Source organism: Pseudoalteromonas sp. ECSMB14103 (assembly GCF_000813065.1).
Classification (GTDB): Bacteria; Pseudomonadota; Gammaproteobacteria; order Enterobacterales; family Alteromonadaceae; genus Pseudoalteromonas; species Pseudoalteromonas marina.
In genome coordinates this window covers 115,343-173,013 of sequence record NZ_JWGY01000003.1, presented here as the reverse complement: position 1 = coordinate 173,013, position 57,671 = coordinate 115,343, and the positions used below count along the sequence as shown (strand labels likewise).

The following is a 57,671-nucleotide window of genomic DNA, read 5'->3' as shown; positions in this document are numbered from 1 at the left end:
AGTGGCGGCGTAAACGGTCATGGCGCGCCTAAAACCACGTACAGCACTAATAGATGAAATAGTCACTAAATGACCATGGTTTTGCGCTCTAAAAATTTCCATTGCGGCTTCAGCTTGCGCAAGTGCGGCCACAAAGTTAGTTTGTGCGGTTTGTTTATTGGCATTAAAGTAACCCGTACCAATAGAAGCCCCCTTGCCCATACCAGCATTTATAATTACTCTATCAAGGCCGTTAAGCTCTTCTTTAAAGGCATTAAATACGCTAAATACTTGTTCGTGGTCGTTAACATCAAGCACTTTTATGCTAATGGTTATATTTGGGTTTATTTGTTCAAGCTCACTTTTTAGCTGCTCTAACAGCTCAAAGCGCCGAGCACATAAAGCTAGATTACAACCTTGTTTTGCAAACTCTTTTGCCATGCCTTTGCCTAAGCCTGAACTTGCACCTGTTATTAGTATGTTTTTGCGCATAATTAGATCCTTAGGTGTATGTAATTAATTTTTGTTGTGGGTGGCACTCTAAAAAGTGATGCTCGTTTAAACTACTTATCGTTAATTTTTGATTTTTTCCTTTGCCGCGCGCCACTACTTTAGTTACGCCTGCGTTTACTAAGCTCCAATTAATATCAATAAAGCGCTCGAGCTTTAGCCCCATTAAATGGCTGGTTATAATGCTAATAGGCCCACCAGAGGTGTAAATAAGTACTTTTTTACCGTGGTTTTCATTGGCTATTTGTTCAAGTGCGCCCAGTACTCGCGCAGTAAATGCATTAAAGCTTTCGTTATACTGAGTGCTGTCGGGGTTGAGTACCCATTGCTGTATGGCGCTGATAAATAAAGTTTTAAAGTATTCCATAGGCTCGGCTTGCTTGCTAAGTGCAGCACGCACTTGGCTTGGGGTGGCAAGCTGTGGGTTATAAACCGCTAAAATGTGTTCGTGATCGTATTCGTTTAATCGCGCATCGTTTATTACCACAGGCGTATTATTAACACTTGCTAAACTAAGCTCTGCGGTTTGATTATGGCGCAGCATACTGCCTGCAAATACAGCATCGGGTGTTAGCTGCTTTTGAGCTAAATATTCACCCAGTAGTGTGGCTTGCTGTTGCCCTTTTGTTGAGAGCGTATCGTAATTATCAGCCGAAAAACTGGCCTGCCCATGGCGTACTAAATATAAAATACACATTAGACTTTACCTTGGGTGTTAATGGCTTTTTTACAGCGCCATAAAAGGTAATGTACAAACACCCAAAAGTGTTTAAAGGCGGGGTTTTTAGTTTGCCCATGGTGATAGCGGTAATAAATTTGCTGCACAATGCCGGCAAGTCTAAATAGTCCGTACACTTCGTAAAAGGTAAAGTCATCTACGGTTATATTCATTTTTTTACAGTAGTAGGCCACCACTTCTTTGCGCGTTAGCATACCCTCTAAGTGAGTGGGTTGACGGCGCGTGGCTTGGGCTAAAAAGTCATCTCCTGGCTCTACCCAGTAAGCCAGTGTATTGCCCAAATCCATAAGTGGGTCGCCAAGGGTGGCAAGTTCCCAATCTAAAATACCCAATACGTTGGTGTAGTCGTTTGCATCAAGCACAACGTTATCAAACCTAAAGTCGTTATGTGTTATGCAAATGCGCTCGTTACTTGGCATGTTGTTTTCAAGCCATTTAATTACTTTTTTGCCGCTGGGTACATTCCAAGTTTTGGCTTTAGTAAAGCGCTCGCTCCAGCCGCTAATTTGGCGCTGTGTATAGCCTTCGCCTTTGCCTAAATGGCTTAAGTTGGCCTGTTTGTAATCTACTTTGTGTAACTCTACTAAGCAGTCGAGTACGTTTTCGCACAGCTTTTTAGTGCGCTCGGGCGTGGGGGTTAATCCGCGTGGTAAATTTTTACGCGGAATTATCCCCGTAAGCTTTTCCATAACGTAAAAGTCGGTGCCGAGTATGTTTTCATCGTCGCAAAACGCCTCCATATTTGGCACATAGCCGTAAACTGGTTTTAGTGCCTGCTGAAGTTTAAACTCGCGGCCCATATCGTGTGCGCCTTTGGCTTTGGTGCCTTTGGGCGCACGGCGTAAAATAAGCGATTGCTCTGGGTATTCTAAGCAGTAGGTCCAGTTTGATGCCCCCCCTGCGTATTGAGTAACACTTGGCTCGCCAGTTAATTGTGTAATGTGTTGCTTAAGCCAGGCATCTACTTTTTGTGTGTCGAGCTCTTCGCCTTGGCGTACGTTTTTGGCTTGATCTAATAATTGTGTGTTCATTGCTAGCCTTTATTATTTTGATTTTAAACGTTGCATAGAGCGTGTTTTTTTCAGCATGTTTTTAATGTACCACTCAACGGGGAGTAGTTTTTTCATTAAAAAGGCCTGTTTACCTAATTTATGGGTCAAAATTAAAAATGGGCGTTTGAGTGACTGCGTATAAATAATATCGGCAACTTGCTCTGCGTTTATGGGAGAGCGCTCAAAGGCACGGTTAAGCATGGTTTTCATGGCCGGCTCGCTAGTGCGCATTGATTCATCAAGATTGGTTTTAAAAAAGCTTGGGCACACTACGCTTACATCTATATTATCGTGGGCGAGTTCAAATTTTAAGGTTTCGCTAAAGCCAATAACCGCCGCTTTTACGGCGTTATAACTGCTCATAAATGGAATAGGGGTAAGCCCTGCTTGTGAGGCTATATTAATAAAGTAGCCACTGCCTTGTTGCTTAAATACGGGATAAAACGTTTGGCACACCCGCACCATAGAGAGCAAATTAATATCCATAATCCACTGCCATTGCTCAAGCGATTCGCCCTCAAGCGAGCCGCCCGTTGCTACACCTGCATTATTAATAACAATATCTACGCCTTGCCACTTAGTTTGGATAATATCGTAAAGCCCCTTTACATCTGCTTGCTTGGTTACATCGCAGGCGTAAAAAAAAGCATCGGCTTCTAGTGCTTGCAGCTCACTAATGGTTGTGGCTGCACGCTCGGCGTTTATATCTGCAATACAAATTTGTAAGTTAGCGCCCAAATTACTTGCATAACTCAGGGCTAACGCTTTACCCAGCCCTGTGGCTCCACCTGTTATTATTAGTCGTGTTTTCATGGTGTTGCCTTAGCGGTATTTGTTAAGTTCGAGGCGCGAAACCATGCCCATATGTACTTCGTCTGGGCCATCTGCAAGGCGTAAAATACGGCCCATTGCATTAAACGAGGCAATAGGAAAGTCGCTCGACACCCCTGCGCCACCAAACACTTGTATTGCCATATCTGAGACCATTTGCAACATATTAGGTACTACTACTTTTATGCTCGATATTTCGGTCATGGCGTGTTTAACGCCTTGAGTGTCTATTTTCCATGCCGCGTGTAGGGTTAATAAACGGGCTTGATCTATTGCCATACGCGCTTGCGCTACACGTTCTAAATTACCGCCTAATTTAAGTAAGGGTTTACCAAAAGCGCTGCGCGACAGGCCTCGTTTAATCATGAGCTCTAAACAGCGCTCTGCTGCGCCAATTGCGCGCATACAATGATGAATTCGCCCAGGCCCTAAGCGCCCCTGTGCAATGGCAAAGCCTTTGCCTAACCCTAAAATAAGGTTTTGCTTTGGTACGCGTACGTTATTAAATTCCATTTCGCCGTGGCCGTAGGGGGCATCAAAATCGCCACAGGCACTTAGCATACGCTTAATGTTTACACCGGGTGTGTTTAGCGGCACAAGTACCATTGAATGCTGGCTGTGTTTATCGTTTTCGGGATTAGAAAGCCCCATAAAAATAGCCACCTGTGCATTAGGATGACCAAGGCCGGTGGTCCACCATTTTTTGCCATCTAAAATGAGATCTTCGCCATCAACATCTATGGTAGCTTGCATGTTTGTCGCATCTGATGAAGCGACATCGGGCTCGGTCATGGCAAAGACTGAGCGAATATCGCCATTTAATAATGGGGTTAACCACTGTTGTTTTTGTTCATCGTTTGCAAAATGATAAAGCACTTCCATATTGCCGGTATCGGGGGCGTTACAATTAAATATTTCTGAGGCAAATAAGCATTTACCCATTTGCTCTGCAATAGGGGCGTATTCTAAACAGGTTAAACCTTGTGCTAGTTCTGCATCGGGTAAAAATAAGTTCCACAGGCCAGCGGCTTTTGCTTTCGCTTTTAATGGCTCAATGTGCTCACTTAGTTGCCAAGTGGTCCAATCGTTTGAATTATTTTTAGCATGGTTATGCGCAACCACTGCTTGCTCAATAGGCAATACGTGTTCATCCATAAAGGCAGTTACACGCTTTAGGTAGTCTTGGCTTTTTTGGCTTGGCTCAAAGTTCATTAGGGTTGCCTGTTTATTTTTTAGTTAACCCAGCATAAAACATTCGCCCCAATGAATTAAATGAAATATATTACCAGTTAAATGTGAATTACATTCATAGTGTGGGCGGGTAATAATGATTGAAGCTAAAAATATTCAGCAGTTAGATTTAAATTTACTTAAAATATTTGAATGCCTATACCGTGAAAAAAACATGAGCGAAACCGCAAAGGTACTATACATAACGCCCTCAGCAGTGAGCCATGCTATAAAACGTTTGCGCAGTGTATTAAACGATCCGTTATTTGAGCGCCAAGGGCAATTAATGCTCCCCACCCCTGCGTGCCAACGTATGGCACCCGAGCTAATAGATTTACTCGAAAAATTACGTCAAGTCCTACAAGCCTGCGGTGATTTTAATTTAGCGACCACTGCACAAACCTTTAAAATAGCCCTGCACGATGCAATAGAGCCTATTGTTTTGCCTAAATTGCAACTTGCACTGGCAAAACATGCTCCCAATGCAAGCTTAGCGAGCGTAAAATTAAGCCGTGAAGATATGCATAAGCAATTAGCTAATCATCAAATAGATATGGCAATTGATGTAGCACGGCCAATAAAAGCGCCTATTAGCCATGCTGTGCTTTCAAGCGATCACTTTTGTGTACTCATGAAAAAAAACCACCCGCTTAAAAACCAACTCAATATAGACAATTATTTAGCGGCTAAGCATGTGGCGGTATCTAACCGGGCAACAGGTACTGTTATTGAAGATATTGCGTTATTGCAATTGAGTTTTAATAGGCAGGTGGCTATACGTTGTCAAAATTATTTTGCCGCGAAAGAGGTAATAAAAGACGCACCATTTTTACTTACTTTACCTTCAATGGTTGCAAGCCAATTGCTTGACGACACGCTAATAGCACGCCCCGTGCCCACTACTATGCCTGCTATTTATCAGCATTTATATTGGCATCAGAGCACTGATAAAGACGACGCTTTAGTATGGTTACGTGGGCAAGTGCAGCATATTTTTAAACGTTAATAGCTATAAAAAAAGCGCCAAACTTAGTGAGCTAAATTTGGCGCTTCGCGTTGTTTTTTTAAGCGTTTACAAGGCGTTTGTTTTTAAATTTAAGCCCAGCAATTAATAACAGTGGCCCAATAAACATGGCAAGGCCATATACACCACCAGTTACCGCATACTCAGGCTTATTTAAAAAGCTTATAGCAATTAAAATAGCCAGCGATGCGTTTTGAATCCCTACTTCAATGCCGAGTGTTAACGAATCAGTTAAAGATAGTTTTGAAAGCTTTGCTATTAGCAAGCCAATGATCATTGAACCAATATTAAGTGCTATACACGCCCAAAACACATCGTTAAACGAGCTTGCCAGTAAGGCGCGTTCTTTTATTACTAGCGCGGCTATCATGGCGAGCATAAAAAATAACGAAAAGCGCCTAAAAAACGGCTCGCTTTTAATCGCAAATTCGCTTTTAAAATGGCGCAGGCTTATGCCTATGGCTACAGGCACTAAGGTGATTACAAATAGCCCAAGTGATGTAGTTAATATTGAAAAGCTGGCATCGTCTTGCGGCGCAAATTGGTGCATGGCAAAGCCAATAATAAACGGTGTGGTAATAATGCTAATAGCAGTTGAGGCAGCGGTTAAGCTTACCGAAAGTGCTAAATTAGCTTTTGCTAGCTGGCTCACTACGTTTGACATAGTACCGCCAGGGCACGCGGCTAAAATCATTAACCCTATTGCAATTGGTGTGGGTAAATTAAGTAAATAGCATAAACCTAAAGCCAATAGCGGCATGGCGATAATTTGGCCTACCAAGCCCATAGCAATTGCTATGGGCTTTTTAAAAAGTCTTGTAAAGTCAGTAGTTGTAAGGCCTAAACCCATACCAAACATAATGAGCGCTAAGGCTAGGGGTAATATTATTTCTGTTAAAAAAGATGCATTCAAATTAGGTGACCTCGTTAGTTATTGTTTTTATAGCGAGAACTTCATAGTTAAATGAAAACGGGGTTAACAGCGCCTTTATTTGAGGCTGTAACTCGTTTATTTCGTTTTCATTTACAAAAATATTTGCTTTTATGCCTAACTTTTTATCAGCAAATACGTTTATTTGCACGGCTTTGTTTTTTAAATGCGCGTTAATTGCTTCTGTAATGGTTTGTTTTATTTGTAGGCAAACCAGTTCGGGCTTATAAATTTTACCTACTGCGGTCAGTGGTATTTCGTCAATTATATAAATAGCTTTTGGTATTGCTGCTCGCTCAGGTATGTTGGCGCTAACATACGTGATGAGTTCATCTAGTTTAAGCGTGCTCTGTGGGTTTAGCATGGCGTAAAGTACCGGCACTTCGCCTGCGTAGCTGTCTGGGCGTGGCACGGCGGCTGCAAGTGTTACATCGGGGTGGCTGGTTGCGGCATCTTCAATCATTTTGGGGTCTATATTGTGCCCGCCGCGTATTATTAGCTCTTTTTGCCTACCGCATAACGATACATACCCGCTCTCATCTATTTTTCCTAAATCCCCGGTTCTAAAATATTGTTGGCCGTTTTCATCAACTACCCATGCGCCTTGGTTATGCGCATCTTCTACATACCCCGGGAATACGTTATTACCGGTTATTATTATTTCGCCAACATCGAGTGTATCGCACATTTTAACAAGCGTGCCTTGCTCGTTTATATCGGCAATCTTAAGCGTAATCCCCGGTATTGGTAGCCCTACAGAAGCCTCTTTATTAATTGGATTTACAGGCATTAACGTACTTACCGAGCTGCCCTCAGTTGAGCCATAACCCTCTACCAGTGGGGTCTTGGTGAGTTTAGTAAACAGGGCTTGTAAATCTGATGAAAGCGGCGCAGCCCCACAAATGGCAAACTTCATTTTAAGCGGTGGCACCGATATTTTTTGCGAGGTAATTTGCTCAACCATAGCAGCGTAAACCGTAGGTACGGCGGTCATAACGGCTACATCGTAATTATTAATTAGGGTGAGCAAGTTTTGAATGATGTTTTTACCCCTAAAGCCAGAAGGGCTTGCGAGTAAAATTTTACAGCCTTTCATAACCGAGGCTATGCCCGTGGCTACCGCCGCATTTACATGAAATATAGGTAAGCCTACTAACATGGTGTCGCCTGCGTTTACTGGCGAAAGTAAATTAACCTGCCCTGCATTGGTGAGCTGGTTTAAGTGCAAGTGCTTTGCAAGTTTTGGTAGACCGGTGGTGCCACCCGTATGAAAATACGCGCACACATCGCTTTGCTCAGGCAAAGTAAAATTAGCTGCTTGCGTATTTTGCGCTGCCACTAACTTTTTAAACCCATACACGGGTACTTTATTATTTTGCGAGCACGCTATGTCGTCACCAAATAAGCTAATAACCGCTTTTAGGCCGGGAATATGCTCTTTAATTGCCATTACTTTTTGCCAAATATCGCTACCAGGCACTGGGCCTAGGGCAATAATTACTTTGGTATTGGCTGAGATCATAATTTCTTTCATTATGGACTCATCAAGCAAGGGGTTTATGGGGTTTGCAATGCCTGCGGCCTCTGCTGCCCAAAGCGAGACATAGGTTTCTGGAAAGTTAGGTAACACCAGCGAGGTTACCTCGGTTTTAGTAATACCCAACGAGTGCAATGCATTGCCAAGCCCTGTTACGTTTTTTGCGAGCGCTTTGTAACTCATTTTACGGTGCGGATTAGCAAAGCTTTTGCCTTTAAAGGTCATTAAAATGCGGTGAATAAGCTTTTTTGCAAACGGAATTTGCGCTTCGCTAATACAGTCGCCATCTAAAATGTATTCAATAGCGGTTGCATCACCAAAGTTTTGGGCCGATTGTAAAATGGCATGATAAGTAGAGCGAGGAAGTTGCGCTGATGATATTTCAGCAAGGTTTAAATTGCCAACATCGGCGTGGTTTTTAATTGTTGTTATAGTCATAAAACTCTCAACGTATTTTTATAATGTGTGTTTGCGTGTGAGTGCATGGTGTTTAACGCGGCTTTGGGTGTGTGGGCCATTACCGCGTAAAATTTAGTCCATCAAAAACTAAGTTATTGCCATTTTTTAATCTAAAAAACTGTTATCTTGTGCAGCAACGACCTGATACATGGGCTGAAAGTTCCCCCATGTAACCAGCTCTGAGCCATTGGCTTGTTTTGTATGTAGTGCTACCTCGTGTGAGATAAGCTTAGGCTCGCCTGCGGCTTGTGCTAATAACTGGCTTTGGCAGCAGCTATCTAGCAATACAAAGTTGGCAACTGCGGCATCAACCGACGAACCAGCGGTAAGTAAACCATGGTTTTGCAAAATAACAGCGCAGTGATCAGCCAGCGATTTAGCTATCATGTTGCCCTCTTCGCTGTCGGCTACTACGCCGCTAAATACATCAAATACACTGTGGTTTTTGTAAAATACGCAAGCATCTTGCGAAATTGGTTTAAGTAACTCACCTAGTGCTGAAAACGCACGGCCATAACGTGTATGCGCATGGGCTACTGCGTTTACGTCGGGGCGCGCCATATGTATACGTGAATGTATAGCAAACGCCGCATTATTAATCGGTGTGATGCCTTCAATAATATTACCTTTATGATCAACCCGAATAAGATCTGACGCTTTAATATGCGCAAAGTGCATACCTACGGGGTTTACCCAAAATGTATCGGGCTCTATGCAGTCGCGAAGTGTTATGTGCCCCGCAAGCCCTTCATCAAAACCGTACATAGCAAATACTCTAAAGCCCGCGGCTAGGCGTTGTTTTTCGTAGGTGCGTTGCTCGTTTAGGGTGTTAAATTTAGGCGGCATGATAAGTTTAAATTTATCGCTGCCTATGGTCATTTTTGCGGCTTGCTGCTCTAGTGTATTGCTCATAATAATCCTAAATTAAAGTCTATTGACTTTAGTTTAGTCTTGCTTAAGATAAATAGAAGTGATGTTAATTAATGGTTAAACATAAATACTATGCATGGAAAGATAGATTTAAACCTGTTTGTAATACTCAAAACGGTATACCAAGAGGGGAGCATTACCAGTGCTGCAGATAAGCTGCATTTAACGCAACCAGCAGTTAGCCATGCGCTTTCGCGCCTAAGAGATAAGTTTGACGACCCCTTATTTATTCGCCATGGCCGGCGTATGGTGCCCTCGCCTTTTTGCCAAAAAATAATAGCGCAAGTGATTGAGTCGGTGCAGGCATTAGAGGCAACCATGAACAACGAGCGGCTTTTTGATATAGCCGCTTTTAAGCGAGAAATTAAATTTGGCTTTAGAGATATTTTAGAATCGATATTTTTTCCGCCACTAATGAGCGACCTACTTACAAACACCCCTAATATTACAATTAACAGCCGACAGGTTTCGCATGTTGATATGGAAAAATCACTCGAAAACCAAGAGCTAGATATAGTCATTGATGTGCTTACCCCAACGAGCAACCATATAAAAAATACCTTTATTTGTAATGAGCATTTTTCGCTAATTTGTAGGCACGATCATCCCATATTAAATGACTTAACCGTACAAAGTTACGCAAAGGCATCGCATGCGTTGGTGTCGTTAAAAGGTGCGCAGGTAGATATTATTGATATGGCGCTGGCAAAGCATGCACTTGCCCGTAATGTAGTGCTTAAATGTGAACATTATTTTGCGGCGACTAAAGTGATTAGCCAAAGCGACATGATAATGACAATGCCAAACGCGTACGCGCAGGTATTAAAAGAGCAAATGCCAGTGCATGTAACTAGCTTGCCGTTTGATGTGCCGTTAATGCCTGTGCACATGTATTGGCACGAACAAGCCGATGACGATTTAGTAAATAGTTGGATGCGAGAAAAGCTGCTAGGTTTAGCCCAGCAACTTATCCCTGCTGACAAACTTAAAAGCGGTAATTAAATTGAGCGTGATAACTGCGCCCACGCTCTGATAAAAAACGGTGTGCGTAGCTAATTACCGGCACATCGTTGGCCTGCGAAAAAGTGTGTTTATCGGTTAAATTTTTAGCCAATAACGCCACCGACCAATCTCCTTCACTGCTACCTAGCTCTATGCGTAAATTTAGTTTTTCAAAAGCGCTTTGCTTGGCTATTGGGTCAAGATCTTGCTCTAAAAAGTAGTCGTCACTAAAGTTAAGGGCTAAATTGCTATTTAAAGTAAGGTTTGAAAACACCTCGGTATTGTAATCAATCGCTATATTGCCTGAGTAGTCGGGAGCAAACGCGCCCGTTTGCCCGGTTAAATCTTGAAACGCTTGGCCAAGTAGTTCGCTTTGCATAACTGTTGGCGAGGCACTGGCGTATTGCTCGTATTCAAAATCAAGCACAGCAAGGTTTGCCGATAGCTGCCAACTTTGATTTATTGCCCAGCGCGAATCGAGCTCAATCCCTTTTACTTTGGTTTCGGCAGCATTTTTAACTACAAATGCATTACCATTAAATTCAGATACTTGTAGGTCATCGTACAGGGTGTAAAACAGTGTAGCGTTTACTTGTAGAGTATTTTTAATTGGCTCGGCTTTAATACCAAATTCAAAATTAGTGGCTTTTTCGTCGTCAAACTCAAAGCCTGAATTTTCATCAACCGTATTACCTTGCGAGCCATTTAAGCCAGAGCCATCAAAACCACCGGCTTTGTAGCCTATGCCAGCGCTTGCAAATAACATGGTGTTGTTAAACCCTAAATATTGCACACTAATATTGGGTGATAAGTGTGATTCATCACGCTTAGCGTTAAGGTTATGTACCCCCGCTCCCGAAAGCTGCCCTGCAATAGTGGGCGCAGCGGCATTGGCAAATTGTTGTACGGCTTGCGGTGTGTTGGGCTCAAATACGCTATACACATTTTGTACGCTGCTTACTTCTTTTTCTTCTTTTTGATAACGCAAGCCAAAATTAGCGCGCCATTGCGCGTTTACATTCCACGTAAGGGCGGTAAATGCTGAGTAGCTTTGTTGGTCTTGATCAAACAGCGCATTTACGCCCAATGATGTACCCACTAAATCAGGAATAAGTAACGATGCGCCAAATAAAATATCGTTTGGGTGTTCCAGTTCGCTGCTCATGTAAAAAATGCCCGCTACGTATTCAAGCGTGCGCCCTATTGGCGAGCTTACTCTAAACTCTTGCGTAAACTGGTTATAGGTTTCTAAGTAGTCTTGTTTTATAAGCGGGATTTCTGAAAAGTCGGCATCAAAAGTTGAGTCCCAATCGTACTCGCTATACGTGGTTACAGAGGTAAATTCGTATTCGCCATGGTTATAGGTTAATTTAAGTGATGCGTTATCAAGCGTGGTTTTACTTTGCTCATTAAGCCCACCAGGGTGCCCATCGCCCGATACCGAACTTGTGTAATCAAGGCCTGAGTTGTCGCTTAGTAAAAGTGAGCGATAGCCCACGTTACCCGGGTTTGTTGGATCGCTTGCTATTTGTAAGTCGCGGTTGGGAGTATCGATAATGTATTGATAGCGCGAGCCATGCGATTCAAACTCACCGTGTTCCCATTTAAATAATGCATTTATATCATCGTTTATTTGCCAATCTATTGATAAACGCGCACCTGATGAGTCGTTAGATTGCTCGTCGCTTTGGCGCGCTTGGTTATATAAAAAGCCATCAACAGAGTGGTCAAACGCGGCAATACGTATGGCTAAATCATCGTTAATAGGAATATTTATAACGCCTGTAAAGCGCTTTTCGTTATCAGAGCCAAACTCTGCCGATACGTTGCCTTCAAGTACATCGGTTGGCGAATTTGAGATCATACTAAATGCACCTGCTGTGGCGTTTTTACCAAACATAACCGACTGCGGGCCTTTTATAAGTTCAAGGCGCTGCATATCTAAAAATGGAAATTTAGCCTGATGCCCGCGCCCTAAATACACGCCATCTTTATACATAGCAACCGATTGCTCAAAGCCTGAGTTAGTACCAGAGCCTATACCGCGTACAAAAATACGTTTGCTGCTTGAGGTTTCGGTTATATGCACGTTAGGTAGGTTTTCGCTTAGGGCGAGTAAATCGTCAACACTGTTTTGCTCGAGGTAATCGCCAGAAAGCGCTTGAATAGAGGTAGGAATATCTTGCAGTGATTGCACCCGCTTTTGCGAAGTGACGGTAATGGTTTCAAGCTCACTTTTATTTACTTTATTCTCGGCGGCTTGTGCCATACCCACGCTTAATGCGCTGAGCGTAAATAGAGTCAGTGCTTTTTGCTTTAAAAAAGCTGGCTTTAAACGTGTGTGTGATTGTGTGTGTTCAGTTGTCATAGCTGCAACTCCATTATAGAGGTTATTTTTATTGGATAATTTTGCGTCTATTTCATACTGACGAGTCTTAAAATAAATAACAGTGATGTTTATTTATTCAACACTATTAGTAATATTTATAGTTAAGCGAAAAAGTGTTGTGTTAAATGGGGTTATAGCGGGTTAAAAAATACTTGTGGATTAGCGGTTTTATTAGCGATTGCCGAGCTTGGAGTGTTTGCTGCATTGATAAAGGCGGTAAGCTGTGGTGCATTTTCGCAAAAAATAATATCCAGTGCTAAACGGTTTTTGCCGTATAAGCCTCGGTGAATCATATTGGCTGAAAATAGCAGTAAGTCACCCGCATTAAGTTTAATAACTTTGCCTGTAGTTAGGTTATCGCTTGGCAGTTTATTATTTTTTGCAAGACGTACATTTAGCTCCTCTGGTGTATCCCAATTTTTATGCGAATGGGGCACAAGCTCTATACCAGGCTCGTCTTGTAGGGCTAACCGGCAGTGCACTACGTCGGGCCCGTTTAACGCAGCTTGTTGCTCTTGCACATTTAAATGGTATTGCATATCGCGATGCCAATAGTTTTTTTGTGTAACATTAACGGGATTAAAAAATAACTGAGTATTTAAAAACAGTGGCTCACTAATCGCCAGTTCTACAGGCTTAATTAATTTATCACCAGCAATTAAACTAAATAAACCCTCGTTTTGCTGTGCCGTTAAGTACTCACTATTTGTTATGCCTGAGCTATTAATTGCACGGGATTTATAATACTCATGGTTATTAGCCTTCCACTTTGTATGGAAGCTTAGGGCGTGTTGAACTTTGATGGTTGAATTTGCAGCAGTATGTTTGGTTTTTAGGCAAGGCAGAGCCTATGAAGTGTGGTTATTCCACATAAATAGGCGATAACGCAGCATAAATGCCAAACATGCGCTGCCCTTTGGGTTCTGCCTAGGGGCGATAAACTCTTTGTTGCTCGGTTTTTACTTAGCCCACTAGGTTACAAACCTCGCGCCGCGATTTAATCGCCCCTAGATTGAACAAATTTCAATCCGCAAAGATCAACACGCCCTAATTATTGGCTTAATTTTATTTAGCTCTTCGGGGCTGTAAAGCCCCTTTACAAGCATATAACCGTTTGATTTATATCTTTTCATTGTGGCTCTTTGTTTATTATTTTAGCCACACGTTCGCTTAGCTCTGGTAATACTGTTTGCTCAAACCATGGGTTCTTTTTAAGCCAAATATTATTGCGAGGGCTTGGGTGCGGTAATACTAAATATTGTGGCCAATACTCACGCCACGATTTTACTAACTCGGTTAAAGGCCTGTTTTTAGTATGCGGTAAATGATAAGCCTGTGCGTATTTACCGAGCACGATTGTCAGTTCTAAATTTGGCAGAGTGGCCAGTAATTGCGCTCTCCATGCGGGTGCACATTCTTTACGCGGAGGTAAGTCGCCCGACTTACCTTTACCTGGGTAGCAAAAGCCCATAGGTAAAATAGCTACTTTTTGCGGGTCATAAAACTCATCAACACTTAGCCCAAGCCATTCGCGTAGGCGGTTTCCGCTAGCATCGTTAAAGGGCTTGCCAGTTTCGTGTACTTTTATGCCCGGTGCTTGGCCGGCAATTAAAATACGCGCATTGGCATTAAATTGTATAACGGGGCGAGCACCTAACGGTAAATGAGGTTCACAGATCACGCATTTACTAACTTGCTCAATTAAATTGATCGGATCCATATAAATTTGGCCTTAAGTGCTTAAATTTTGTTCTAAATGGCCATTTAGACCTAATGAGTTGGTAAAAAATCGGTTTATTTTACTCAAATTAGTTATTAGTTGGTAAAATTGTGATCTCATCTAAAAATAACAACTAATCACTTGATATATTTATTGTTTTTCTGACCATACGGCAAATTCGTTACCACTAGGTTCGGTAAAATGAAAGCGGCAACCACCGGGGAACTCAAAAATAGGTTTTACTATTTTGCCGCCATATTGCGCTACTTTTTTATAGGTTGCGTGAATGTCGTTACTGTAAAACACCAGCAGTGCGGCTCCATGTTGAGTAAGTGATTTAAGCGGTGCTTTAAAAAAGCCACCATCAAGTCCTTGGCCGCTAAACGCCGTATATTCTGGGCCGTAGTCGGTAAATTGCCAGTTAAACACGTTAGTAAAAAAGTTTTTTGTGGCTGATAAATCGCACGCGGGAAACTCTACATAATTTAGTTTTTCGTGGTTGCTCATTTTAAATTTACTCTTTGGCTTGCCAGTATTGACCACTGTAAACCTTCGTTATTAGCTAAGCAATAACCCTAAAAGAGCAGAGATCAGTATTTTACTAACATGCTAGGGATTAATGTAAAATTATCTATAATATACAAATGAGAATCACTATCTTTTGTATTTGTAAGCTTTATAATAACCCCTTATTTTTATCCTCGTATTTGAATAAGGGATTTGTTAACTATGCAGGCACCTCTGCACATAGCACCTTTTACAAAAACTAACCTAGCTGCGCTTTTAAAGGTGGCCCAAAGCTATAGAGTGTTAGTATTTTTGCGTTTTATTATTGCCATAGTGGGTGGCTATGCATTTACCTCAGCGTGTATTTCATTATTAAGTGTGCTACTGCCCATTCCTAAGCAAGATGCCGTATTACTGTGTGTGTCTATCAGTATTTTAATTTACGCCGCTGTGTTTATTTATGCGTTTTCGGTTAAGTCGTTAAAAACTGCATGGATCAGTATTTTACTAAGTACCGGTTTTTTTGTTGCTGTATTGGCTTTACTGAAGGGTTGGCTATGAAAGACAGCTTTTTTAGGTCGATGACCTGGCTGCATACCTGGGTGGGCTTACTTACCTGTTGGATTATTTATGTAATATTTTTTGCAGGCACAGCGAGTTTTTTTAGAGACGAAATAAACCTCTGGAATCAACCTGCTATACACAATGTGCAAGCCCAAACCGACAGAGTGGCCGCGCAAAGGCAGCAAATTATAAAGGGCTTTGATTACTTAAATCAGCACGCTGCAAACTCCCCTAGTTGGCGTATTACCTTGCCCGAAGAGCGAATACCGTATTTAGTATATGGCTATGCAAAACCTAAAGAGCCAGGACAGCGCCGCAGCCAGTTTGTAAATACCCAATTAAACCCAAACACCATGCAAGCGCTGCCCCCTTTTGTTGAAACCAAAGGCGGTAACTTTTTTTATAGGTTGCATTATCAGCTTTATTATTTAGATGCCATAACAGGGCGTTGGGTGGTGTGTTTTGCCAGCTTTTTTATGCTGCTGGCAATAATTTCGGGCGTGGTTATTCATAAGCGCATATTTAAAGATATGTTTACTTTTAGGCGCAATAAAGGGACTCGTAGCTGGTTAGATGCGCATAATTTAAGCTCGGTACTTGCCTTGCCGTTTCATTTAATGATTACCTACACAGGCATTATTACGCTTATATTTATGTTGTTCCCCTACCCTGCGTTAACGACCTACGACAAGGGTATGCGTGGCTTTTTTAACGATGTAACACCTAGCAATAACGTGACTAATAACGCCCAAGGCAGTGCAGATTTGCTCCCTATAAACACTATTTTGGATCAAGTTTATACCAAGTGGCCTAGTGCAGATATTACGCGTGTTCAGGTTAGTAAACCGAATATGGCCGCTTCAACAGTAACGGTATTGGTAAGCCCTGCAAAGGCGCTTCGCGATCAATCTCCGTGGCTTTTGTTTAGTGGTGCTACGGGCGAGTTAGTTGCACAAACTGATGACGAACTTAGCAGTAGTAAAGCACTTTATGAATCACTTAATTCTATGCATACAGGGCGCTTTGCTACGCCTTTACTGCGCTGGTTATACGTACTTGGCGGAATTGCAGGCTGCGTAATGATTGGCTCTGGCTGCATAATGTGGGCTAAACGCATACGCGAGCGTAATAAGGGAAAAGCCTCATTTGGCTTACAGTTAGTCGAAGGTTTAAACTTTGCCACCATTATGGGCTTACCACTGGCTACTTGCGCCTTTTTTATTGCCAATAGATTACTTAGTCCAACCGTAGCAGGGCGTGGTGAAAAAGAAGTTACAGTGTTCTTTTTAGCATGGTTAGTGGTTGCCATTATGGCACTTTTAAAGCGCGATAGGTTGCAATGGCGTGTAATGGCAGCCATAAATGCCCTCGCGTGTTTGAGTGTACCGGCAATAAATGCGCTGACTACACAGGGCAATATAGTGAGCTACTTACTTAATAAACAATGGGCCTTGTTTATTTTCGATGCGGTATTTTTACTGTTTAGCATACTGTTTTTAGTACAAACCGAAAAATTACGTACTGCTTCTAGCGCATCTAAAAAAACAGCTAATAACCTAACCAATAATAAAAAGAGGCAAAAGCATGATTGATTTACTTAGCTTTAGCCTCTGTTTGTTTGCCTTTAATGGTTTTGCTTTGGCAAAACCAGCGCATTTTAAAACGGTGTTTACAACGCGTCCCTCTGAGCTGCAAAGTAATTTACTGCTAATAGTTGCTTGGATCAGTATTTTACTAAGTTTATTGTTCTGTGTTGTTACGCAGCAAGGATACGGAGCTTTACTGTTTTGTGGTTTTATGGGGCTAAGCATATTAATTATAACGATTTTTTATAATTTTATAGAAAAGTTGATTAAGCCATTTAGCTTTTTAAATATGCTACTGATTGGCTTATCAGGGCTATTACTGGCAGTAGACTCACTTTAGTTAGTAAAAATCTGATCCAAAGAAAGCCATTAATTTTAGGCAAAAAAAATGGCAAGCTATAAAGCTTGCCAACAATAGGGGGGATATTCAGTATGTCCAACACTTGCATGTCTCGTTGCAAGTGCAGCTAATATAGCCCGAACATATTTAACTTACCTTACAGTAAGGTGATCGTTTTATTACAGCTGTAACAATCATTAGCACAACAACTGTAAAGCCCCTTTACATCGCTAAATAACTACTGTTTAACCCAAATAATTTGCTCTGTAGCAAAGCCTAGTTTGTTTGCTTTAGCTATAAAATGCTGTTTAAGCTTGTCACTAACGGTAGGTGTACGTGATAAAAACCATAAATAATCACGGTTATAACTTGTAATAAATGCATATTGGTAGTCGTCTTGGTCTAATTCAAAAATTACGTAAGCACCATAAAATGGGCCAAAAAACGAGACTTTAAAATGGCCTGTGTCATTCCCTTCTACAAATTTAGCTAAGCCTTCTGCTTCATCCCACTTTTGCTCTTTAGTTATGAAACCTTTGTTGAGCACTTTTACTGTGCCATCGTCGTTTACTGTGTAAGTTGCGGTTACTTGCTCCATGCCCTCTTCAAATGAGTGATCAAGGCGGGCGATTTCGTACCACTTACCTTTGTACTGCTCAAGGTCAAAGTTTTTAACGGGGGTAATTCCTTCAGGTGCACTTGTGCAGGCAGTGAGTAAAAATAACCCTGTAATAAGTAAAATAGTCGTAATGGCCTTCATGAAAGCTCCTTTTTAAATGTGATGCAGTTTGTACGGCTTTAACCAAATAAAGTTTGCTAGCCGATTAAAATAAATTGCTATAGGATCAGTTAAATACTAGAGCAATTAAAAGATTTAAGCATGAAAATATGGGTAGATGCCGACGCATGCCCTGTGGTAATAAAAGAAATACTTTTTAGAGCAGCAGAGCGCACGCAAACACCAACCATTTTAGTGGCTAACCATGCAATGCGCATTCCGCCTTCAAAATTCATAAGCCGCGTACAGGTTTCGAGCGGGTTTGATGTGGCCGATGACGAAATAGTAAAGCGTGTAGAAAAAGGCGATTTAGTTATTACTGGCGACATCCCCCTAGCCAGTGAAGTTATTGATAACGGTGGCCAAGCACTTAACCCGCGTGGTGAGCTTTACACGCCAGAGAATATTCGCTCGTTATTAAACGTGCGCGATTTTATGGATACCATGCGCTCAAGCGGCGTAGAAATGAGTGGCGGGCCACCACCGCTTAGCCAAACCGACCGCCAAAACTTTGCCAATAACCTCGACCGTATTTTAGCGCAAAAAAAGGCGAGCTAGTGTGAGTGAGCAAGCTATTGGCCTAGGTGAGCATGATTTTAATGTAGGCGTGTATGTCGCAAAAGCACCGCCTATGCCCTACTTTGAAACCCTGCAAAGTGTTGAGCCTGTAATAAACGAGCAAATAAATACCATAAACCAGCACTGTGGTAATGGCTGGCGTAAAGTGTTTAACGTATACGCTAAAGTATTGTTTGCGCTACCGAGTGAGCATTACAGCTTTGCTAAACAAGCCGATAGCTGGCAAGCGTATCGCGATACATTTTTACTGCAAAAAAACAGTAAAACAGCGCTGCTATTTAGTGTCCCCATTATTAACGGCACTAATAAAAACCAGCTGCATATTATTGCTGGGCGAACCCATGCTAAAAACTTATTACAGCAAGGTAAGCTTAATGCGCAATTTAATTGGCTAGACGATGAGTTTGCAATTGATACAACGAATAACATTATTGTGTGCCCGTACTTTGATTACAGGCAGTTAAGTAATATTAAAATAGCCCGATTAAGCGGGCTTGTAGCTAAGCTTAAAACAGCTAATTAAAAATGTAAGGAGTCAACATGGTGGGAATTTTAGAGCTAAATACGTTATTAAAATCAATGAACCCCGAGCTTAAACAGGGTGAATATATATTTTGCTGTTTAGCAGGCGACCTTGCTGACTACGTTCATTTAAACCCGCTTGCTAGTTACGTTGAAGAAGAAGGCCTAACCCTTATTTTAAATGCAGATACCGCTGATAAAGCCGGTATTACTTACGAAGGTAAATATAATTTAATAACCCTTAATGTGCATTCAAGTCTGGAGGCTGTTGGTTTAACCGCTGCGGTATCGGCCAAATTAACCGAGCATAATATTAGCGCCAATGTAGTGGCTGCGTTTTATCACGACCATATTTTTGTACAAATAGATAAAGCACAGGCGGCGCTATCTGCGCTTAAAGAGATTGGTTAAAATTAATTTGATTAAAAGTCCCCGGTTTTGGGTTGTTTAACGTTCAGTAACCGCGCTTTTAATTTTTTTAATTACACTATAGATTCAACAATTTTCAATGCTTTAAGTTCGTTTTCGTGGGTTATGCCATCAGCTTCAATTACTTGCTTAAGAAGCTCTAAAACAAACACTCTCATTGGTTGGTCAATAATGTGCGACATACGGTGTTGAATAAATGACTCTATTTCGTTTGTTTGTACCGCTGAAACACATTTTTTAGTCATTTCTATTATGTAATTGTCTATTTCTATTGCTGAGTTCCATTCAATTTTTTGTGCCCAAGCACTCACTACATTTAGCTCTTCGTCAGCAATAGAACCATCAACAGTGACAAAAAGTAAAGCGAGGTCTAATAACGACTCTTTTTGAAGTTGCTCAACACATACGCCCATATCAAAATTATTTAATAACTGTTCAAACTTCATAGTGCTTCCTTGATGGATAAAAATACTGCTAAAGAGCTTATACCAAAGCACACCAAAAAGTAATTTTAATGGGTTTGTTTAATTGCAACATTTTGTAAGTAATTAATAATACGAGCCTTGAAGCTAGGTTAGCTTTTGGTGTTATTTATATTTAGGCAAAAGCTGTCATTAGCCGCTTCTAGCTTTACTTTATTTCCTTTTTTTACTCTTACACAGCGAGTACTTTTTGGCAGTTTTTTCTTTTGAATTACATTAAATTCGCCGTTATCTATATCGTTAAGTGTGTATTGATATGCTGTGTTACCGCCTTCAAATAAGGCCGTGAAAAGTCCGCCAATCAATGCTCCGGCAATTGCACCGCTGATCATGTCTTCGGTGTTACCATCTAAATCCTCGGCTAAACCAATGCCTGCACCAACCATGATTCCGGTTCCGATTTCTGATGACAGCTTTACCTTTTCAATTGATTCGACCGTAGCATAGTAATGCTTAATGATATGACCTTGGTCATCGCGATCAACGCCCTGAGAGGCACAGCCAGACAGTAATAAAAGGGCAATTAAACTTTTTTTCATGATTATTCTCTGTGTTGGTAATGAGTACAATCATAATCGCTAATTCGTAATAAAACTGTGAGAGCTTTGTTTGTAGCTGTTAGAAGTTGTAAGAATGTGTTCAGAGGAAAACATCGACTCAGGAAAAGCCGATGTTTAAATTAAGGCGATTAAACAACGTATCCGCTAAAACCAAGCGCTTTAAAATAAAGCTTAGGAATACCGTATTTGCACTCGTTAAGTAATTCACTTAAGCGCATTCTATCAAGTGGGTAAAACTCACTTTCTAAGTTTTGAGCTGTGTAGGCCTGCCCTGCGTCACTTAAGCCTAAATCGGCACACACAGTAATTTGTGCTTCGCGCTCAAAGTCGGTTTCGGGTTTCATTAAATCGCTAATAAATAAGTTTGCGCCTTTATTTAAATTAGCTTTAATGTTTTTGAGTAGCTGCTTTTTGCTGCCGTCGTCTTTTAAAAAGTGCATTACGAGTAGGCATACCGCCGCATCGGCCTTAGTAGATAGCTTATCAAGCTCGCCTTCAATAACGTTAACGCGCTTTGCTATGCCGTGCTCTTCAAACGCTTGTTTAGCAATTGCGAGCATATCACTTGAGGTATCTTGCGCGGTAAATTGCCAAGTAGGGTTAAGCGCGGCAAGGGCGAGTATTTCTTTACCTGTACCGGCTCCTACTACTAAAATATGCGCGTTGTCTGCTAACGTAGCGAGTAGTTGTGCATTGGTTAGTTGGTGTAATAGCTCGTAACCAGGTACTAAGCGGGTAATGCGACTATCGTAATGTGTTGCTTGCTCGCCTGTAAATGTCGGCATTTTTAACTCCTTTAATCAGCTTATAAAACTTCAATAGTGGAGTATCCACCACTTTGCTTACTTACATGAACTTGCGTGGCTACACGTTCGCTCATTTCACTCACATGCGATATAACCCCTACTTTGCGGCCCTGTGCTTGCAACGAATCGAGCGCGTCCATAGCAACGCTGAGTGTTTCGCTATCTAACGTACCAAACCCTTCGTCAATAAACAAAGAGTTGATTTGTACTTTGTTTGACGAAAGGGATGCAAGCCCTAATGCCAGTGCTAGTGATACTAAAAACGATTCACCGCCAGAGAGTGTATTAACCGAGCGTTGTTCGTCGGCCATATCGCGGTCAATAATGGCAATATCGAGCGATTGCGCAATGGCTGTAAGCTCGTAGCGTTTATTAAGGGTTTTTAAGTGGCTATTAGCGTAATGCAGTAATATTTTTAGTGTTTGTGTTTGCGCTAAGTTACGCATGGTTTTACCGGTTGCATCGCCTAGTACTTTATTAAGTAAGTGCCATTGTTCAACTCGCTTTTTAAGGGTGGCTAGCTCAGTTTGCTTACCCTCAAGTGCTTTGGCATTTTGGTTGTGCTGTTCTATAGCAGTATTGGTGATAAGTAAGCTGTTTTGCTGCTCAGTTTGCTTTGTATTAAATGCCGTTAATTGCTCGCTAAGTTCAGCGTTGTTTTGTGATGGCTTGTTAGTATTTTGGTGATCTGTATGCGCACTCTGTTGCTGTTTAAGCGCAGCATTTGCATCTAAAAGTGCAGCTGAAAGCTGCTCAAACTGTTTTAAATAGGCTTTAATTTGCTCACTACTTAAAGTTAGTAAAATTGTGATCTGCTCATGTGTTGCCTTACTGTACAGGGCTTTAAAGTCGCTAAACCATTCGTTGTAGCGCTCTTCAAGTGTTTTAAGCTCCGTGCTTTGATCGGCTAAACGCAGCTCTGCGTTTTTAAGCTCAATTGCATGCTCATCACGTTTTTTAACAGCGTTATCGTAAGTTTGCTGGCTGTTAGTTAACTGAGCTTGGCATTGCTCAAGCTGGGCATTAATTTTTGTTTGGTAGTCGTTTACGCTTATTTGCTCGTTATTAAATAACGCAAGGCGCTCACTTTGTGTTGTATTTTGTAGCTGTTGAGCGTTGTCTAAATCATCTTTTAGCGTTTTAAGTGCACTTTCGCTTTTAGTTATTAGTGGCTTAAGCTGCTGTAATTGCTGATTGGCTGTGTCCATTTGTTTTTGACTTTGCTCAAGTTGCGCATATGTATGCTGATACAGCTCAACCTGTTGGCTTAAATCATTTAAGTTAAGCGAGCCAGTTTGCAGCTGCTGCCAAAAGTTGCTGTGTTCAAATTGTGCATTAAGTGTTGTGGTTAGATCGTTAATTTGCGACGTTAGCTCAGCGTGCTTTGTATTTACTTGGCTTAGTTTATTGGTTAATTCACTATTTAAATTATGCAATTGTTGCTGTATTTGCTGCTCAGCTTTTAGTGAGCTTTGTTGCTGATTTACTTTTGCTTGTAGGGTAGTTTGCTGTTTTTGCGATTCAAAATACTGCGCTTTTTGCTCGTTAAGCTGTTTATAGGTTTCATCTAGCTGCTCTGCTGTGAGGGCATTTAGGTGAGTACGCGCAGTCTCCATGGTGGTTTTTATTTCATTTCGTTTAGTATTGAGCGTTTGAATGGTTTGACCGTGCTGAGCATGCTCGTTAACGAGTACGGCATGTTGTGTTTGATGTGTGTGTAACTGCGTTTGTGCACTATCGTGCTGCTTTTTAGCATTAGTATAGTTGGCTTCAAAATCGGCTATTAAGTTGTTTAATTGCGGGTTTTGATTAGTAGCATAGGGGTGCTCGGTTGCACCGCACACTGCGCAGGGTTCGTTAGGGTTAAGCTGTGCGCGCAAATGCTCTACGTTTTCGCTGGCACGCAGGCGAGCTTGGTTTAGCGCATATTCGTTATGTTTAAGTGCTTGCGCGCACGTTGCTAGGTTTTGTAAAAGCGACTGCTGCTGTTGCTCACTTTGGCTAAGTTTAGCTGCAATATTATTTTGCGCTTGTGTACTTTGCTTAAGCTCTTGGGTAAATTGAGCGTAGCGTATTCGCTGCTCTTTTAAGTAATCAATATTTTTAAGTTCGCTGTCGCATTGCTCAATATTGAATTGGCGTTGGTGCTCGTTCAGCTCGTTTAGGTTTTTTTGATCATGGCTTAGTTGCTGCTCTTGCTGCTCTACCTTTTTATTTTGCGCTGTTAAAAGCTCAGCCTGTTTGGTTTGCTCTGTTAGCAGTTGCTTATTTTGGGTTGCTGTTGCATTAAGTTGCTCATTAGCACTTAAATACGTATTAAAGCTGTGTTGGTAATAATTCCAATCATTCGCGAGCGGTTTAAGCTGTGTATGTTCAGTAAGCCATTGCTGATGCTGCGTATTTAGCTTAGTTGCCTCATCAAGCACGGTTTGGCTGTGTTTAAACTGAATTTGTAATTCGCTAAGTTGTTGCTGCTCTTTATCACTTTGCTGAGTAAGGCTAGTAATGCTTTGTGCGTGAATAGCAAGCTGGTTGTCGAGCTCGCGGGCTTTTGTAATAATTGGCTCAGCAGAGTGCTTTTGCTCTTGCGCTGTTTTTAATTCGCTTTGTTTGGTTTTAAGTGCCTCGGCTTGCTTTTCAATAAGCGTTGCATGGTCAATATTTTTTAAGTCACTTATTTGTTTATTTAGGGTGTTATTTTGCGCCGTTAAATACTCATGACGTTTTCGGTTATCTTTTATCTCAAGTGCGCTTTGTGCTTGTTTTGCTTGTTCACTCTGTTGAGCAATTTTTGCAAGCTCGTTGGTAGCATGCTGCTGACTTTTTGTTGCCTCTTCAAGTGCGAGCTCAAGTGCACTGGCTTGCTTATACCAGTTTAGACTTTGCTCTGTGCTTATTAGCGCTTTTTTAGTATCTTCTATTTGCTGTTTTAGCTCATTAAGCGTGGTGTGTTTTACTGCTAATTCATCTTCACTTAATAAGGTATAGCTTGCGAGGCTTGCTTGTAATAAATCAAACTCATCTTTTAGTTCTTTGTTGCGCTCAAATATACGTTTACCAATCAGGCTAAATTTGTCGGTGCCCGTTAGGCATTCTAATAATTGCGCGCGTTCATCGCCAGTGGCTTTTAAAAATGCAGCAAACTCGTGCTGCGCTAATAATACCGCACGCGAGAATTGCTCAAAGCTTAGCCCTATTTTACTTTCTATTTGTTTTAAGGTTTGGCTTTTGTCGGCTATGAGGGTTTCATCGGGCAAAGTAACTAACGTATGCTCGGCGACTTTTAATTTACCCGTTACTTTTTTATGGGTGCGCTGTATAGAATAACGGGCGCGGTAAAGGTGTTTGTCTTGCCCTACAAAGTCAACCTCAGCAAAGCCTTCCCATTTTCCACGGCGTAATAAGTTACGCGCATCGTTTAATTTTATGCTGTCGCCATTAAAATCAATTAGGTTACCTTTATCGCCTTTTAGGCGTGCCGTTTTTGTATAAAGTGCTAAACAAATAGCATCTAAAAAGGTACTTTTACCCGCGCCGGTGTCGCCGGTTATTGCAAATAAGCCCGCATCTTTTAATGGGGCTTGAGTAAAGTCGATTTCGGCGTCTACTATTGATGCTAAGTTATGAATGCGTACTGCGGTTATTTTCATAGTTGCTCTTGCTCCGTCAGTTCACTTATTACATCGTTTAAAAGCACTTTTAGTTCATCGGGTACGTTCTGCCCTGCCATGTCTTTATCATTTGCAAAGGCTTGTTCTAATAAATTGAGCGGATTGAGCATTTCAACTTCACTTAAATCTTCAAATACTGTGTCGCTGTCGGTTTGGGCTGTTTGTTCACGAACGCGTTCGATACCGCAAAATTTTACGTGCTTACCTTCTAGTGCTTGTTCTATTTGTTCTCTGAAGGTGGTGTCGGTATCGCTTGATTTAAGCTTTACGCGTAAATAAGGGGCAGTAGCATGTTGTGATGTATCGAGTGCTTTAATTTGTTCACATAAGTCATTCAGTGGCACACACTCCCCTTTTGGTAAAATAATAACGTCGGCTGAGCGCGGAATGTAAAGGGGGTTTACAGTTGTGCTAATGCTCTGTTTTTTATCGCTTTTAAATTCGATAACATTAACTTGGTGAGTATAGTTACGCTCTGAAAACGACATGGGAATAGGCGTGCCGCTATAGCGAATAGCCTCGTTTTTAGCAACTTGTTGCGCTTTGTGTAAATGGCCTAGAGCTACATAGTTGGCTTTATTGCCAAACACATTGGCTGAAATAGACTCTTCACCACCTATCACTAAGTTGCGCTCTGAATCGCTTGATATGTCGCCGCCTTTAGCGTGTAAGTGCCCCATTACTATTAACGGTGATTTTTGCTCATTAATTTTATAGGCATGCTCTAAAGCAAGCTCATAGGCATTTGCAACGCCCTGTGCATAGCTAGGGCCGTTTTTTGTCTGGCTTAGTGAGCTGACATCGCTTGAGCGTAAAAAAGGCATAGCAGCAATTACAGCGCGTTTATTATTAGTATTTATTTCTATAATAATATCGCCTGGCGCTGATACATCAAAACGCCCTACTACGTGGGTATCAAATTGAGCAAGTAAGGGCTGAGCCGCTAAAATACGATTTGCAGAGTCATGATTGCCAGCAATAATTACCACGTGCATGTGTGGGCAATGTTTTTTAGCGTCTTTTATAAACTGGTAAAGTTGGTTTTCGGCGCTGGCACTGGGTGTTGTCGTATGATAAATATCGCCTGCAACTAATAACAAATCTATTTGCTGCTCAACAAGTGTGGCAAGTAACCAGGTAAAAAATGCTTGATGCTCAACACGGCGGTCGTGTTCGTAAAATTGTTGGCCAAGGTGCCAATCGGAGGTATGAAGGACTTTCATGTCGCGCTCTTAAAAACCAGTAAGAGCGCCAATATACCCAAGGCTGCTAAAGATGCAAGCCTCAGTATAACTAAACAGTTAGCTTAAGCTGTACCAAATGCCAAAAATTACTGGCAAAGCAATTAATGCGATGAGTAGAGGTTTTTTTAACGTTTTAGTTTGTTTGGATTGTAGTCTTTTAAGTGCGTTAGTTTCGTTACAAGCAGCTACTTTATCAATGTAAAAATAACCTGAATCTAGGTACTGCTTACAGCTATTTTCGTTGGCTGGGATTGCAATTAGTTCTTGTTGTTTTTTTAGGATATAAAAATCCATGAGCCCACCGCATTTCTTACTTGTAATCGATAATATTTGAGGATAAATAGTCGTTATTTATTTGCCTCAAATAAAAAGGTGGGCGATTTTAAATACAAATGACTACAAAGATCAACCAAAAACTACGGTAATTTCAATTTATCGTACAAATAATTAAAATTAGTGAAAACACCGCAATATTTACGCCAATTATGAGCTGTTTTTTACTGTGTTTTTGTTCAGTGGTTAGCCGTTTTAGGGCATCTTCTTTGTTGCAGGCCGACACAATATCTACATAAGAATAATGGTCAGCTTTATAGCGCTCAAGTAGTTCTTTTTCAGCAGGAATTGCGTCTAGTTTGTTTGCCTTTTTTACAATATAGAATTTCATAGCGTGGACCTTTAAAATCTCACTTAACTTTACTGTAATCTCATTTGATGAACTTGACCTGAAGTTGGCTAATACGTGAGTGTTTTAATGCTCTAGTAGGTTTAAAATTTGTAAACCCCCTTTACATTTTTAAATGAATTAAAATAGCTAACAAATTATTGTTATTTGTGCGTACAAAACTTTAGTGAATATCACCCTAAAAATAGGGTGTTTGGTCGCTATTTAATTGAAGAAAACGGCTACATTTGACACAGTATGATCACAAAATTATTTTAGGACTAACAATGAAAAAAATAAGTCTTACGCTTAGTGCTCTTTTATTGCCAATGGTAATGTCGGGTAGTGCTATTGCGTCTTCAGTTGAACAAACAAAAGGCTCGTTTGTTGATAAGTTTCGTCAGTTAGATGAAGCATTGCCGACACCAAATGTTTACCGCAGTGCTGCGGGTGAACCAGGTGAAAATTACTGGCAGCAAAAAGTTAACTACGATATTGACGTGAAGTTAGATGAAAAAAAGCGTCGTCTTAGTGCAAGCCAGAGCATTGAGTATAAAAATAACTCACCGCATACATTAAAATATTTATGGTTACAGTTAGACCAAAATATTTTTAAAAGTGATTCAATTGCTGAAACCACTAAAACCTTTAAAAGCACGTTACAAAGCCTGCCTGCGCAAAAGCCCGCAAAACTGAGCCTAGGGCAGTTACGTCGCCAGCAATTTATGAGTGACAACGAACTTGGCTTTGCAATAAGCAATGTTAAAGACGAAGACGGTAAAGCACTACGTGTAACAATCGTAGATACATTAATGCGTATTGACTTGAATGAGCCGTTAAAGCCAGGTAAAGAAGTTGAGTTCAGCATGGACTTTGCGTTCAATATTGTTGAAGAAGATGCTGTTGGCGCACGTTCAGGTTATGAGCATTTTGAAAAAGATGGCAACGATATATTTTTACTTGCCCAGTGGTTTCCGCGTTTAGCGGCGTACACAGATTACGAAGCATGGACGAATAAAGCCTTTTTAGGCTCAGGTGAATTTACGCTTGAATTTGGCGATTACGACGTAGAAATTACAGTACCCGCTGATCACATTGTATCGGCGACGGGTAAGTTAGATAATCCAAGCAAGGTACTTACAAGCACGCAGCGTAAACGTTTAAAGCAATCTGAAACTGCTAAGCGACCTGTGTTTATTGTGACCGAAGAAGAAGCACTCGAAAACGAAAAAGAAGGCACCGACAAAACGAAAACATGGCGATTTAAAGCTGACAATGTTCGTGATTTTGCATGGGCGTCTTCACGTAAATTTATGTGGGATGCAAAAGGCTATCAGCAAGGCGGTGATGTTCAGCCACTGGTTATGGCCATGTCTTTCTTCCCTAAAGAGGGTGGCGACTTATGGAAAAAGTATTCTACTGAATCTGTTGTGCACACAATGGAAGTGTATTCAAAGTATTCGTTTGATTACCCTTACCCAACTGCACAATCGGTAAATGGTCCGGTAGGTGGTATGGAATACCCAATGATTACCTTTAATGGTCCGCGTACTAAGTTACAAGATGACGGTACACGCACTTACTCTCAGTCTGAAAAACGCTTTTTGATTGGCGTTGTGATTCATGAAGTTGGCCATATTTACTTCCCAATGATCGTTAACTCTGATGAACGTCAGTGGACGTGGATGGATGAAGGCTTAAATAGCTTTTTAGATGGTGTTGCTGGACGTGAATGGGATCCTACTATTCCTTGGGGTGTTGAGCCTCGTGATATTGTATCGTATATGAAATCTGAAGTTCAGGTGCCTATTATGACGCAATCAGATAGCGTACTTCGCTTAGGCCCTAATGCTTACACTAAACCTGCTGCCGCGCTTAATATTTTACGTGAAGTGATTTTAGGCCGCGATTTATTCGACTTTGCATTTAAAGAGTACGCACAGCGCTGGAAATACAAGCGCCCTACCCCCGCTGATTTTTTCCGTACTATGGAAGAGGCGTCAGGTGTTGATTTAGATTGGTTTTGGCGCGGCTGGTTTTACACTACCGACCATGTAGATATCTCGTTGGATAAAGTGTATCAACTGCGTTTAGATACTAAAAATCCAGATATAGATTACAGCCGCCTACGTGATATTGAAGCTGACAAACCAACATCGTTATTTGTTGAGCGTAACCGTGCAGAAGGTAAAAAAACATGGGTTGAGAAAAACCCTGATATTACTGATTTTTATGACGAAAATGACCGTTTCACGGTAACGAATAAAGAGCGCAACGCGTACAACAAGTTTTTAAAAGGGCTTGAGCCGTGGGAGCGTAAAACGCTAGACCGTGCTTTAAGTGACGATCAAAACTATTACGTGATGGAATTTTCAAACTTAGGCGGTTTGGTGATGCCAATTTTACTTGAGCTCACGTATGAGGATGGCACTAAAGAGGAGCGTTACATTCCTGCTGAAATTTGGCGTCGTAATCATAAAAATGTACAAAAGCTTATAGTTACTGATAAAAATAAGCCGCTTGTATCAGTAAGTGTTGATCCACGCTGGGAAACTGCAGACGTTGATGTAGAAAACAATAACTACCCACGTCGCATTATTCCTTCACGTATTGAAGTATTTAAAAAGAGTAAGAGTAAAGCTAAAGTGAGTCGCGATATCATGCAAGATATTAAAACAGAGCTTAAAAGCGATGAGAAAAAAGACGCAAAGGATGAAGTAGAGGAACAGCAATAATGCGTTTTTTGCTTATTGTTGTTTGCTTTTTAATTGCTGCGCCAAGTATGGCGCATCAATTAAAATCATCAGTAACGACTGTGCTTTTTAACAAAAGAACGCATAATGTTGAGCTTATGCATCGGTTTTACTTACACGATACTGAGCATGCCGTTAGCAGCTTATTTAAAGGTAAAATTGATATAATTAGCAATAAAACCGATCAACAACGCTTTGCCAAATATGTTGAGTCACATATGGCTTTGCAAACATTAAATGGTGACGTTGTGCCGCTTAACTTTGTTGGCGCTCAGGTTGATGGTAAGTTTTTTTGGGTTTATCAAGAAGCGCCTATCCCAGAGGGAATTCAAGGGATAAAAATGAGTAATGGTGCGCTGCGTGATTTATGGCCATCACAAGTAAATATGGTGAACGTTGAAGGCAAAGGTAAAGTCAAAACCCTAAACTTTGCTCAGGATGATACCTGGCTTGAAGCTCGCTTTGAGGCTAACTAACTCATTCTTAATATAAAATACGCGCTTATTTAAGTGCGTATTTTTTTGCACTATTTAACGTGCGTTCATAATTGATCGGTAAAATACCAAGTTACGTAAAAAGTTGGGTTGTTTATATTTACCTTGTTTTGCGCAACATACAACTAGCTGCTAAGCTTTTGTTCATTGGTAGTTGCAGTGAAGTTACTGACCACCTCGCACTATTAATTTAAATATAATTAGTATTAATTGTTCCCACTTAAGGGTGTAAGCTCAGAGTATTTTTATGTTTGAAAAAAGCTCAACTAATTATTTTCACAAACAAGGATTGGTATGACGACTCAGGTAGAGGCTATCCATGGTGTTATTTTTGATTTAGATGGTACTTTGGTATCGTCAGAACTCGACTTTTCACTTATTAAAGCCCAAATTGGCTGTCCCGATAACGAAGATTTACTCGACTTTATTGCGCAACTTCCTTCTCCTTATATGCGCGAAGAGGCAATGAACATTGTTCACCAGCACGAATTATTAGATGCGCAACATGCAACGTTGTTGCCAGGTGTAAGTGAAGCTATTGCACTATTAAATGAACGAAATATTCCTATGGCAATAGTGACGCGTAATTTTGACAAAGCAGCTGCGCTTAAATTAAAAAATAACCCGCTTCCTATCAGTACAGTACTTACACGAAGTGACGCACCAGCAAAACCCGATCCAAGTGCATTAAATGCTATTGCTACGCTTTGGAATATTAGCGCAGATAACCTATTGTACGTAGGCGATTACTTATACGATATTCAAGCTGCACACAATGCTAATATGCGTGCCTGCTTATATGCTCCCAATGAAACGCCTCCTTATGCTGATCAAGCTGATTATGTGTTGCATGATTTTTACGATTTGGTTGCTTTAGTTGAAAGCTACTCCAAAAAAGTCGAGTTATGTTAAATTGACGCTATATTAGTTTTAATAAATTTACCTCTCACAATATGGGCGCTCATTCACTAAGGTTTACTAGCCCAATACGTTTTGAATTGGTAAAATAATAAAAAAAATGTAATGTATTTATTAGAGGCACAAAATGGGTAGAGCATTTGTAGTTCGTCAAAGTTCTATGATCAAAACAGCTAATGCAAAAACAAAAGTAAACTCAAAGTACGGTAAAGAGATTTACGTTGCTGCTAAAAATGGTGAACCCGATCCTGAAGTAAATCAAACTTTGCGTCGTCTAATCGAAAAAGCTAAAAAAGACCAAGTTCCTGCGCACGTTATCGAAAAAGCAATAGAGAAAGCTGCCGGTGGAGCAGGGGAGGATTACTCGGTTGCTCGCTACGAAGGCTATGGGCCGGGTAATTGTATGGTGATTGTTGATTGCTTAACTGATAACCCTAACAGAACCATCAAAGATGTGCGTTTACCGTTTACTAAAACTGATTCAAAAATAGGGACGCCTGGTTGTGTAGCCCATATGTTTGATCATTATGCAGTATTAGGCTTTGCAGGCGATGACGATGAAGTTGTTTTAGAAGCGCTAATGATGGCCGACGTTGACGTTGCTGACGTAGAAGCTGAAGATGGAAAAATTTCGGTTTTTGCACCGCCTACAGAATACTTTAAGGCTAAAACAGCTCTTGAAGACGCATTTGAAGGTATTAACTTTGAGGTAGACGAAATTACTTTTATCCCTCAAGTTAATATTGAAATTGATGATGAAGAGGTTATTGCTAACTTCGATAAATTTATAAATATGCTTGAAGACTGTGATGACGTACAAAATGTGTATCACAATGCAATAATAAAAAAATAACCTTAACGTCATTTTTTATAGCAAATACAAATTAAAAAGCGTGTTTTGTGTATACAAAACACGCTTTTTTGTATTTACAGAAATGTTAGGTATTCATAGAGGTTATTGTTTTATGTGTTTCTATTTTAAAGTTAGTTGTTTTAATTGTGTTTAAACACATTTTTAAAAATATTGGTGTGCTTATTTGTTGATTTAGAAAATAAAAAACCAGCCCTAAGGCTGGTTTTGACACGAAATAAACAATTAAGATACAGCGTTAAACATTTGGAGTGTACTAACTTTGCTGTAACTTATACTGTATACGGTAGCTATGTAATAACGGTTCAGTATAGCCACTAGGTTGTGTTGTTCCTTCAAGTACTAAGGCGAGGGCTGCTTGAAACGCAATACTATTTTTTAGTGTTTCAGGGCTGCTTGCCATTGGGGTATAGGCTTTATCGTGTTCGTTTTGGCCGTCTACTACCTTGGCCATTTTTGCCATAGTGGAAGTAATTTGCTCTTGTGTACATATGCCATGTAATAACCAGTTAGCCATATGTTGACTAGATATTCTAAGTGTTGCTCTGTCTTCCATTAGCCCTATATGGTTAATATCGGGTACTTTAGAGCAGCCTACACCTTGGTCTATCCAGCGTACTACGTAACCCAAAATACCCTGTGCATTGTTTTCAAGTTCGCTTTGTATGTCTTCTTTAGAGAGTGTTGACGTATCTTGCATAAGTGGCGGAGTAAGTAAGTCGTCAAGGCTTGCTATTGTACGCTCAGCGATTGCGTGTTGCTCAGTAAAAACATTAACATCATGGTAGTGCATAGCATGCAGCGTTGCAGCAGTAGGAGAGGGCACCCAAGCTGTATTAGCGCCCGATTTAGGGTGTGCTAACTTTTGCTCCATCATCAGCGCCATTTTGTCAGGCATAGGCCACATGCCTTTGCCTATTTGAGCTTTTTGGCTTAATCCACAGGCAAGGCCAATATCTACGTTGCGATCTTCGTAAGCACTTATCCAAGGCTGTTGTTTTATTTCAGCTTTAGGGAGCGCAACACCTGCTTGCATTGAGGTGTGAATTTCATCGCCTGTACGGTCTAAAAAGCCGGTGTTAATAAATACAACACGTTGTTTTGCTTCATTTATACATGCTTTTAAGTTTACAGATGTACGGCGTTCTTCATCCATAATACCCATTTTTAAGGTGTTTTTAGGTAAGTTTAAGGCTTCTTCTACATGGGTAAATAGTGTGCTTGTAAAAGCAACTTCTTCTGGCCCATGCATTTTAGGTTTTACAATATTAATGCTCTGCGCGCTGCTGTTTTTTACGCCAGAATTTTTATTTAAGTCGTGCAGGGCGGCTGTGGCAGTAAACATTGCATCCATTATACCTTCAAAAACAGGCTCGCCGTAAACGTCTGTAATGGCTGGGTTTGTCATTAAGTGGCCCACGTTTCTTACAAACATCATGCTTCGGCCTTTAAGCGTTATGGTACCGCCATCAATAGAAGTATACGTTTTGTCGCTTTGCAACGTACGTTCTACAACTTTGTCGCCTTTTTTAAACGATTCGACTAAGTTACCTTGCATTAAACCAAGCCAGTTTTTGTAAACTTGCACTTTATCTTGTGCATCTACGGCGGCTACAGAATCTTCACAATCCATAATAGTAGTTAGGGCTGCTTCAAGTACCACATCTTTTAAACCCGCTTTATCAGCTTGGCCAATAATATGGTGGTGATCTATCTGTAATTCTATATGTAAGCCATTGTTTTTAAGCAATACAACGCTTGGGTTTTGGGCTTCGCCTTGGTAGCCAATTAACTGAGAGGGGTCAGCTAAAGTGGTTTGAGAGCTGTCACGCAGCGTAATAACTAATGCGCCGTTTACAACAGAATAATTGGTGCTTTCAATATGTGAGCCGTTTTCAAGTGGCAGTGCTTTGTCTAAAAACTGGCGTGCGTATGCCATTACTTTAAAGCCACGAACCGGATTATAGGTAGTGCCTTTTTCTGCCCCGTCATCTTCACTTAACACATCTGTGCCATATAAGGCGTCGTATAACGAGCCCCAACGTGCGTTAGCTGCATTAAGTGCAAAGCGTGCGTTACTTACTGGAACAACTAACTGTGGGCCTGCTGTAACCGCTATTTCGGGTTCAACCTGTTGTGTTTCAATTTTAAAATTTGCAGGCTCTGGCACTAGGTAGCCAATGTCACTTAAAAAACGTTGGTATTGCTTGCTATCCCACGTTTTATTTGCAATGTGGTACTGATCAATTTGCTGTTGCAGCTGTTCTCGCTTAGCCAGCAACGCTTTATTTATTGGCGTGAGCGTTTGAACAATCTTTGCAAAGCTTTGCCAAAATTGTTGTTCTGATAAGTGTGTACCAGGTAATAGTTTAGTTTTAACAAAGTCAGCAAGCTCTAAATCTACGCTGAGTCCTGAATGTGTGAGAGTGTGGGTCATAATTGCCTTCCTTAAACGGTCGCCATAGTATTTGTGCGTTTGAGCAACAATAACGTAAAAAAGCCATGTTGAGTGTGTTTTTGATATTCACAAAAAATATAGTCGTAATAAAAACTATAAATTTACTAAATCTAAAAAATAAGCCTAATGTTGAATTAAGCGCTACGGAGCACTTGCAACGTTGCCACTCTCACAACATTAAATTATTTATATACCCGTTCGAAGGACTTTATTATGACAACATATCAACGCGAAACCGACACACTTTCTACTTTATGCCAATCTCAAGGAAATGCATGGCAGGCAATTAACCCTGAGTATGCAACTCGCATGCGTTTACAAAATCGCTTTCGTACTGGGATTGAAATTGCACAATACACAGCTGACGTAATGCGTGAAGATATGGCCGCTTACGATAAAGATACAAGCCAGTACACACAGTCTTTAGGGTGTTGGCATGGATTTACTGCCCAGCAAATGATGATGGCTATTAAACGCCACCAAAAAACAACTAAACGTAGTTATGTTTACTTAAGTGGTTGGATGGTTGCTGCACTTCGCTCTGCGTTTGGTCCATTACCTGACCAAAGTATGCACGAAAAAACATCTGTTCCTGCGCTTATTGAAGAAATTTACACATTCTTAAAGCAAGCCGATGCCCGTGAGCTTGACCACTTATTTAATGACCTAGATGAAGCAAAAGCGAATGGTGGCGACGTTCAAGCTGTGCTTGATAAAATTGACAACTTTGAAACGCATGTTGTGCCAATTATTGCTGATATTGATGCAGGTTTTGGTAACGAAGAGGCAACTTACCTACTTGCTAAAAAAATGATTGAAGCAGGTGCATGTGCTATTCAAATCGAAAACCAAGTATCTGATGCTAAACAATGTGGTCACCAGGCGGGTAAAGTAACCGTGCCTCACGAAGACTTTTTAGCAAAAATTAATGCGGTTCGTTATGCATTTTTAGAGTTAGGTATCGACAACGGTATTATTGTTGCGCGTACTGATTCGTTAGGTGCTAGCTTGACTCAAAAAGTGCCTGTATCGCAAACGCCAGGTGATTTAGCAAGCCAGTACAATGCCTTTTTAGAGACTACACCTATTAATGGCGTAGAGGACTTAAACGAAGGTGATACGGCAATGAAAATCAACGGTGAGCTGTGTAAACCTACTCGCCTTGAAAATGGCCTATACCAGTTCCGTGAAGGAACAGAGAAAGACCGCGTAGTACTTGACTGTGTAACTAGCCTACAATCTGGCGCTGATTTATTGTGGATTGAAACAGAAAAGCCACACGTAAAACAAATTGCTGAGCTTGTAAACCGTGTAAAAGAGCAAGTACCAAATGCTAAACTAGTATACAACAACTCACCTTCGTTTAACTGGACGCTTAAGTTCCGTGAGCAAGTGTACCAAGAGTGGCAAGAAGCGGGTCGCGATTTGAGCGCTTACCCAAGCCTTGGTGATAACAAAGGCCTAATGGCACCAGAAATGGATGCAACAGAGCTTGCAGCCGCAGCTGATGTATTGGTACAAAATTTCCAACGTGATGGTGCACGTGAAGCGGGTATCTTCCACCACTTAATTACGCTGCCTACTTACCATACTGCAGCACTTAGCACAGATATTTTATCAGAAGGTTACTTTGGTGACTTAGGTATGCTTGCTTATGTACGTGATGTACAACGCCAAGAAATTCGCCGTGAACAAGCATCTGTTAAACACCAAGACCTAGCAGGTTCTAACATTGGTGATACACACAAAGAGTACTTCTCTGGTGATAACGCGTTAAAAGCCGGTGGTGAAGATAACACCATGAACCAGTTCTAAAAATTTCTAGATAGTGTTACTCAAGGGCCGTAAGGCCCTTTTTTTTATGTGTCATAAATATTTTTACTTCACTCACTAATAGCAAAGCCTTTATTAGTGTTAAAAGCGGATAGTGTATGAGAAATAAAACTTACATTAGGTTACTTAGTTAGTTGAGATCAGGTTTTAACCAACTATAGATATGCGGATCACGTTTTAACTAGCTAACCGAATTTGTAGATCAGAGTTTAACTAACCCTTTAATAAAAGCGTTTTGTAAGTGCTTTTTTGCTGTAAAGGGGCCTTAAAAAGCTATTAAAGTAATCAAAAACGTTATTTTTTGTTTTTTTTGGTGTTTAAATTCGATTTATAAACCGATTTTTTACTAACGTATACCTTTCACAAAACAAAATTTTACCAACTGAAAGGCTATAAACAGTGACTCAAACCGATTTTTTACTAACTCAAGCTATAAAAAAAGCTATAAACCGAAATTTTACTAACTGAGAAATAGACTAAGTCCGATATTTAATATGCCCTAAAAGTGTAAAGGGGGTTTACACTTTGCACATACGTAAAAGCCACTTTTAAAAAGTGGCTTTTAGTAATTTAATTAATGTAATGCTATTTACTGTGCTTATCAAACCACCATTGAATGTAAGCAACTTTAGTCATTAAATTAGAAGGGCGAGCTGTAATACCATGCGATGCATCTGGTATGCGAACCATCGCGGTGTCAACACCTTGTAATTTTAGTGCTTGGTAGTATTGCTCTGTTTCAGAAATAGGTGTGCGATAGTCTGCTTCACCTGTAAGCAGCATTGTGGGTGTAGTAACATTACCTACATAGCTAATTGGCGAACGTTTCATGTAATGCGCTATGTGATCCCATGGTTTGCCTGGGAACCAGTAATCAGCAAAAAATGGATAAAAGTCGGCAGTTAGTACAAAGCTGATCCAATTTATAACAGGTTTAGCAACAACAGCTGCAGCAAATCGATCTGTATGTCCAACAATCCATGCTGTTAGTACACCTCCGCCAGAACCACCGGTAACAAATAGTTTAGACTCATCAATAAACCCTTTTTTAATAAGAGCATCAACCCCAGACATTAAGTCATCAAAGTCATTACTTGGGTAATTATGATGAATGGTTTGTGCAAACTCTTTCCCATACGAATCACTTCCGCGCGGGTTCATGTATAACACCACATTACCTTTTGCTGCAAAAAGCTGAACTTCGGCACTAAAGTGAGGGCCATAATTAGCGACCGGCCCGCCGTGAATTTCGAGTACTAGAGGATACTTTTTAGTTTTATCAAACCCTGGCGGGTAAGCAATCCATCCTTGAATAGGTAATTGGTCGTGGCTTGATTTAAGCCAAATCTCTTCCACTTTTGCCAGTTGTTTATCACCTAGCGCATCGCTATTAAGCGTGGTTAAGCGCTGAGTTTTACCGCGTTTAATGCTCGCTACATCCGCAGGGCGTTGAGTGTCAGCAAGTGTAAACGCGATATCGCCGTTGCTGCTTACATCAAAATCTCCGCCTGAGTATGGTCGTCCAAATGCTACACTGCCAATTTGTTCGGTGATCACTTTACGCTTACCACTTCGAGGTTGATAAGCAAGGGTAGTTTGCCCTTCATTGGCATAGCTAAAGTAAACCCCTTTAGAGTTTGCAGCCCATTTTATTTGCCCAACGCTTCTATCAAAGTTGGGTGTTAAGCTTTTGGTGTTACCCGTTTTTAAATCACGAATGTAAAGTTGAGTATTTTCGTAGTTAGTGCGTTTATCGTCATATCCTGTATACGCAAGGTAACGACCATCAGGGGAGACTTTGGGTTGTTGATCTGGGCCATTTCTATTTGTCACAGCTTCAATGGCTAATGTATTAAGATTTAACTTATATACTTCGCTGTTTGTAGGCTTGAGTTCACCATTTTTATGCCTATTGGCTGAGTAGTAAAGTAAGCTGCCATCTTTGCTAAAGCTAACATCACCTGCGTTATCAAATTCATCGCTAGTAAGTTGCTTAGCATTTCCGCCATTAGCATCAAGAGTAAATAATTGATTAAAGCCTTTTTGCGAGTATCCACCACCATCAGCTCGATAGTATACTTCATCAATAAATTTAGCTGGCTCTGCCCACGTTGCACCTTTTGGTTTTCCTGGCAAATTAACTGGTGGCGAGTTTTTACTTGGTACAAACATGCTGAATACAAGCTGGCTTGAATCGGGGCTCCAACTAATAGCGCGAGGGTTACTGGTTAAATTACTTATTTTGGCAATGGCACCGGTTTTAAGCCACTTCATATAAATTTGGCTGCTGCCATCGCGGGTAGATATAAAAGCAAGGCGCTGCCCATCTGGAGAAAGTACCGGCGAGTAATCCATATGAACGCCTGAAGTGAGCGGCTGCATTTGTTTGGTTTTGTAATCAACAGACCAAATGTTTCCCACTTTTCGGTCTGTTTTTATATCCATGCGGTTTCGCACAAAGTAAACGGTTTTTCCGTCGTCAGTAATATCTATTTGATTTGCATATTCTAAATCAAATACATCTTGAAGTTGCAATGTGTGTGTATTGTCGTTTGCGATGGCCAAATGGCTTGCGCTTAATATAAAACTAAGTGCTAAAAGTTGTTTCATTATTAATCCCTGTTGTTAACTTATGTACAGTTATAAGTGAGGGATTATTAAATTAACAGTGCAATGCGATGAAGCTCATATTTAACTCTATGGGTGTATTTAACAAGTTGGGGTAAAAAGCTGTAAAGGGGGTTTACAGCTTTCATATATTATTAAATGTCAGTCACACAGTGCTTTTATTCCTTTAATGAGTTCAATTGCATCATTATTGTCTCCATGCACACATAGGCTATGTGCATTAAGCATAAGTTGCTTACCTGAGCGTGTGGTTACACTACCTGTTTGTAAGAGCTGTTTGACTTGTGTAAGTATGGCCGGTTTATCATGCACGCTGCCATCGAGTTTGCGAGAGACCAAATGGCCCTCATCAGTGTATTGCCTATCTGCAAATGCTTCGAGTACTAGTTCTACATTAAACTGTTTAGCTAACTGGATGTGTTTATCTGCTTGATTAGTCGCTAAAATCATCAGCTTTAGTTTACTAGGGTAGTTCGCGACAGCAGATATAATGGTTGCTAATACGTCGTTGTTAGCCATCATATCGTTATAAAGTGCACCATGTGGTTTTACATAGCTTAACGTAAGCCCCTGTATTTTTGCCATGCCTTCAAGCGCTGCTATCTGATACTGAATACAATTAGTTAGTTCGCTTGTTGTTAACGCCATAGAGCGTCGTCCAAATCCTTGAAGATCAGGGTAACTGGGATGCGCGCCTACCGTTACGTTGTTTTTTTTAGCTAACGCTAATGTTGTTGCTATTACATCAGGGTCACCGCCGTGAAAACCACAAGCAATGTTCGCCATATTAATATGTGGCATAACTTGATCATCTAGCCCCATTTTCCATGAACCAAAGCTTTCGCCCAAATCACAATTTAGTTTCATGTTAATTGCCTTTTTGCGGTTTAATTGTAACAGGCAAGGTGCCATTGGCAGTGGCTTGGCCTACTAATACTTTAGCGAGTGCGGTAAATGCAGGGCCTGAAACACGCTCGAGCGTGTCTACATCAATATTGTAAGCATATGAGGCCAGTACACTGTGGGCATAGTCGCCAAATTTAGCAATGTCGTAAGGAGCCCTCAAACTTATAAATACAGTTCGCTTGTTAAATTTGTTAGCCATGGCAAGCAGAGACTCAAGCGCTTGTGGCTGTTCGCGCGTATTAAGCGCAAAACTAGGGTCATCTTTTAAATCATCCATGCCACCAATTTCAACCGCGCTTTGATTGGGCGTGGCATTACCCGCTATAACAATATCAGCTGTTTTAATGCTCTGGGTTGCTTGTGCGGGGTCAAACCCTTGTAAGCTGCTGCAGCTGAACGTAATAGATGATGAACTTGCAGATTCAATTGCTTGCTGCATAGCCATACATTTACGGGTGTCGGGCATAATAATATGTATATGTTGGCCATCATCTAAATTTAGTGGCAATGTGTTTTCTGTGTTTTTTACCTGTGTTATTGCTGCTAAAGCAAGCTCAGCTTCTATTTTTCTGTGTTGTTTATTGCCTATTATACTTTTTGCATTAACTACTGCATTAATAGGGTCAAACTCAGTAGATAACTCAAATGCATTTTTAAGCGAAATAATACGCGCAGCCGATTGTGTTATTTCTTGCTCATCTAACTGATTTGACTCGACAGCATGAACTAACGATTTAATAAGCTCATCAAGCTTTTTTATATCATCGGGCGTTCTTATTTCTATAGGCATAAGCGCAATATCAACGCCGGCTAAAAATGTATTTATAACAGCTTGAATGGGTGTGAAAAACTGACTAATACCTGCCATATCAAGTGCATCGGTAACCACTACGCCTTTATAGTTAAGCTCACCTCTTAAAATGTCGGTAATAATAGTGCGCGACATAGTGGCGGGTTTAATCATTGTTTTGCCTTCTACAGAGACAAAGGTTGAGCTATCAAGCGCAGGATATTGTATGTGCGCTGTCATGATCATACCGGGATTTTGCTTAGCAATAATGTGTTTAAAAGGGGCTAAATCTTGTTCGTAAATAGTGCTTTTTGAGTGGGCAACGTTAGGGAGTCCTGTGTGGCTATCAACGTGAGTATCGCCATGTCCCGGAAAATGTTTGAGCGATGTAATTATGCCATTACTCTCAAACCCAGCAACTTGTGCTGCGCCGAGTTCACTCACTCGTTGTGGGTTCTCACCAAACGAGCGTACATTTATAACGGGGTTGTCTGGGTTCATATTCACATCAATGGTGGGTGCATAATTTACATTGATCCCCAGAGCTGTTAGCTCATTGGCAATAACCGTTGCTGATTTAGTAGCAAAGTCAACGCCATGCTGTTTATAGGTTGCACCAATAGACATATTACCCGTGAATGACGTTGCAACATCACGCGGCAAACGCGCAACTCTTCCGCCCTCTTGGTCTATTGATATAAATAGTGGTAGTTTACTTAAAGATTTACTGGCAGCCACTTGAAGTTGATGGCTAAGCGTAATGGTTTGTTCAATTGACTGAGTGTTTTCTGAAAATAATATAACGCCACCAATGTTATAGTCGCTGATTACGCGCGCCAATGACTCTGGTAGCTTTGTCATTGGTGTTCTGCAATGTTGACCAGTGCCTTGTTCACAAAAATAGCGAAAATCGAGCATTAACTTTTGCCCCAGTTTTTGCTCAAGAGAAAGAGCCGGTTTTGCAACCGCTTTAATTGATGGCATTAAGCACCCAGATATAAAAATAATTGACGATAAAACATACTTATTTAGCAAAATACACTCCAAAGCTAAATAAAATGAACAAGTGAAAGCAGCTTATCTATTTTTTTATACAACTGCAAAATAAGCGCACCCTAGTTAGTAGAGGGAATGTAACGTCACAATGTAATAAAAAGTTATTTGGCTGGTTATTAAAAATACACTATGTGCTCAAATATTAGATAATTAATAAATGGCGGGGTATAATTGTAAATACTTTTTAACAAAGTACTTGCTTTAATAGCAGTGTACTGTGGGCTGTTTACTTTTGCTGAATAAATTATTTCCTGTGCTTAATCTGCGTCTTCTTATTGTGCTATTGGCTTTTTCTGCGGCTTTAGCCACGCTCATTAGTAGTTTTCATTCAACGTACCAAGTACAAAAAGAGCAGTTAATAAGCCATACATTAGAAAGTAACTTCGCTTACGCTAATAAATTAGCTTCAGCAACCGACAACTTTTTAGAGTCGGCAAAACAACAACTTGCATATTCAGCAAATAAAATTGAGCAAAACATAAATAATGCAGCATTACTGCAAGAAGAAGTAACGCGCTTAAATTTGCAGACAAATAGCTTTAATTCAGTAGTTATCAGTAAGAATGGGGTTATAAATGCCACATCTCCTTATTTATCTGAGATCATAGGAAAATCAATTTCCTCTCCCGGCGCAACACAGGCTTTAAAAGAAAAAAAGCCACTTATTAGTATGCCGTACATGTCAGCAGCCAATAATTTAATTATATTTATATCGCACCCCTTATTTAACGAAGAAGGGAATTATTTAGGCTACGTGGGCGGCTCGTTATATTTAAAAGAAAGAAATATTTTAAACGATCTCCTAGAGCAACACTTTTACGAAGGGGGATCGCACCTTTATGTCGTCGATGCTAATAAGCAAATCCTTTATCACCCAGATAGTAAACGAATAGGTACAAGCGTTGCCAATAATAAAGTAATCAATGCGGTTATTACAGGAGAAGCGGGGCAAGCCGTTGTTGTAAATAGCAAAGGGGTAAAAATGCTCGCAGGATTTTCACCCGTTATTAATTCAAACTGGGGCGTAGTGGCCCAACGTCCCATCAAAGCAACACTTGCGTCTCTAGATACATTAATCATGGAAGTATTTGCAAGAACGCTCCCCATGGCGTTGGTCACCTTCATACTCATAGGCGTATTTTCGTATTTTATTTCACGCCCATTAAAGCAACTCGCTAGTAGCGCAAACAGACTCGACGAAGTAAACAGCATAGAAAAGCTAAAAAGAATAAAAGCGTGGTACTTTGAAAGCCAAAGATTGAAGCTGGCCATGCTTAATGGCGTCAATATTTTACAAACACAAATAGGGCAACTTAAGCACGATGCCCAAACCGATCCGCTGACAAACACCCACAATCGTAGAAGCTTAAATGGTTTACTTAGCCAGCTAATGTTAAAGCAAACACCTTTTGCTATTTTAGAAATAGACATCGATTTTTTTAAACGTGTGAACGATACCTTTGGGCACGATAAAGGCGATGAAGCACTTAAAGTATTAGCCGATATTATAAAAAAGATCTCTCGAAAAGGGGATATTGTATCGCGTATTGGTGGTGAAGAGTTTTTACTTGTATTGCCTCATGAAGATAGCCAAAGCGCTCTAAAAATAGCAGAGCGATTACGCACCACTGTTGAAACAACGCAAATGGAAACAATCGGTTTCATTACCGTTTCAATCGGAATTGCAACTTGGCCAACCCATAGCAATGACATAGACCAAGTATATAAATGTGCAGACAAAGCGCTTTACCATGCTAAAGAGCATGGCCGTAATCGCTGCGTAGTGGCAGAGCCTAGTTAGTATAGACATGTTTAACTTGAATTAAACTTTACTTTAAAAGCCCTTAAATTTATTTAAGGGCTTTTTTGTTTCTTAAGTTTTTTTTAAGTTTCGCTCTTTAACTTATAAACATACTCCTTAAACGGGCGATGTTTATGCAATTAGCACAGTTAAATTTATCACTAGATAACATATCAAATTCGGCACATTTAATAACTGCTCGAGAGAATGATGAGCATCGTAATGCACTAGAATCTGCGGTAAAAGATGGCTTTTTAGTAGCTTACAATGCAACGCTTAAATCATTTATGCCACTACTTTGCCAATACACAACAAGTGAGGGGCAATGTACGTTAGGTTTAAGGCAAGCCACCTCTCCCTTATTTATTGAGCAGTACACTGCAGAGCCCATTGAGCACTTTTTATTAAAACAAACTCCGCGTAGCAAAATATTTGAGCTAGGTAACTTATGCTCTACACATCGCAGGGCAACGCTTGGTCATTTTATTGTTGTTAACGAGGCACTTTACAATGCTGGAGCTAAGTATTTAGTATTTTGCGCCACAAAAAAAGTAAGGGCGATGGTTCGAATGCTGGGTGTTAACTGCACTGAGGTTGCTGTTGCAAACAGCTTTGTGGTTGAAAACCCATTAAGTTGGGGAAGTTATTATGCAAACCAACCTACGGTGTGCATTGTTAATTTAGCGCAGGCACATCAGCAAGTACTTAACACACCCATGCTGTTAAATATTAAACAGCAAAACACACAACAAATTAATGCCTTGATGACTGCGTTGGAGAGCTTATGAGCCTATTAAATAATATTAATAAGGTAGCGAATGAGCCAGTGGTTGTTAGTTACTTAGCCAATAAAGTGATGCCTATTAGTGCTTTGGAGTTAAAACAAGAAACTAATAAGCTAACAGCTATTTTTAACGCTTTAGACTCAGGTGCAATTGCCTTCCAGCTTGATAACACTCCAGCTTGGCTGGTTGTTGATGCCGCAACCAGTGCTGCAAATAAGGTTGCGGTGCCTATCGCCCATTTTTTTAGTCAGCAGCAAACACAGTATGTGCTAGCGCAATGTGGTGCGCAGTTTTTTATTAGTGATATGCCTCGTTATTCGCTTGGTAAGCATTCATTGTCGGTAACATTATTTGAGCATTATACCCTTTATATTTATCAGCTCGATGCGATTGAACCCGTGGACTATTTTACTGGTACGCAAAAAATTACATTTACTTCAGGTTCTACTGGCGAGCCAAAAGGGGTGTGCTTATCAACACAAAGCCAGATGCAGGTAGCTCAATCATTATGTGAGCAAATAAACATTAGTAATCCCGTGCATTTATGCTTACTCCCGCTGCCAGTACTATTGGAAAATATAGCGGGTGTGTATGCGCCTTTGTTAAGTGGCGGTTGTGTACATTTAATGCCGCTAAACGAATTAGGTTTTGTTGGCTCAGGGTTAAAAAACCCTAAGAAACTCATTGGTGCAATCGATAGTGTAAAACCTAACACCCTTATTTTAGTACCTGAGTTATTAACGTGTTTAGTTGCCTTTGCAAAACAAGGCTGGCAGCCACCAAAGTCACTTAAGTTTATTGCTGTTGGCGGAGCACGGGTTAGTGAATCTTTAATTTTAACTGCACGAGAATATAACCTACCGGTTTATCAAGGTTATGGTCTGTCTGAGGCTGCCTCAGTAGTGAGTTTAAACACCCCCAACTATGACGACATAAATAGTGCTGGTGAAGTATTAGGGCACGTTGAAACGAAAGTTGAAAATGATGAGTTATTTATTAAAGGAGCGTTATTTTTAGGGTATTTAAATCAAGCGCCGCATAACCCAAATACCTGGTACGCCACTGGCGACTTAGTATCTAAGCGTAATAATAAGCTGTACATAAAAGGGCGAGTAAAAAATCTGATCATCACCAGTATGGGGCGTAATGTTAGCGCCGAATGGCCTGAATCATTAATTTTAAGCCAAAGTGCGATACAGCAAGCGGTGGTGTTTGGTGAAAGCCAGCCATTTTTAAGCGCGCTTATTTATGCGGCTCCCAGATTTAGTGATGAGCAATTAAAAGCACATTTAAAAACAGTAAACCAGCAACTTCCTGACTACGCACAGATTAAAAAGTGGCATCGTTTGGCCCAACCTTTAAACGAGCAGCAAGGATTATTAACCGCTAATAATCGCCCTAAACGAGCGGCAATTAGCCAGCACTACAGCCCTATTTTTGAACAGTTTTACCGACTTGGAGAAGTGATCCATGAGTGATTTTTTTAATACATTAAAAGCACAAACTCAAAACGAGCGTGAGTACTTATTAGCTGCGCCAATTATACAGCGTGTATTTAACGGACAAGCAACGCTTGAAGAGTATGCCTCGTTTTTAGCGCAGGCTTATCATCATGTAAAACACACTGTTCCTTTAATGATGTCACTAGGCGCACGTTTAACTGATGAGCAAGAATGGTTACGAGAAGCGGTAGCTGAATATATTGAAGAAGAAATTGGTCATCAAGAGTGGGTGCTAAACGATATTGCAGCCTGTGGGTTTGATAAAGAAAGTGTGCGTCATAGTCAGCCACAATTCGCCACTGAAATGATGGTGTCGTATGCCTACGATAGTATTGCACGTAAAAATCCGCTTAGCTTTTTTGGCATGGTTCACGTATTAGAGGGGACCTCAATTGCGCTTGCTGATGGAGCTGCATCAAACATAGCGAATGCAATAGGGCTTCCTAAAAAAGCATTTAGCTATTTAACCTCTCACGGCGCGCTTGATATAGAGCATGTTAAGTTTTTTGAAAACTTAATGAATCAAATTACAGACGAGGCGGATCAGCAGGCTATTTTACATGGTGCAAAATGTTTTTATCGTTTGTACGGCGGTATTTTTCGCGCTTTAGACGACGAGCCGTTTTTTAAAGCATCAGCACAAGAGCAACACGCATGAATACCGGCTTATGTGTATTAACTGGTGCGGCAGGCGGAATTGGTCAAGCGATTGCTAAAACATTACACGGCCAAGGTTGGCAGTTACTTTTGGTAGGGCGAAATAGTGATGCCCTCAATACGTTAAGTAGCCAATGTCCCGGTAGTATAGTTTTTGTGGGGGATTTAACGGTTGCCGAAAACATGTTGGCACTAGCCATTAAAGCCAAAAAATTAGGGGGCGCTAAGTTACTCATAAACAATGCAGGCATTAATGTAATGCAAAGCTTAAGTGCATCGAGTAGTGAGCAAATTGATAATCTACTGAGCACTAATTTAGCCGTCCCTATGAAATTATGTCAGCTGTTTTTAGCGCAGTTGCACGCGAATAAAGGCTCCATAGTTAATGTTGGGTCGTCATTTGGCAGCATAGGTTACCCGTATCAAACACTTTACTGTGCTAGTAAGTTCGGTTTACGTGGTTTTAGCGAAGCGCTATCACGAGAGCTTTCAGACACACCCGTTAAAGTTAGTTATTTAGCACCAAGAGCAACCGATACAGATATTAATGATGCACAAATACGAGCAATGAATAAGGCGCTTGGTAATCAAATGGACTCCCCGCAGTTGGTAGCTGATGAGTTAGTTGCATTATTAAACTCAAATAAAACCAGACGATTTATTGGTTTTCCTGAGAAACTTTTTGCACGTATCAATGGCGTTTTTCCAGGTATTGTGGATAACGCAATTGCCAAACAGCTTCCTAAAATAAAACAGTTTTTAGGTTAATAGAGGATTTATTATGAAAAAATTTACTTTAGTAGCTTATTTAAGCATTGTTAGTGTGTTTTCATCGCCGGTATTTGCAGACGAACAAAGCGATTTACTCGCTATTCAACAGCAGTGGGCTGTCGCTAATTATGAGCTTGAAGGTGATGCACAAATCAAAGCCTTTACTCAACTAAGTGAGCAAAGTGCTCAATTTATTGAAAGCTACCCTGATTCAGCAAATAGCTATACGTGGAACGGCATTGTACTGGCCAGTTTTGCTGGTGCAAAAGGCGGATTAGGGGCACTGGGCTATGCTAAAGATGCAAAAGCGTCATTAGAGCAAGCCATTAAGGTAGACGACAGTGCTTTAGGTGGCTCAGCGTATGCCAGCCTAGCAACCTTATACAGTAAAGTACCGGGGTGGCCTATTGGTTTTGGTGATGATGACACCGCCAACAAGTTTTATAAGCAAGCGCTCGCTTTTAACAAAAAAGGCATTGATACTAATTACTTGTATGGTGAGTTTTTATATGACGAACGTGAATATGAGCAAGCTAAAGCCCATTTGTTAGTTGCGCAAGCAGCAGGTATTCGTGATACTCGTGCTAAAGCTGATAAATATCGTCAACAAGCAATTAGCTCTTTATTAGCTAAAGTAGATAAAAAACTAAAGAGATAACAAAATAAACAATGCATTTATTATTAGTTGAAGATGATCATCTTGTGGCGCAAGGGCTTTGCCGCTCATTGCGCCAAGAAGGCTACAGTGTAGAGCATAGCGCAACGGTTAAGCATGCATTGCAATGCTTAGGCAGTGGTGAAATAGAGTTGGTTATACTTGATCTAGGTTTACCCGATGGTGATGGTTCACAAATTTTAAAGCACATAAAAGCACAAAAAAAAGTGATTCCGGTGGTTATACTAACTGCACGAAGTAGCATTGATGACAAAGTGCAAGGGCTTGATATGGGCGCTGATGATTATTTAGCTAAGCCATTTGAACCAGCCGAATTATTTGCTCGTTTGCGCGTAGCAAGCCGACGAGTAAATCAAGCTCAGTCGAGTTTATTACAGTGTGGTGAAGTGACTATGGACACGTCAGCGCATAGTGTCACACTCAGCGATGAGCTGCTTTCTCTGCCACGAAAAGAATACATGCTGCTAAAGGCACTATTGGAAAACCAAGGTCGCGTGCAATCTAAACAGCAGTTAGAAAATAAACTCTATCAGTGGGGAGAAGAGGTTGGCTCTAACACCATTGAAGTACATATTCATCACCTACGAAAAAAATTCCCCAGCGATTTTATTAAAACTCTCCGTGGTATTGGTTATGTCGTGGGAAAGAGATAGCTCACGTGATTAAAACGCCCCTAGATTGCACAAACTTGAATTTACAAAGGTAACCATACTCTATGTCAATTCGTAAGCGTTTAACTCTTATTTTACTATCAATGATGGTGTTTACGTGCTTTTTAGCTTTAGTCAAAGGCTACCAAAAAAGTATGAGCCATGGTGAGCAACTACTCGATAGTGAGCTAAAAGTGGTCGCTGGAGTGTTGATGCAACAGCCTTTATCTATAAACGCTATGGCGCCAAAAATGCAAGAAAGCGCCCAGTTACTGTATCAAATTTGGCAAGCTGGTGAGCTCCTTAGTGGCTCTGACGAATTAAATCTTGATTTGAGCCAGTATCAAGCGGGTTTTCAAACGCTTAATATTGCAGGACAGCGAATGCGGGTATTCGTTTTTGTTACTTCTTTACGCACCGTGATTGTTGCCGAGCCGATTGCTAAGCGGTTTGAACTTGCCGAGGCGGTTATTTTATCAGCTATGTTGCCTATGCTCTGGGCGGTTCCTTTGCTTGCGCTATTTATTAGTTTTTTTGTTAAATATGCACTGGCACCATTAACCCGTTTATCAAAACAGTTAGCTCTGCGCCAAGCAAATGACTTCACTGCGATCAATTGGCAGGTGACAGATGAAGAAATAAAACCGGTGATCAGCCGCTTAAACGATTTATTCAAACGCGTAGAAACCGCCTATTTACGAGAGCGTTTTTTTGCCTCTGATGCGGCACATGAATTACGTACTCCCCTGAGCAGTTTAAAAATTAATGTGCACAATTTGGCAGCTCAACAAGGAGATAACCAAGAACTACAAGCCATGACCCAAGGTATTAATCGACTGTCCAATATAGTCGAGCAAATGCTAATACTAGGGCGTACTCAGCCAGAGCAGTGGCAAAAACAGTTTAAGGAGCAGTCATTATTAGCGATCACGCAAGAAGGTGTTAGCCAGTTGTATGAAAAAATAGAGGCTAAAAACCACACTATCAGCCTTGAAGGAGATGATTTTATCATTAACGGTGATGAATTTACCTTAGTGACGTTGATTTCAAACCTACTTAGCAACGCTATAAAGTACGCACCAGCCAATGGACAAATAAAAATAACGCTAAAGCAGATGCACAAGCAGCGTATTTGGCAAATAGAAGACAGTGGCCCAGGTATGACGAACGATCAAAAACAACGGATATTTAACCGTTTTTATCGTGTTGGCGGTGACCAACACCCTTCGGGTGAACAAGGTGCGGGTTTAGGCATGGCAATAGTGCAGCATATTATTGCTATTTACCGCGCTGAAATTCACTTAACGGATAGTGATTTGGGTGGCTTAAAAGTACAGGTAGTTTTTGCAGGAGCTAAATGTGATTAAACAACTTATTAGGCCTTACTTATATTGTTGTGTATTTTTATCATTTAACGCCGCCAGTAAAGACTATCTTATTGTACTTAAAGATCATTTGTTTTACCCCGCAGAAATCGTCGTGCCGGCCAATAAAAAGGTACGCTTGTTAATCGAAAATCAAGATAGTACGCCTGAAGAGTTCGACAGTTTCGATCTCAATCGAGAGAAAGTACTTTACCCAAAGCGCAAAAGCGTTATTTATATCGGGCCATTAATCCCTGGGCGCTATGAATTTTTTGGCGAGTTTTCGCCCAATACGGCGCGTGGTGCTGTCATAGTGACTGAAAAGGAGCGTTCTAATGCTAATAACTAGCCTAGTGATGAGTCTAAACCAGTTACTGCCGGTGGCTATTTTACTTATTTTACTCCAAGTTGTAGCCAAGCAAAGTTTAATGAAATTGTTGGGAGGGCTTATTTTAGGGATCGGGCTTTCATTTTTGTTTGTTAAAAGTGCGCCATTAATGAGCCCCTTGTTTGACTATCAGGGATTAGAATATGCCCAAATTGGTTTGTGTATTTTAATTTTTATTAGTGCACTGTACTACGTCATTAAACAAGCAACAGCTGCTTTTATGATTGCGATTATCAGTGTAATGACACTTTATTTAAGTCACTACATTATTTACCTGATTGGCTTTTGGCAAAGCAACGAAGCGGCTCAAAGTTTATTTATTGGCACTTTTTTAGGGTTGGGAATATGCAGCAGCTTTAGCGTCTTGTTGTATTTTTTATTGAGTGCAATCAAACAGCGCTTTGGGCTTACCCCTTTATTGGTATTGTTAGCTTTAAATAGTGCGGCAAAACTAGTTGTGGCGCTTGATTTGGCGAGCCAAATTGATTTGATACCAACAACGGTAACCGTATGGGATTTACGTGACATTTTAACCGAAAACTCAGAGTTTGGGAGAGTATTGCGAGCTCTGATCGGTTATGAGGCTACGCCAAATTTAACCAGTCTTTTAAGCTATGTGCTGAGCAGCGTGTTATTTTTATCTGCTTGTTATTTTATTCCTAAATCAATCACTAAGGAAAAATCATGAAAGCAATAAACCTATTTGCAGCTACTGTATTAATTGGTTTTTGTTTATTAATACCTAAGCTCGCTTATGCTGATGGCATAGTAGTAGATAAAGTTTATCACCCGTATGTGTTGCCGTTTGAACGAGAGCTTGAGTGGCGCCTTGTGTCGCATCAAACCGACAGTGGCAATATTTTAGCTCAACGTATTGGTTTAGGTGGCGCCATTAACGACACTATGGCACTCGAAGGTTATTTAGTGGGTGAGCGAGATGATAACGGCGACTTTGGCTTGCAAGCGTATGAATTGGAGCTTAGATGGCAACTAATAGAGCAAGGCCGGTTATGGGCTGATTGGGGCGCTTTGTTTGAATTTGAAAAACAGCATGACGCCGACGCATACGAAGCAACCTCCGGTTTTGTAATTGAAAAAGAGTTTGGTCGTGCAAGTCTCACCATGAATGCTTTTTTGGTATACGAATGGGGGCAAGACATAGAGAACGAATGGGAAACAGAGTTTAGGGCACAATATCGTTACCGATACTTGTCTGCGTTTCAACCCTCTATTGAGTTATATGCAGGGGAAGATTTTATCGGAATTGGGCCCGGGTTTATTGGGCTATACCGGTTTGAAGGGCAAAAACAGCTAAAATGGGAAGCTGGCTTTATAAGTGAAATTAGCCAGTCTGAAAAAAACCACAGTTTTAGACTTGCCCTAGAATTTGAATTTTAAGCATATAAACACAGGTTGATTATTTATTGCTCAATAAAATAAGGAAGTGCTTGACTTATATTTGGTTATCTATATAGTGGGCCGCAGCTAGAAAGAAAGCATGTAAGCTATAAATCTCCATTTCGTTGTTGTATAAGTAATACTTGTAGTACCGTCCTGAAGTTTTTAAAGTACCATCTCATTTTTTGCTACACCCGCTCATATGAGCATATTTTTTTATTTTTATATCAGGATATTACAATGTCTAACATCGTATCAGGTACAGTTAAGTGGTTCAACGAGTCTAAAGGTTTTGGTTTCATCGAGCAAGAAAATGGCCCAGACGTTTTCGCACATTTCTCAGCAATCAAAAGCGAAGGTTTCAAAACTTTAGCTGAAGGCCAACGTGTAGAGTTTACTCTTTCACAAGGTCAAAAAGGCCCTCAAGCTGATAACATCACAGCTGTATAATTTTACTTTTTAAGTAAAATGAAAGAAAGCGCCTAGGGCGCTTTTTTTGTGCCTAAAATAAACCTAACTTATGTAACAACCCTACCTACTACACACAAGCACAATTTAAGTGATTCTATTTCCCCCTAAACACCACTACTTTTTGGCAGTAATACGTGGCAATAAAATGTCGAAATAGCCAGTTTTAATGAATAATACCAACTCCCTTAATTAAGTGATCTTTTGAGGATGAAAAAGCGCGTGAAAGTTGCTCTAAATGAGTTTTTTACGCAGATAATGATACGTTTTGCATTGCAGGTTGGTATAAAGCGAAGAAGCTGACAAGTGCTTGCAGCGCTTATTAAAGTACTAATTAATACGATGAGGTAACAACACTTGTTATTGGTTTACAGCACAGGTAAACAATACAAATTAAAAGTTTGCTTATTTACCGTAAGGGCTTTTTTTAGTTTTGTTTATCTCTTTATGTGCTTTTTGCATTTTTTCTATAAGAACTGTATCTGTATCTTTATTTGCAGCTAAATAAGCAACCGTTGTTAGTGCATCTATTTTAAAAATAAACTTTAAGTGGCCAGGCTTAAGTTTGAAGTAATCACTGTATTGGAGCATGTAATGCGGGTCATCTAATATTAGATCTACTTTTTTGGCTAGTAGTAACTTATAAGAATGCTGTATATCTGAAGTTATAACGCCCTCAAACCCCATTTTAGTGAGAGTTTGTGTTGAAAAGTCGTTATGTTGCATAGCTATTTTGTAATTTTTTGCTTGGTCAATATTATTGATTACTATATCGGTTCTGCTTGATAGCCCAACAAACCCCATTTCAAAGCGACCAATTTCCCCAACCCACTGAAATTGCTCTTCACGTTCTGGCGTGCGAGCAATGCTGTAAATAAACGTATTTTTTTCCTCGCTTGCCATTTTGTAGGCGCGGGCCCAAGGGTACATTTGTATGTTTGGCGTTAAACCTGCCTGTTTAAATATATCTCTTATGTACTGTGTTCCTTTACCTTGAACTTCACCGTCTATTAAAACTTGATTAGGTGGTGCTAATTCTGTAACAACCAGCAAAGGCTCTTCAGCTAAAGTGCTAAATGATAAAAAAAGGATAAAAAAGGTCAGATTATATTTCACTACAACTAGTCAATTTAGGCTTGGAGACACTTAATTAAGTGTGGTTTAAAATTGTTAAATTTACAAAGTATTAGTAGTTATTTGAGTTGTAAAAATCTCATAATGAAAATAAAGAGAGGATATAGGAAGGAAGGTAACTTTATTAAAGCCCTAAAACGATAAAAGGGCCTTGCGGCCCTTGGTGAAGTATCGTTCAAGTCAGCTAGCACTTTAACCCCTTAAAGTACTAACTTCTTGTTTTGCAACACCGGTTCATCTCTTAAGTTTCTAAGCTAGCGAGAGGAAAAACCCAGCAATTGCTGCGCTCATAAGGTTAGCCATAGATCCTGCTAACACTGCTCTGAGCCCTAAGCGTGCGATATCCTTCCGCCTGCTAGGCGCCATACCGCCTAACCCACCTAGTAAAATGGCTATCGATGATAAGTTAGCGAATCCACACAAAGCAAACGTAACAATTGCTTGTGTGTGCGCACTTAACGTATCGCGATAATTTATAAAGTCTAAGTAAGCAACAAACTCGTTTACTACTATCTTTTGACCAATAAAGCTGCCGGCTATAATTGCTTCATCCCACGGTACACCGAGTAACCATGCAACAGGAGCAAATACATAACCTAAAATTTCTTGTAGCGTTAATGTTGGATGATCAAACCATCCGCCTACACCACCTAATAAACCATTTAGAAGCGCAATTAACGCTACGAATGCCAGTAGCATTGCACCAACATTAAGTGCTAAATGCATACCATTTGCCGCACCTGATGCAGCAGCATCAATTACGTTTACCGGTTTATCATCGTCGTTTAAATCTAAATCAGCTAAGTTGTCTTTAGGTGTTTCGGTTTCTGGCACAATCATTTTTGCCATTAAAAAACCACCTGGTGCCGCCATAAAGCTGGCTGCAATTAAGTACTTAAGCTCTACACCAATAATTACGTAACCAGCCATTACAGAGCCAGCTACAGTGGCTAAGCCACCTACCATTACAGCAAATAACTCAGACTTGGTCATTGTTGCTATAAACGGTTTAACAATTAACGGCGCTTCAGTTTGGCCAACAAATATATTTGCCGTCGCTGAAAGTGATTCTGTTCGCGAGGTTTTTAAAAGCTTTTGTAAACCACCGCCTAAAATTTTAATTATCCAGTCCATAATGCCTATGTGATATAAAACAGCGACCAGCGCTGAGAAAAACACAATAACGGGCAAAACCTGAATTGCAAAAATAAAACCTAGCGTGTCTTGCGATGCCAGTGGGCCAAACAAAAAGCCAATCCCGTCATTCGCGTAGCCAATAACCGATGAAACGGCAGCTGACATACTTGCTAATACGTTTTTTCCTGCGTCAAAAAACAGAACAAAGCCGCCAATAACAACTTGCATTGCAAATGCTATAGCAACGGTTCTTAAATTAATTGCCTTGCGATTAGTTGACGCGGCAAAGGCAATGCCCAGCAGCACACACATGCCTACCAAGCTCATAAATGTTGTCATACAAATGTTTCCCGTTGTTATTCTTGTAGTAAATATTTAATTTTACTTTTTATAATATCAATCGCAACGCGGTTCATGCCGCCTCGAGTCACTACTAAATCTGCATTATGCTTAGAAGGCTCAATAAATTGATAAAACATCGGTCTTACAGTTGCTTGATACTGTTCAACAACAGATTGTAACGTTCTGCCTCGCTGCTCCATATCACGTTGCATACGACGCATTAAGCAGATATCTAAAGGAGTATCTATAAATACCTTAATATCAAATTCTTTATTTAGCGCTTTGTCGCTCAGTAATAAAATACCTTCAACAATTAAAATTTTTGCAGCGGCTACACGTCGCGTTTTATCGCTGCGGGTATGCTGTGCATAATCATATGTTGGTACTTCTACTGAATTTCCACTACGAAGTTGAGTTAAATGTTCAAGCATTAACTCATGTTCAAATGCATCAGGGTGGTCGTAGTTCGTTTGCGTACGATGAGCCATCGGCAAATGCGACTGATCCTTGTAATAAGCATCTTCTTCAATAATGGCAATTGCGCCCGGTTCAAGCTCATTAACCAACTCGTTGTATATAGTTTGGCTAAACAGAGATTTGCCCGACGCAGACGCGCCAGCAATAGCTATAATAGTTGTTCGTGTCACTAAAGTTCTCACCCACACAGAAGGATATATTGTTGGTAGATCACAATAGCAAAAAAGACACGATTAATCTCTTTTGCTTCGCTTAAGAACGCAAATTTATAATGTTTAGGTTTTATGAAACAGGACTTTTGTCCTGTACGGAAAAATCGTTCAGCAGATAAAGTAACCACCTAGAAACAAAGTGAGGTCAAAATGGCAAGAGCAATTATCTTAATGGCAGATAGCCTAGGAATCGGTGCAGCACCAGATGCAGATAAATTTGGTGATCTTGGCGCCAATACATTCGCTCACTTACTAAAAGCATATTACGACGAAACAGGCAGCGCACTTTCGCTTCCTAATTTATCTAAATTAGGTTTAGTAGACGCCTGTGAAGCCGCCGGTGGAGAAATGTGTTTAGTTTCAGACCGCCAAGCACCACAAGGTGCATGGGGTTACGCTAAAGAACTTTCTAGCGGAAAAGACACTCCATCAGGGCATTGGGAAATGGCTGGCGTGCCTGTGTTATTTGATTGGGGATACTTCCCAAAAACACAGCCCAGTTTCCCACAAGAATTTGTAGACGAATTTATAGCTCGTACAGGTATTCCTGGCATTTTAGGCAATTGCCATGCATCAGGAACAACCATATTAGAACAGCTAGGTGAAGAGCACGTAAAAACAGGTAAACCAATCTGTTACACCTCAGCTGATAGCGTGTTTCAAATAGCCGCGCATGAAGAGTCATTTGGCCTAGAGAAGCTTTATCAAGTTTGCGAAATCGCACGGGCGCTGCTTGATGAAATGAATATAGGGCGAGTGATTGCGCGGCCATTTTTGGGTTCAAATAGTCAAGACTTTGCACGAACAGGTAATCGTCGTGACTATTCAGTACTTCCGCCAGCACCAACATTGTTAGATGTTTTAGCAAAAGACGGCGGCGAAGTAATTAGTATTGGTAAAATTTCAGACATATACGCGCATCAAGGCATAACCCAAAAGCACAAAGCACCAGGGCTTATGAACTTGCTTGAAAAAACCAGCGAGGTTATTTCAACAGCACCTGATCGCAGCTTAATTTTTACCAACTTGGTTGATTTTGATGAAAAATTTGGTCATCGCCGTAACCCGGTAGGTTACGCTAAAGCATTAAAAGAATTTGATGACTATTTACCAACTATACTAAACCAGTTAAATGCAGATGATGTATTAATGATCACTGCCGACCACGGGTGTGACCCAACCTTTCCAGGTTCTGAGCACACGCGTGAATACGTACCTGTGATAGCGTACAAGCCTGGTATGGATAATACACCGCTAGGTGAACGAAACAGTTTTGCAGATATTGGTCAAACACTAGCACAGTGGTTTAACTTGTCTGAGCTTGAATATGGCGACAGCTTTTTAACTCAATTAAACGCGCCAAAATAAAAAGGAAACAACGAATGAGTACTCCTCATATAAATGCAAATGTTGGTGATTTCGCCGAAACAGTTTTAATGCCAGGCGATCCGCTACGTGCGCAATATATTGCTGAAAACTTTTTAGATGATGCGGTACAAGTAACTGGTGTACGCAACATGTTTGGCTTTACAGGTACTTACAAAGGTAAGCCAGTAAGCATTATGGGTTCAGGCATGGGTATTCCATCAATGTCTATTTATGCACGTGAGCTGATTGTTAGCTTTGGCGTAAAAAACATTATACGCATTGGTACATGTGGCGGTATTGGTACCGACATTAAAATCCGTGACGTAATTTTTGCACAAGGTGCAAGCACAGATTCAAACGTAAACCGTGCACGTGTTCGTGGTTACGATTTTTCTGCAATTGCAGACTTCGACCTACTTTTAAACGGCGTTAATGCAGCAAAAGAGCTAGGTATTAAAGCAAAAGTAGGTAACGTATTCACAACCGACACTTTCTACCAAGCAGACGACACTTTCTATAAAGATTTAGATAAGTTAGGCGTTCTTGCAGTAGATATGGAAACAGCCGGTTTATACGGCGTTGCAGCTGAGTACGGCGCAAACGCAATGGCATTATTTACCGTAAGCGACCACGTGATCACTGGCGAAGCAACACCAGCCGATGAGCGTCAAAGCACGTTTAACGAAATGGTTAAAATTGCATTAGAGTCTATCTAATCAATAAAACAGTTCCTTGGTAACGTATTCACTAAGTTTTGGAGACACGCCCAAAG

General features: G+C 40.6%; 54 protein-coding genes (1 of these 54 cut by a window edge). 27 read left to right on the top strand and 27 right to left on the bottom strand.

Going from position 1 to position 57,671, the window contains the following annotated elements; genetic code table 11:
- The 5 genes in view from RF53_RS08555 to RF53_RS08535 are tightly spaced (at most 12 nt apart) and all read right to left on the bottom strand, a layout consistent with a single transcriptional unit that may run on beyond the window.
- A protein-coding gene (locus RF53_RS08555) for an SDR family oxidoreductase (protein ID WP_170865589.1) crosses the window boundary here: on the bottom strand, positions 1-471 show its 5' portion. 276 nt of this gene lie to the left of the window's left edge; the window shows 471 of its 747 coding nt (coding positions 1-471); the start codon lies at positions 469-471; its stop codon lies off the left edge, out of view.
- Between the two features lie 10 nt (positions 472-481).
- Complete coding sequence (locus tag RF53_RS08550; protein ID WP_039037318.1) at positions 482-1,186, bottom strand: histidine phosphatase family protein; 705 nt, start codon at positions 1,184-1,186, stop codon at positions 482-484.
- Positions 1,186-2,259 carry a phosphotransferase family protein gene (locus RF53_RS08545; RefSeq protein WP_039037317.1) on the bottom strand — a complete coding sequence of 358 codons (1,074 nt, stop codon included), beginning with the start codon at positions 2,257-2,259 and terminating at the stop codon, positions 1,186-1,188. The genes RF53_RS08550 and RF53_RS08545 overlap by 1 nt, the downstream gene beginning before the upstream one ends.
- 12 nt (positions 2,260-2,271) lie before the next feature.
- A complete protein-coding gene (locus tag RF53_RS08540) occupies positions 2,272-3,093 on the bottom strand; it encodes an SDR family oxidoreductase (protein WP_039037316.1) in 822 nt (273 codons plus the stop codon).
- Positions 3,094-3,102: 9 nt separating this feature from the next.
- Positions 3,103-4,323 (bottom strand): acyl-CoA dehydrogenase family protein, encoded by a 1,221-nt coding sequence (locus RF53_RS08535; protein WP_039037315.1) that lies wholly within the window; start codon positions 4,321-4,323, stop codon positions 3,103-3,105.
- Positions 4,324-4,438: 115 nt separating this feature from the next.
- Between RF53_RS08535 and RF53_RS08530 the strand changes: the two genes are divergently transcribed.
- Positions 4,439-5,347 carry a LysR family transcriptional regulator gene (locus RF53_RS08530; RefSeq protein WP_039037314.1) on the top strand — a complete coding sequence of 303 codons (909 nt, stop codon included), beginning with the start codon at positions 4,439-4,441 and terminating at the stop codon, positions 5,345-5,347.
- A 58-nt stretch (positions 5,348-5,405) separates the two neighbouring features.
- Here the strand turns inward: RF53_RS08530 and RF53_RS08525 are convergent, their stop codons facing one another.
- From RF53_RS08525 to RF53_RS08515, 3 genes are all read right to left on the bottom strand, one after another.
- A complete protein-coding gene (locus tag RF53_RS08525) occupies positions 5,406-6,278 on the bottom strand; it encodes a bile acid:sodium symporter family protein (RefSeq protein ID WP_010556125.1) in 873 nt (290 codons plus the stop codon).
- Position 6,279: 1 nt separating this feature from the next.
- Positions 6,280-8,271, bottom strand: coding sequence for an AMP-binding protein (locus RF53_RS08520; protein ID WP_039037313.1), 1,992 nt, complete (start codon positions 8,269-8,271; stop codon positions 6,280-6,282).
- 126 nt (positions 8,272-8,397) lie between these two features.
- On the bottom strand, positions 8,398-9,204 hold the full coding sequence (locus RF53_RS08515) for a class II aldolase/adducin family protein (RefSeq protein ID WP_052242882.1): 807 nt from the start codon (positions 9,202-9,204) through the stop codon (positions 8,398-8,400).
- A 90-nt stretch (positions 9,205-9,294) separates the two neighbouring features.
- Between RF53_RS08515 and RF53_RS08510 the strand changes: the two genes are divergently transcribed.
- Entirely contained in the window at positions 9,295-10,224 is a 930-nt protein-coding gene (locus tag RF53_RS08510; RefSeq protein ID WP_039037312.1) for a LysR family transcriptional regulator, read from the top strand.
- On the opposite strand, the gene RF53_RS08505 is transcribed toward RF53_RS08510, so the two are convergent.
- The 4 genes from RF53_RS08505 to RF53_RS08490 form a co-directional block, all read right to left on the bottom strand.
- A complete protein-coding gene (locus tag RF53_RS08505; RefSeq protein ID WP_039037311.1) occupies positions 10,208-12,592 on the bottom strand; it encodes a TonB-dependent receptor in 2,385 nt (794 codons plus the stop codon). The genes RF53_RS08510 and RF53_RS08505 overlap by 17 nt on opposite strands.
- 152 nt (positions 12,593-12,744) lie before the next feature.
- Entirely contained in the window at positions 12,745-13,254 is a 510-nt protein-coding gene (locus RF53_RS19235; RefSeq protein WP_268747291.1) for a phytanoyl-CoA dioxygenase family protein, read from the bottom strand.
- A gap of 488 nt (positions 13,255-13,742) precedes the next feature.
- Positions 13,743-14,333, bottom strand: a complete 591-nt coding sequence (locus tag RF53_RS08495; protein ID WP_039037310.1) for a uracil-DNA glycosylase family protein — start codon at positions 14,331-14,333, stop codon at positions 13,743-13,745.
- A 150-nt stretch (positions 14,334-14,483) separates the two neighbouring features.
- Positions 14,484-14,840 carry a VOC family protein gene (locus RF53_RS08490; protein ID WP_039037309.1) on the bottom strand — a complete coding sequence of 119 codons (357 nt, stop codon included), beginning with the start codon at positions 14,838-14,840 and terminating at the stop codon, positions 14,484-14,486.
- A gap of 222 nt (positions 14,841-15,062) precedes the next feature.
- Between RF53_RS08490 and RF53_RS08485 the strand changes: the two genes are divergently transcribed.
- The 3 genes from RF53_RS08485 to RF53_RS08475 are packed head-to-tail and all read left to right on the top strand — an operon-like array spanning position 15,063 to position 17,330.
- On the top strand, positions 15,063-15,401 hold the full coding sequence (locus RF53_RS08485; RefSeq protein WP_039037308.1) for a hypothetical protein: 339 nt from the start codon (positions 15,063-15,065) through the stop codon (positions 15,399-15,401).
- Positions 15,398-16,996 carry a PepSY-associated TM helix domain-containing protein gene (locus tag RF53_RS08480; protein WP_039037307.1) on the top strand — a complete coding sequence of 533 codons (1,599 nt, stop codon included), beginning with the start codon at positions 15,398-15,400 and terminating at the stop codon, positions 16,994-16,996. Before RF53_RS08485 ends, RF53_RS08480 begins: the two co-directional genes overlap by 4 nt.
- Entirely contained in the window at positions 16,989-17,330 is a 342-nt protein-coding gene (locus RF53_RS08475) for a DUF3325 domain-containing protein (RefSeq protein WP_039037306.1), read from the top strand. Before RF53_RS08480 ends, RF53_RS08475 begins: the two co-directional genes overlap by 8 nt.
- A gap of 238 nt (positions 17,331-17,568) precedes the next feature.
- Here the strand turns inward: RF53_RS08475 and RF53_RS08470 are convergent, their stop codons facing one another.
- Positions 17,569-18,090 (bottom strand): lipocalin family protein, encoded by a 522-nt coding sequence (locus tag RF53_RS08470; protein ID WP_039037305.1) that lies wholly within the window; start codon positions 18,088-18,090, stop codon positions 17,569-17,571.
- Between the two features lie 120 nt (positions 18,091-18,210).
- Between RF53_RS08470 and RF53_RS08465 the strand changes: the two genes are divergently transcribed.
- Genes RF53_RS08465 through RF53_RS08455 form a run of 3 tightly spaced genes read left to right on the top strand, consistent with a single transcriptional unit; the run spans position 18,211 to position 19,620 of the window.
- On the top strand, positions 18,211-18,666 hold the full coding sequence (locus RF53_RS08465; RefSeq protein ID WP_004588273.1) for a YaiI/YqxD family protein: 456 nt from the start codon (positions 18,211-18,213) through the stop codon (positions 18,664-18,666).
- A gap of 1 nt (position 18,667) precedes the next feature.
- Positions 18,668-19,210, top strand: coding sequence for a DUF6942 family protein (locus tag RF53_RS08460; RefSeq protein WP_039037304.1), 543 nt, complete (start codon positions 18,668-18,670; stop codon positions 19,208-19,210).
- Between the two features lie 17 nt (positions 19,211-19,227).
- Complete coding sequence (locus RF53_RS08455; RefSeq protein ID WP_006793297.1) at positions 19,228-19,620, top strand: ACT domain-containing protein; 393 nt, start codon at positions 19,228-19,230, stop codon at positions 19,618-19,620.
- Between the two features lie 71 nt (positions 19,621-19,691).
- On the opposite strand, the gene RF53_RS08450 is transcribed toward RF53_RS08455, so the two are convergent.
- The 7 genes from RF53_RS08450 to RF53_RS08420 form a co-directional block, all read right to left on the bottom strand.
- Complete coding sequence (locus RF53_RS08450) at positions 19,692-20,084, bottom strand: hypothetical protein (RefSeq protein ID WP_006793298.1); 393 nt, start codon at positions 20,082-20,084, stop codon at positions 19,692-19,694.
- A gap of 128 nt (positions 20,085-20,212) precedes the next feature.
- Complete coding sequence (locus RF53_RS08445) at positions 20,213-20,659, bottom strand: hypothetical protein (RefSeq protein WP_039037303.1); 447 nt, start codon at positions 20,657-20,659, stop codon at positions 20,213-20,215.
- 149 nt (positions 20,660-20,808) lie between these two features.
- A complete protein-coding gene (locus RF53_RS08440) occupies positions 20,809-21,465 on the bottom strand; it encodes a class I SAM-dependent methyltransferase (protein ID WP_039037302.1) in 657 nt (218 codons plus the stop codon).
- 20 nt (positions 21,466-21,485) lie between these two features.
- Positions 21,486-25,136 (bottom strand): AAA family ATPase, encoded by a 3,651-nt coding sequence (locus tag RF53_RS08435; RefSeq protein ID WP_039037301.1) that lies wholly within the window; start codon positions 25,134-25,136, stop codon positions 21,486-21,488.
- On the bottom strand, positions 25,133-26,380 hold the full coding sequence (locus RF53_RS08430; protein ID WP_039037300.1) for an exonuclease SbcCD subunit D C-terminal domain-containing protein: 1,248 nt from the start codon (positions 26,378-26,380) through the stop codon (positions 25,133-25,135). Before RF53_RS08430 ends, RF53_RS08435 begins: the two co-directional genes overlap by 4 nt.
- Positions 26,381-26,458: 78 nt before the next feature.
- Positions 26,459-26,695, bottom strand: coding sequence for a hypothetical protein (locus tag RF53_RS08425; RefSeq protein ID WP_006793303.1), 237 nt, complete (start codon positions 26,693-26,695; stop codon positions 26,459-26,461).
- Between the two features lie 133 nt (positions 26,696-26,828).
- Positions 26,829-27,065: a hypothetical protein gene (locus tag RF53_RS08420; RefSeq protein ID WP_039037299.1), complete on the bottom strand. Its 237-nt coding sequence runs from the start codon at positions 27,063-27,065 to the stop codon at positions 26,829-26,831.
- Positions 27,066-27,349: 284 nt separating this feature from the next.
- On the opposite strand from RF53_RS08420, the gene RF53_RS08415 reads away from it, so the two are divergent.
- The 4 genes from RF53_RS08415 to RF53_RS08400 all read left to right on the top strand — a co-directional run bounded on the left by RF53_RS08415 (position 27,350) and on the right by RF53_RS08400 (position 32,080).
- Complete coding sequence (locus RF53_RS08415; protein ID WP_039037298.1) at positions 27,350-29,797, top strand: M1 family metallopeptidase; 2,448 nt, start codon at positions 27,350-27,352, stop codon at positions 29,795-29,797.
- Complete coding sequence (locus RF53_RS08410; RefSeq protein ID WP_039037297.1) at positions 29,797-30,291, top strand: DUF6702 family protein; 495 nt, start codon at positions 29,797-29,799, stop codon at positions 30,289-30,291. The genes RF53_RS08415 and RF53_RS08410 overlap by 1 nt, the downstream gene beginning before the upstream one ends.
- Positions 30,292-30,603: 312 nt before the next feature.
- Complete coding sequence (locus tag RF53_RS08405) at positions 30,604-31,221, top strand: HAD family hydrolase (RefSeq protein WP_006793307.1); 618 nt, start codon at positions 30,604-30,606, stop codon at positions 31,219-31,221.
- Between the two features lie 133 nt (positions 31,222-31,354).
- Entirely contained in the window at positions 31,355-32,080 is a 726-nt protein-coding gene (locus RF53_RS08400) for a YebC/PmpR family DNA-binding transcriptional regulator (protein WP_008132889.1), read from the top strand.
- A 274-nt stretch (positions 32,081-32,354) separates the two neighbouring features.
- Here RF53_RS08400 and RF53_RS08395 read toward each other — a convergent pair whose 3' ends face one another.
- Positions 32,355-34,535 (bottom strand): malate synthase G, encoded by a 2,181-nt coding sequence (locus RF53_RS08395; protein WP_008132891.1) that lies wholly within the window; start codon positions 34,533-34,535, stop codon positions 32,355-32,357.
- A gap of 234 nt (positions 34,536-34,769) precedes the next feature.
- Between RF53_RS08395 and RF53_RS08390 the strand changes: the two genes are divergently transcribed.
- On the top strand, positions 34,770-36,371 hold the full coding sequence (locus RF53_RS08390; protein ID WP_006793310.1) for an isocitrate lyase: 1,602 nt from the start codon (positions 34,770-34,772) through the stop codon (positions 36,369-36,371).
- Between the two features lie 603 nt (positions 36,372-36,974).
- Here the strand turns inward: RF53_RS08390 and RF53_RS08385 are convergent.
- The 3 genes from RF53_RS08385 to RF53_RS08375 all read right to left on the bottom strand — a co-directional run bounded on the left by RF53_RS08385 (position 36,975) and on the right by RF53_RS08375 (position 41,697).
- A complete protein-coding gene (locus RF53_RS08385) occupies positions 36,975-38,999 on the bottom strand; it encodes a S9 family peptidase (protein WP_039037296.1) in 2,025 nt (674 codons plus the stop codon).
- Between the two features lie 159 nt (positions 39,000-39,158).
- Positions 39,159-39,884 (bottom strand): 5-oxoprolinase subunit PxpA, encoded by a 726-nt coding sequence (locus RF53_RS08380; protein ID WP_039037295.1) that lies wholly within the window; start codon positions 39,882-39,884, stop codon positions 39,159-39,161.
- Position 39,885: 1 nt separating this feature from the next.
- Positions 39,886-41,697 carry a glycoside hydrolase family 3 protein gene (locus RF53_RS08375; RefSeq protein ID WP_039037469.1) on the bottom strand — a complete coding sequence of 604 codons (1,812 nt, stop codon included), beginning with the start codon at positions 41,695-41,697 and terminating at the stop codon, positions 39,886-39,888.
- A gap of 304 nt (positions 41,698-42,001) precedes the next feature.
- On the opposite strand from RF53_RS08375, the gene RF53_RS08370 reads away from it, so the two are divergent.
- The 12 genes from RF53_RS08370 (at position 42,002) to RF53_RS08315 (ending at position 52,211) form a co-directional block, all read left to right on the top strand.
- On the top strand, positions 42,002-43,570 hold the full coding sequence (locus RF53_RS08370) for a sensor domain-containing diguanylate cyclase (RefSeq protein WP_235420608.1): 1,569 nt from the start codon (positions 42,002-42,004) through the stop codon (positions 43,568-43,570).
- A 134-nt stretch (positions 43,571-43,704) separates the two neighbouring features.
- Positions 43,705-44,358: a thermostable hemolysin gene (locus tag RF53_RS08365; protein WP_039037294.1), complete on the top strand. Its 654-nt coding sequence runs from the start codon at positions 43,705-43,707 to the stop codon at positions 44,356-44,358.
- Entirely contained in the window at positions 44,355-45,833 is a 1,479-nt protein-coding gene (locus RF53_RS08360) for an AMP-binding protein (RefSeq protein ID WP_039037293.1), read from the top strand. The genes RF53_RS08365 and RF53_RS08360 overlap by 4 nt, the downstream gene beginning before the upstream one ends.
- Positions 45,826-46,515, top strand: a complete 690-nt coding sequence (locus tag RF53_RS08355; protein ID WP_039037292.1) for a TenA family transcriptional regulator — start codon at positions 45,826-45,828, stop codon at positions 46,513-46,515. The genes RF53_RS08360 and RF53_RS08355 overlap by 8 nt, the downstream gene beginning before the upstream one ends.
- Entirely contained in the window at positions 46,512-47,282 is a 771-nt protein-coding gene (locus RF53_RS08350) for an SDR family oxidoreductase (RefSeq protein WP_039037291.1), read from the top strand. Before RF53_RS08355 ends, RF53_RS08350 begins: the two co-directional genes overlap by 4 nt.
- 13 nt (positions 47,283-47,295) lie before the next feature.
- Positions 47,296-47,943: a hypothetical protein gene (locus RF53_RS08345; protein WP_039037290.1), complete on the top strand. Its 648-nt coding sequence runs from the start codon at positions 47,296-47,298 to the stop codon at positions 47,941-47,943.
- An 11-nt stretch (positions 47,944-47,954) separates the two neighbouring features.
- On the top strand, positions 47,955-48,614 hold the full coding sequence (locus tag RF53_RS08340) for a response regulator (protein ID WP_010556093.1): 660 nt from the start codon (positions 47,955-47,957) through the stop codon (positions 48,612-48,614).
- 62 nt (positions 48,615-48,676) lie between these two features.
- A complete protein-coding gene (locus RF53_RS08335) occupies positions 48,677-49,978 on the top strand; it encodes an ATP-binding protein (RefSeq protein ID WP_039037289.1) in 1,302 nt (433 codons plus the stop codon).
- Entirely contained in the window at positions 49,971-50,324 is a 354-nt protein-coding gene (locus RF53_RS08330; protein ID WP_039037288.1) for a cupredoxin domain-containing protein, read from the top strand. Before RF53_RS08335 ends, RF53_RS08330 begins: the two co-directional genes overlap by 8 nt.
- A complete protein-coding gene (locus tag RF53_RS08325; protein WP_039037287.1) occupies positions 50,311-51,051 on the top strand; it encodes a hypothetical protein in 741 nt (246 codons plus the stop codon). The genes RF53_RS08330 and RF53_RS08325 overlap by 14 nt, the downstream gene beginning before the upstream one ends.
- Positions 51,048-51,761, top strand: a complete 714-nt coding sequence (locus tag RF53_RS08320) for a hypothetical protein (protein ID WP_008132926.1) — start codon at positions 51,048-51,050, stop codon at positions 51,759-51,761. The genes RF53_RS08325 and RF53_RS08320 overlap by 4 nt, the downstream gene beginning before the upstream one ends.
- 240 nt (positions 51,762-52,001) lie before the next feature.
- Positions 52,002-52,211, top strand: a complete 210-nt coding sequence (locus RF53_RS08315) for a cold-shock protein (protein ID WP_002959120.1) — start codon at positions 52,002-52,004, stop codon at positions 52,209-52,211.
- A gap of 423 nt (positions 52,212-52,634) precedes the next feature.
- Here the strand turns inward: RF53_RS08315 and RF53_RS08310 are convergent, their stop codons facing one another.
- The 3 genes from RF53_RS08310 to udk form a co-directional block, all read right to left on the bottom strand.
- Positions 52,635-53,345: a substrate-binding periplasmic protein gene (locus RF53_RS08310; protein ID WP_039037286.1), complete on the bottom strand. Its 711-nt coding sequence runs from the start codon at positions 53,343-53,345 to the stop codon at positions 52,635-52,637.
- Positions 53,346-53,612: 267 nt separating this feature from the next.
- Entirely contained in the window at positions 53,613-54,839 is a 1,227-nt protein-coding gene (locus tag RF53_RS08305; protein ID WP_008132935.1) for a NupC/NupG family nucleoside CNT transporter, read from the bottom strand.
- Between the two features lie 17 nt (positions 54,840-54,856).
- Positions 54,857-55,489 (bottom strand): uridine kinase, encoded by a 633-nt coding sequence (gene udk, locus RF53_RS08300; RefSeq protein WP_006794607.1) that lies wholly within the window; start codon positions 55,487-55,489, stop codon positions 54,857-54,859.
- Positions 55,490-55,681: 192 nt separating this feature from the next.
- Here udk and RF53_RS08295 point away from each other — a divergent pair, with 192 nt between their 5' ends.
- Together RF53_RS08295 and deoD are read left to right on the top strand one after the other, a co-directional pair.
- Positions 55,682-56,899: a phosphopentomutase gene (locus RF53_RS08295; protein ID WP_039037285.1), complete on the top strand. Its 1,218-nt coding sequence runs from the start codon at positions 55,682-55,684 to the stop codon at positions 56,897-56,899.
- A 14-nt stretch (positions 56,900-56,913) separates the two neighbouring features.
- Positions 56,914-57,615 (top strand): purine-nucleoside phosphorylase, encoded by a 702-nt coding sequence (gene deoD / locus RF53_RS08290; RefSeq protein ID WP_006794609.1) that lies wholly within the window; start codon positions 56,914-56,916, stop codon positions 57,613-57,615.
- Positions 57,616-57,671: the final 56 nt, after the last annotated feature.

Coding starts and splice junctions, on each gene's coding strand:
- RF53_RS08550 (WP_039037318.1), bottom strand. CDS start 1,186: ATGTGTATTTTATATTTAGTACGCCATGGGCAGGCCAGTTTTTCGGCT.
- RF53_RS08545 (WP_039037317.1), bottom strand. CDS start 2,259: ATGAACACACAATTATTAGATCAAGCCAAAAACGTACGCCAAGGCGAA.
- RF53_RS08540 (WP_039037316.1), bottom strand. CDS start 3,093: ATGAAAACACGACTAATAATAACAGGTGGAGCCACAGGGCTGGGTAAA.
- RF53_RS08535 (WP_039037315.1), bottom strand. CDS start 4,323: ATGAACTTTGAGCCAAGCCAAAAAAGCCAAGACTACCTAAAGCGTGTA.
- RF53_RS08530 (WP_039037314.1), top strand. CDS start 4,439: ATGATTGAAGCTAAAAATATTCAGCAGTTAGATTTAAATTTACTTAAA.
- RF53_RS08520 (WP_039037313.1), bottom strand. CDS start 8,271: ATGACTATAACAACAATTAAAAACCACGCCGATGTTGGCAATTTAAAC.
- RF53_RS08515 (WP_052242882.1), bottom strand. CDS start 9,204: ATGAGCAATACACTAGAGCAGCAAGCCGCAAAAATGACCATAGGCAGC.
- RF53_RS08510 (WP_039037312.1), top strand. CDS start 9,295: ATGCATGGAAAGATAGATTTAAACCTGTTTGTAATACTCAAAACGGTA.
- RF53_RS08505 (WP_039037311.1), bottom strand. CDS start 12,592: ATGACAACTGAACACACACAATCACACACACGTTTAAAGCCAGCTTTT.
- RF53_RS08495 (WP_039037310.1), bottom strand. CDS start 14,333: ATGGATCCGATCAATTTAATTGAGCAAGTTAGTAAATGCGTGATCTGT.
- RF53_RS08490 (WP_039037309.1), bottom strand. CDS start 14,840: ATGAGCAACCACGAAAAACTAAATTATGTAGAGTTTCCCGCGTGCGAT.
- RF53_RS08485 (WP_039037308.1), top strand. CDS start 15,063: ATGCAGGCACCTCTGCACATAGCACCTTTTACAAAAACTAACCTAGCT.
- RF53_RS08480 (WP_039037307.1), top strand. CDS start 15,398: ATGAAAGACAGCTTTTTTAGGTCGATGACCTGGCTGCATACCTGGGTG.
- RF53_RS08475 (WP_039037306.1), top strand. CDS start 16,989: ATGATTGATTTACTTAGCTTTAGCCTCTGTTTGTTTGCCTTTAATGGT.
- RF53_RS08470 (WP_039037305.1), bottom strand. CDS start 18,090: ATGAAGGCCATTACGACTATTTTACTTATTACAGGGTTATTTTTACTC.
- RF53_RS08465 (WP_004588273.1), top strand. CDS start 18,211: ATGAAAATATGGGTAGATGCCGACGCATGCCCTGTGGTAATAAAAGAA.
- RF53_RS08455 (WP_006793297.1), top strand. CDS start 19,228: ATGGTGGGAATTTTAGAGCTAAATACGTTATTAAAATCAATGAACCCC.
- RF53_RS08450 (WP_006793298.1), bottom strand. CDS start 20,084: ATGAAGTTTGAACAGTTATTAAATAATTTTGATATGGGCGTATGTGTT.
- RF53_RS08445 (WP_039037303.1), bottom strand. CDS start 20,659: ATGAAAAAAAGTTTAATTGCCCTTTTATTACTGTCTGGCTGTGCCTCT.
- RF53_RS08440 (WP_039037302.1), bottom strand. CDS start 21,465: ATGCCGACATTTACAGGCGAGCAAGCAACACATTACGATAGTCGCATT.
- RF53_RS08435 (WP_039037301.1), bottom strand. CDS start 25,136: ATGAAAATAACCGCAGTACGCATTCATAACTTAGCATCAATAGTAGAC.
- RF53_RS08430 (WP_039037300.1), bottom strand. CDS start 26,380: ATGAAAGTCCTTCATACCTCCGATTGGCACCTTGGCCAACAATTTTAC.
- RF53_RS08425 (WP_006793303.1), bottom strand. CDS start 26,695: ATGGATTTTTATATCCTAAAAAAACAACAAGAACTAATTGCAATCCCA.
- RF53_RS08420 (WP_039037299.1), bottom strand. CDS start 27,065: ATGAAATTCTATATTGTAAAAAAGGCAAACAAACTAGACGCAATTCCT.
- RF53_RS08415 (WP_039037298.1), top strand. CDS start 27,350: ATGAAAAAAATAAGTCTTACGCTTAGTGCTCTTTTATTGCCAATGGTA.
- RF53_RS08410 (WP_039037297.1), top strand. CDS start 29,797: ATGCGTTTTTTGCTTATTGTTGTTTGCTTTTTAATTGCTGCGCCAAGT.
- RF53_RS08405 (WP_006793307.1), top strand. CDS start 30,604: ATGACGACTCAGGTAGAGGCTATCCATGGTGTTATTTTTGATTTAGAT.
- RF53_RS08400 (WP_008132889.1), top strand. CDS start 31,355: ATGGGTAGAGCATTTGTAGTTCGTCAAAGTTCTATGATCAAAACAGCT.
- RF53_RS08395 (WP_008132891.1), bottom strand. CDS start 34,535: ATGACCCACACTCTCACACATTCAGGACTCAGCGTAGATTTAGAGCTT.
- RF53_RS08390 (WP_006793310.1), top strand. CDS start 34,770: ATGACAACATATCAACGCGAAACCGACACACTTTCTACTTTATGCCAA.
- RF53_RS08385 (WP_039037296.1), bottom strand. CDS start 38,999: ATGAAACAACTTTTAGCACTTAGTTTTATATTAAGCGCAAGCCATTTG.
- RF53_RS08380 (WP_039037295.1), bottom strand. CDS start 39,884: ATGAAACTAAATTGTGATTTGGGCGAAAGCTTTGGTTCATGGAAAATG.
- RF53_RS08375 (WP_039037469.1), bottom strand. CDS start 41,697: ATGCCATCAATTAAAGCGGTTGCAAAACCGGCTCTTTCTCTTGAGCAA.
- RF53_RS08365 (WP_039037294.1), top strand. CDS start 43,705: ATGCAATTAGCACAGTTAAATTTATCACTAGATAACATATCAAATTCG.
- RF53_RS08360 (WP_039037293.1), top strand. CDS start 44,355: ATGAGCCTATTAAATAATATTAATAAGGTAGCGAATGAGCCAGTGGTT.
- RF53_RS08355 (WP_039037292.1), top strand. CDS start 45,826: ATGAGTGATTTTTTTAATACATTAAAAGCACAAACTCAAAACGAGCGT.
- RF53_RS08350 (WP_039037291.1), top strand. CDS start 46,512: ATGAATACCGGCTTATGTGTATTAACTGGTGCGGCAGGCGGAATTGGT.
- RF53_RS08345 (WP_039037290.1), top strand. CDS start 47,296: ATGAAAAAATTTACTTTAGTAGCTTATTTAAGCATTGTTAGTGTGTTT.
- RF53_RS08340 (WP_010556093.1), top strand. CDS start 47,955: ATGCATTTATTATTAGTTGAAGATGATCATCTTGTGGCGCAAGGGCTT.
- RF53_RS08335 (WP_039037289.1), top strand. CDS start 48,677: ATGTCAATTCGTAAGCGTTTAACTCTTATTTTACTATCAATGATGGTG.
- RF53_RS08325 (WP_039037287.1), top strand. CDS start 50,311: ATGCTAATAACTAGCCTAGTGATGAGTCTAAACCAGTTACTGCCGGTG.
- RF53_RS08320 (WP_008132926.1), top strand. CDS start 51,048: ATGAAAGCAATAAACCTATTTGCAGCTACTGTATTAATTGGTTTTTGT.
- RF53_RS08315 (WP_002959120.1), top strand. CDS start 52,002: ATGTCTAACATCGTATCAGGTACAGTTAAGTGGTTCAACGAGTCTAAA.
- RF53_RS08305 (WP_008132935.1), bottom strand. CDS start 54,839: ATGACAACATTTATGAGCTTGGTAGGCATGTGTGTGCTGCTGGGCATT.
- RF53_RS08295 (WP_039037285.1), top strand. CDS start 55,682: ATGGCAAGAGCAATTATCTTAATGGCAGATAGCCTAGGAATCGGTGCA.
- deoD (WP_006794609.1), top strand. CDS start 56,914: ATGAGTACTCCTCATATAAATGCAAATGTTGGTGATTTCGCCGAAACA.